The organism is Streptomyces sp. NPDC051976 (genome assembly GCF_040680795.1).
GTDB lineage: Bacteria > Actinomycetota > Actinomycetes > Streptomycetales > Streptomycetaceae > Actinacidiphila.
The window spans coordinates 1-57,671 of sequence record NZ_JBFAXL010000006.1; the positions used below are offsets into that span (position 1 = coordinate 1).

The window sequence follows — 57,671 nt, forward strand, 5'->3', positions numbered from 1 at the left end:
CGCGCCGTCATCGACAAGGCGCTGGAGTGCAAGCGGACCGGGCGCGAAGCCACCATCGTGTTCAACTACAGCGGCCACGGCCTGCTGGATGGTACTCGGGGCGGGTCAGTGCTGCAGGGTGAGGAGGCCCGGCCGCCAGGGCAGTTGGTCGTAGGGGCCGCCCGCGCTGGGCGACTTGCCCTGGTAGAGGAACTGCAGGTTGCAGGGGTCGATGGTCATGGTCTGGTCGGGGTTGCTGCGGACCAGGTCACCGTGGCTGATGTCGTTGGTCCAGGTGGCACCACTGTTGGCCTTGCCCGCGAAGGGGTTGCTCTCGCTGCCGGCCTGCGGGGTCCACCTACCGCTCAGGCTGGAGGCCGTGAACGAGCGGAAATAGCGGCCGTTCGCACCCATGGCCTCAACGATCATGAGGTACTGGTTCTGGCCCTGAACCTTGTAGACCTGCACGGCCTCGAACAGGTTGGCCTGCGAGTCGCTCATGACCGTCGTGTACGACGAGCCGAAGCTGCCGGGGAAGTTCCCGATCGGCATGCTCGCCCGATAGATGCTGCCGTTGTCACCGGCGAAGAACAGGTACATGTTCTGGCCGTCGCCGATCAGGGTCTGGTTGGGATTGATAGCGCTAACAGTTGGTGGTGACGACAGGGACACGAAAGCCGTCGTCGGGCAGGCGTCGGAGCCCAGTTGGCCACCCGAGCCAGGCACGGTGATGGCGAAAGCACACGGCCGAAACCCCCGCGGCGAGGGTGGGCAACGCCATCGGGATCACGGAAGTCGCAGCAGCGGACGACAGTGACTGCCTGTCAGATGGGCGCGAACCGCTACGGGGTGGGTGATCTGCGCAAAGGGCTGAGGCCGGTACCCGCGACTCCGTCGGAGAGGCGGCCTTCCCGCAATCGGCGCCCGATCCGGCAATCGGGCGACCACGGCGGGTCATTGACAACAAGGTAAGCAGACGAATCCGATGCGCGTCAACGACGCCCGCGTGGTCAGCCGCCGGGGCTCGCGTGCGGTGACTCACGCCGGAGCACCGTCGTCGAGACCGCCGCGCACGCGGCACGGATGCGCTGCGTGGAAGCGTCGGCGCTCTCGTAGGATGGGTTTCCGCTGGGACGGCGGACTCCACGCTCATGTGCTTCCCCACGCCCATGCCCCGATCCCTGACAAGCCGCCGCGAGGGCTCGTGGCGCACCTGCCACGGTGGCGCCGCACGCGAACGGCGTCCCTTCCGGCCGGAAGCCGCCTGACCGGTGAGGAGCGAGACGGTGGACACGAAGCAGCAGCCCGGAGCGGACGTGGTCGCCGCGGCCCGGGACGGCGATCCGCGTGCGGTGGAGACGCTCGTGGCCGGTTACCTGCCACTCGTGTACAGCATCGTCGGTCGGGCGCTCAACGGCCATGCGGACGTGGACGACGTGGTCCAGGAGACGATGCTGAAGATCGTCGGCGGTGTCGGCCAGGTGCGGGAGACCGCTCAGTTCAGGTCCTGGGCGGTGGCAGTCGCCATGAACCAGATACGGGAGCACCGGCGTTCGCGGACGGCGCGTTCCTGGGCGGACCCGCTGGTGGAGGGTTTCGACGCCGTCGACTCCGGGGCCGACTTCGTGGATCTCACGATCCTGCGGCTGAGCCTGTCCGGGCAGCGCCGCGAGGTTGTCGAGGCGACCCGCTGGCTGGACCGGGAGGACAGCGCGTTGCTGTCACTGTGGTGGCTGGAGACCGCCGGGCGGCTCACTCGCGCGGAGATCGCCGCCACGCTGCAGCTCTCCGGTCACCATGTCGCCGTCCGCGTCGATCGGCTCAAGGCGCGGCTGAACACCGGCCGCATGATCGTACGCGCGCTTGACGCGCGGCCCGTCTGCCCGGATCTCCGCCTGCTCACCACGTCGTGGGACGGGGGTCCCAGCGGCCTGTGGCGCAAGCGGCTCGGCCGCCACGTACGGGATTGCCAGGTGTGCTCCGCGCGGCAGAAAGGGCTGGTTCCGCTCGAGGGTCTGCTGGCGCCCCTCGCTCTCGTGCCACTGCCCGCCGCGCTGCTCGCTCTGCGGGGCTGGGCCGCCAAGCTCGGGACGGCGGCACAGACGGCGTCACCCGTCACCCCTGTCGTGACCGGCTCCAGCGGCACGGCGGCGTCCGCACCGGCGCTGTCCGGCGCGGCCACCGCCGGAGGAGCGACAGCCGGCAAGGCGGTGGCCCTGGTCTGCGCGGGCATCCTGGCCGTCGGCGGCGGTGCGGCGCTGACGCTCGTCGCGCCCTGGCACCACGGTTCGCCAGCCCCTCTCCGTGCGTCATCGGCGCCTCCTGCGGGTGTGCCGCCGACCGTGCCCTCGACCGTGTCCGCCGCACCGACAGCGACGCCGCGTCCGCGCGCCTCGCGTCTCCCACTGCCGCTCTCGGGCGTGTACGGCAGCGTCGTGGACAGCCCCGACGCCGCTCCGCCCGCCGGCCTGCGTCCCCGGGCACTCCCCCGACGCCCCGAGGGCACGCTTTCCCTGACCAGTGCCTTCCAGAAGCGCTCCGGGGCGGGCTACCAGATCGTGCACCGAGGCGACGCGGTCACCATCCGCGGCCGGGGGTACTTCGCCGTGCACTGGCAAGTGATGTTCGCCCAGCGCTCCGGCATGCTCACCATGCCTTCCTGGACCGGCCTGCGCGGAAGGCTCTTCCACGTCGCCTCCGGCGGAGGACACCGGATGGACGACCCGGACCCGGGCACCACCGGCACATGGATGGGCAACGCCACGGACGGGCGGATCGTCCTGCCCCCGGGCGCCCAGCAGATGTGGCAGCAGGAGTTCTACTACCTCGACGGCAGTGTCACCGTGCACCTCAACGAGACGGCGGCGGACTACAACCTGGACGTCTGGCCGTCCTCCTGGACCGCCGTCACAGCCGACGTCACCACCGCGCCCTCCCCCGGTTCGCCGGGCACGCAGCGCTTCGGGCTGGTCCGCGACAACGGCCTCGACACCGCTCCGGTCCCGCAGTACCTCACTCGCGGCGCACCCGCCGATCCGCTGTCCGTACCGCAGCGCTCAGAACTCCGCTGAGAACGCGGCCGGATTTCTGTGATTCCCCGGGCGGCCGACGCATCTCCACTGACGTCAGGACCGTATCCACGAGGAGTCAGTGAGTGAGCCACAACGACATCCGGCCCGCGATGAACCGGCGCACGGCGCTGAAGGCGGCCGCAGCCGCAGGAGTGACCGGGAGCGTCGGCCTCTGGGGGCTGCGCAGTGCCCTTCCCGCTTCCGCGTCTCCCGCGTTCGCGCATCCGGGAATGCTGCACACCCGGGCCGACCTGGACCGGATGGCCGCCAAGGTGGCCGCGGGCACCGGCCGTTGGGCCGCGGGCTACGCCAAGCTGGCCGCCAACCGCCACGCGCAGAGCACCTGGAAGGCCAACCCGCAGGCGGTCGTGTACCGCGGCGCGGGGTCGGAGAACTACCCCACCCAGTACCACGACATCCACGCCGCCTACCAGAACGCCCTGCGCTGGAGGATCACCGGCGAGACCGCCCACGCCGACGCGGCCCGCGACATCCTCAACGCCTGGTCGGCGAAGCTCACGAAGCTCGACGGCAGTGCCGACAGGTTCATCCTGGCCGGCATCCACGGCTACCAGTTCGCCAACGCGGCCGAACTGATGCGTGACTACCCCGGCTTCGACCTCGCCCGCTTCCAGCGGATGATGCTCCACGTCTTCTACCCGGTCAACGACTCGTTCCTGACGGACCACAACGGCGCGTACATCACCAATTACTGGGCCAGTTGGGACCTGCTCAGCGTGGCCTCCGTCCTGGCCATCGGCATCCTCTGCGACGACCGGGCCAAGGTCGACCAGGCTGTCACCTACTTCAGGAACGGGGCGGGCAACGGCTCCGTCCGGCACGCCATTCCGGTCATCCATCCCGGCGGACTCGGACAGGTCACCGAGGTGGGCCGCGACCAGGGCCACGCGCTGCTGAGCATCGGCCTGATGGCCACGATCTGCGAGATGGCCTGGAACCAGGGTGTCGACCTGTACGGCTACGACGACAACCGCTTCCTCAAGGGAGCGGAGTACGCGGCCAAATGGAACCTCGGGCAGAACGTGCCGTACACGCCCTACACCTGGCACAAGGGTGCGCCCTCCGTCTGGTCCGGGACGGACACCTTCACCGCGGCGTCCCCGGACAGCCGGGGCCAGATTCGCCCGATCTGGGAAGGCATCTACCACCACTACGTCAACCGGCGGGGCCTGACCGCGCCGTATGTGACCGCCATGGCCTCCAGGGTCCGTCCCGAGGGCGGCGGAGGCGACTACGGCCCCAACAGCGGCGGTTTCGACCACCTCGGGTTCGGCACCCTCGTCTTCACCAGGGAGCGGGCCGGCGGGCCCGCGGCCGCTCACCCCACTGCGGCGGCGAGCCCTTCGGACGTCCCGACCGCGCACAGGACCGGGACCACGGCAGGCGGTGCGGCGCCCCAGGGCGGCGGACGAGGGCTCGCGGCGACCGGAGCGGGGGGCCTGAGTGCCATCGCGGGCACCGGTGTCCTCGCGACCGCGGTCGGCTTCCTCGCCCTGCGCCGCCGGCGGCACCAAGCCTCCCGGTGAGACAGGCGGATGCCTCGCCGCCCCGCAAGGGCGGCGAGGCATGCCGATGTTCGGAGAGTGCCTGGTCAGCCGATGCCTTGCAGACGCCAGATCTGGTTCTTCTTGGTGCTGAGGGTGCCGGCCGGGTCGCAGGTCCACTGGTGGATCAAGGCGTGCGGTGCGGTGGAGACGCCGGTGACGTCGACGCACTTGCCGCTGTGGACGGCGACGAGCTGGTAGTCCTGGCTGTTGCCGAGAGCGGTGACCGGGTTGAGGGTGAACTGCTGGTTGGCGGCACCGTTGCAGGTGTACTGGATGACGGCGGCGCCGTCGACGGTGGAGGCGCCGGAGACGTCCAGGCACTTACCGCTGAGTTCGTTGACGACGGTGTACGCGTGGGCCCGGCCGGCGACCGGTTTGAGGTCGAGCATCTGCTGGTAGCCGCCCTCACAGGAGTACTGCTGGTACTGGGTGCCGTTGGCGGTGCTGAGGTTGGTGTCGTCCAGGCACTGGCCGCTGTTCTCGCTGACCGCGACGGTGGAGACCGTCGTGGTGGACGGCGGGAACAGGGTGACGGTGTAGCCGTCCTTGGCGTTGGTGTAGGGGACGGTCAGCGAGGCGGCGTTGGCGCTGACCGTCAGCGTGGTGTCGGAGATGGTGGTGGGTCCGGTGACGGCGGCGCCGTTGTTGTAGGGGATGCGCTGGACGACGGCGCGGACCTTGCCGTTCTCCACGACAGAAGTGGTGTTCAGGCCGGTGAGGTGGACGGTGACGTTGCCGGTGTTGCCGTTGCTGCCGATGAGGATCTTGGCGTTCCTGGCGGCGTTGTCCTTGGTGGACAGGCCGTCGTTGTTGCTGCCGGGGATGTAGTTGACGATGTTCCCGGTCTGCGAGCCGTAGTAGCGGTACATGAACCACTCGCCGAGCGGCAGGTACTGGCTGCCCGATTTGGTGAGCAGATTGGCCTCGTCGTCGTGCAGGTTGGTGCCCGATGCCCAGTTGCCGCGCAAGCCGTCGGCACCGGTGCGCTCCAGGCGGCCGATGAACCAGGCGCCGCCGCCCGGATTCTGCTGGGAGAGCGCGCCGTACTCGTTGATCTGGTAGGGCCGGGTGTTGGCCAGACCGGCGGCGGCGAGGGTGGAGTTGGCGCTCGCGACCCCGGTGACCGGGTCGGCGGGTTCGTCGTGCCAGCTGTAGATGTCGGGAGCGACGTTGTTGGCCTTGACGTAGTTCAGGTAGGTCGTCCACCAGCCGTTCGAGGAGAGGGGCTGGCCGGCAATGCTGGGACCGACGATCAACTGGCCGGGGAACGCCGCCCGGACGCGCGCGGAGAACCGCGACCACATCTGCAGATACTGGCTCTGGGACCGCCCCCAGAAGCCGCTGCCGTCGGGCTCGTTCCACAGATCCCATTCGACGGTCATGTTGTTGGCCTTGACGTCGCCGATGAGCTGGGTGACGAAGTTGTCGAACTGGGTCCAGTCGGCGTTGTCGCCGGGCCAGCCCTGACTGGTGGTGCCGTCGGCGCCCCACAGGTCGTGCGGCAGCAGGACGAAGGTGCCGCCGAGGGCCGCGGTGCGCTTGTACTGAGCCAAAGTGGCGTTCCACCGGGTCCGGTAGTCCGCGAGGCTCGTGGCGTAGCCACCGCTGTTGAGCTGCGCGCCGCCGGCACGCATGAAGTGCCACTTGATGTCCGTGAAGAAGTGGTCCTGCGGCAGCGAGCCGTCCGGTGTCATCCCGTAGATCATGCCCGAGGCGTGGTAGGTGGGGGCGCCTCCGGCGGTTGCGAAGTCCACCGTGACACTGGTGTCAGCGGCGTGCGCCGCGGTACCGGGCAGGGTGATGGTGCCGATCGAGGCACAGAGCACGGCGAGCGCCGTGGCTGTGCGGCGGCTGCGGCGTACTGCCGAGCCTGGTCTGCCGGTGCGCCCGGCCGGTGGGAGATTGCGCATCGAGGGCCTCCAAGGTTGGCGTACGGGCGCGATCGCCCAACGTGTCTCCCGGCCCCTGTTCTTGGGCACGCGGCGGCCTCTGCGGGCGCGGGACCAGGCGGGGGCGGCCGGGTGGAGAGGAGCAGGAGCCAGATAGTCGAATCGGTTCGACACAAGGAAGCTAGGAGGAAGCCCAGGCGGGTGTCAATGCTTCGCGCAGATCCATGCCCCCCGCAATTGTTAGCGCTAATATTCTGTCACCCGTCTGCCCCACCACGGGCAACACCGGCGTGCCTGTGCCCGGGCTCCGCGGAGCCCGGGCGGCACTGCCGGCGAATCAGCCCCAGCCGAGGCTGTAGCTGTTGCTGACGAAGTTCATCCCGCCGGAGGAGGAGGTGATCTCGTAACCGAACTGGACGCTGCCCAGGTTGACGTTGCCGAACCAGCCCTCGCTGTACTCCATCCACTTCAGCACGGCCAGGATGTCGACCGCGCCGGCGCTGGTGTTGCCGTTGCGGACCAGGGAGAAGACGGCGTTCGAGCCGTTGCTGCCCTTGTACGCGCTCCAGGTGTGTCCGCCGACCGAGACCGTGCCCTGGTAGCTGCCCAGCGGACCGACAGGGCCCGTCTTGTTCATCCAGAGCATGATCTCGTTGTGGTACCCGCTGTCCCAGATGTCGTACGCCGTCTCGTAGGCGCCGCCGCCAGGTACCGAGACGTTGAAGGAACTACTCACCCAGGACAGGGAGTTGACGGGAGTGCCGACCGTGCGGGCGACGTGCGGGTAGGACTTGATCCCACCGGTGTCGGGGTGGTTCGCCCAGACGCCCCAGTTGCCGTACGAGTTGGCCCAGATGGTCTGGGGGCCCGCGCCGCCGCCCCAGACGTCGTTGTTGAGTTCGTAGCCGCCGTTCGACCAGGTGCCGAACGCGTCGGTCGACGACCAGGTGGCGGCCTGCGCGGGCGCCACGGACATCACGAAGGCGACCGCGCCGGCCAGCAGCGGCGCCGGCCAGAGCTTCTTCAGTACTCGTGCCATGAGGGTTCTCCTCGCGTGGGGGGTTCTGTGGGAGCCTGGACCGTGGGGGTCCAGGGCTCCACGACCGCCACGGTAGGGGCGCCCGTCGCTCGGCAAGGTGGGTCGCGTTCACCCTCAACTGGTCCATTCTCACCTCGCCCGGTACGGCCTCGGATGCGCACGCCCCTCTCCCGCCGACGCCCTGACAACCCAATACATCCCATGTCAAGCCACACCAGCGTGACAACTCAGCCAGGATTACCGCAGGATTTCAGGAATCCTCGACCGCAACCCTAGACACAGGCCCCACGAGTGTTCCTTAATTCATCCAATGTCTTCGGCTGCAGCGGGCATGCACCGCACGTCTCCGGACACGGCCCGGGCCACCGGCCGAACCGCGCTGCCCCGAGCCCGAGGTGACCGGCCCAGGGCGCTCTTCTGCCGACCAACAGGAGGAACCACGTTGCCCGAATCCATCTCCCGCAGGTCGATCCTCGTCGGCATCGCGGCCACGACGGCGGCCGCCGCGGTGGGTTCCGTCGCTGTGGCGACGACCGCTCACGCCGCCACGACGCCCGCCCCTCTGCCGCTGCCGCTGCCGCCCCTGCGGATCCCGAAGACGGACATGGGCGTGGAACAGCAGCCTGACAACAAGGTCCAGTGGCTGCAGGACGCCAAGCTGGGCATGTTCATCCACTGGGGCGTCTACGCCGGCCCCGCCCAGGGCGAGTGGTACATGCACAGCGCCGCCGTCACGCCGAGCGACTACCGGAAGTACGTCACCGACGCCACCGGTCAGCAGTTCACCGCGGACGCCTACAACCCGGCGGCCTGGGCGCAGTTGGCGAAGGACTTCGGGGCGAAGTACACGACACTGACCACCCGTCACCACGACGGGTTCGCCCTGTGGCCGCTGAACCACCCCAACGCCTGGAGCTCCGGCCAGGCGCCGCTGAGCCGTGACTTCGTCAAGGACTACGTCGCCGCCGTGCGGGCGGCCGGGCTCAAGGTGGGCCTGTACTACTCGCCGATCGACTGGCGCTACCCCGGCTACTACGACGTGTACGGCACCAACTGCGCCCCCAACCCGTGGAACTACACGACCGATCCGGCCCACAAGGAGAACGCGCGGATCATGAAGACCGAGGTGTACGAGTCCGTCAAGGAGCTCGTCACCCAGTACGGCGTGATCGACGACCTGTGGTGGGACGGCGGCTGGGTCGCGGAGCAGGGCACCGACGCCGACGGCGCGTTCTTCTGGGAACCGGGCCAGTTCCGCGACCCCGCCAACCAGTGGCCGGTGGACGCCGCGTACGGCGAGACGGACGCCAGTGGCAAGCCGCTGGGACTGATGGGCATGGTCCGCAAGCACCAGCCCGACATCGTCGCCACCTCACGATCCGGCTGGAAGGGCGACTACGACAGCGACGAAGGCCCCTCGGTCCCGAGCGGGGCGATCCGCACCGGCAGGCTCGTCGAGAAGGTGTTCAGTGTCATCGGCACGTGGGGTTACTCCAACACCGCTGTCATGAGCTACGGCACGGCCATGAACATCCTGGTCAACTGCTGGGTGCGGAACATGACCGTGATGGTCAACGTCGGCCCGGACCGGCACGGCACCGTCTCCGACGCCCAGGCCGGCCTGCTCCGGCAGATCGGCGGCTTCATGACCGCCTGCGGCCAGTCCGTCTACGGCACCCGCGGCGGCCCGTGGAACCCGGTCGACGGCCAGTACGGGTACACGTACAAGGACAGCACCTTCTACGCCCACCTGCTGCCCGGCTACAGCGGCACCTCCTTCACCACCGAGCCGGTCGGCGACGCTCAGGTCACCCGCGTGTTCGACGTACGTTCAGGAAAGAACCTGCCGTACACCCTCGGCAGTGACGGCCGGGTCACCGTCACCGGCATCGACCGCACCACCCACCCCCAGGACAGCGTCGTCGGTGTCACGCTCGACCGGTCAGTACAGCCCGCTGACATCGCCGCGGGCAGGACGGCCACCGCCGACAGCGAGGAGACGTCCAAGGGCAACACCGCCGCGAAGGGCGTGGACGGGTCCACCGCCACCCGCTGGTGCGCGAACGACGGCAACACGGGCCACTGGCTCAAGGTCGACCTCGGCTCGACCCGCTCCCTGACCGGCACCCGCATCGCGTGGGAGCTGGACGCCGCCAACTACCGTTACAGGATCGAGGGTTCCACCGACGACACCACCTGGACCACGCTCGCCGACAGCACCGCCACGACCAGCACCAGCCAGGTGCAGGTGGCCGCGTTCCGGGCCCAGGCAAGGTACGTGCGCGTCACCGTCACCGGACTGCCTTCCGGAGTCTGGGCATCCATCCGCGGCCTGGAGGTCTACGACCGGCCCTTCGGCGCGGACGCGGGAAGCTACAAGCTGATCAACCGCAACAGCGGCAAGGCACTGGACGTCAGCGACTCCTCGGGCGCCGATGGCGCCGGCGTCATCCAGTGGCCGTGGAACGGCGGCACCAACCAGCAGTGGAAGCTGCTGCCCAACAGCGACGGCTCCTACCGGCTGGCCAACGGCCACAGCGGCAAGGTCCTGGAGAGCCCCGGGAGTTCCGCCCAGGGCGCCGCCCTGGACCAGTGGGGCGACAACGGCGGCGACAACCAGTGGTGGAAGCTCGTCCCGTCCAGTGCGAGCGGCTACTACCGGCTCGTCAACGTCCGCAACGGATGGTGCGCCGACGTCAGGGACGCCTCCTCCGCCGACGGCGCCGCCGTCATCCAGTGGCCCACCACCAGCGGCCCCAACCAGGACTGGCAACTCATCGCCCTGTGAACCGCCGCCCGGGGGCCACTCCCGGGCACCAGGCTCCGACTCCCGGCCCCATGAGAACGGATGTACATGCACACGACGAGGACGGCCGCCCGGCAGCAACGGCGCAGGCGCAGGATCGTTCGCCGATGGCTGCCGCTGGCGCTGGCCGTGACAGCCTGTGGCGCGTACCTGCTCGTCCCCGACCGGGACGCGGGCGCCGGGCACGTCACGGTCACCTCCGCCACCGACGGCCGAGCGACCGTCCTCGTCACCAAGACTCCTCCGGCTTCGTCGACGTCCCCGGCCGCGACACGGACGCCGCCCCCGGAGGGCCCTTCGTCCCCGTCAGCGGGGACGGCCACCGCATCACCCCGGCCGTCCGCCACGGGCGACCCCGGGGCACGGTCCGCCCGGGCGCCCCTGGCGGGGCGGATTCGGCCGCACGTCACCTACCCGGGGGTCGCCACCGCCTACGACGCCCGTGACGGCGACGGCGCATGCCTGTTCGGTCCGAGCCCCGACCTCATGATCGCGGCGATGAACACCACCGACTACGAGTCCTCCAAGGCGTGCGGTGCCTATGTGCTCGTCCACGCCGCCAACGGCGCATCCGTCACGGTCCGCATCACCAATGAGTGCCCGCGGCCCTGCGCACCGGGGCAACTCGACCTGAGCGGGCCCGCGTTCGCCAAGCTCGCCGACCCTTCGCTCGGCCGGATCCCGATCACGTGGCAGCTGCTGAGCCCGGCTGCCACCGGCACCGTGTCGATCCGGTACAAGACCGGATCCACCCGGTGGTGGTGCGGCATTCAGGTGCTCGGCCACCGGAACCCGGTGGCGCGGCTGGAGGTTCGCACCTCCGGCGGCTGGCGGACTCTGCCCCGTACCGCCTACAACTACTTCCTCTCCGCCGACGGCGCCGGATGCGGGGGCGCGATCAGGATGACCGACATCTACGGAGAGCGGTTGTCGGTCAGCGGGATCACGCTACGGCCGAACGTCGCGCAGCCGACCCGGGTGCAGTTCGCCGAGCACTGACTCAGAGCGGGAACCGGCCGGTTGCTCCCGCAGCGCCGCCGCGGCGGCCCGCTCGGCCACGACGCGCAGGGGCAGTCCCAGCCGGGCGGCGGCCGCGGCGACGTCGTCGTGTTCGGGCTTGGCCCGGTGGGGCCCGAACTTGACACGCACCGCGACACCGTCGACGTCCACGGTCCCGGTACGCCTCGGCAGGACGGTGCGGACGGCGTCATGGCGGCGTACCCCCAGCGACCCGGTCTCGGCGCACAGCAGGTCCAGGAGCTCTTCCGCCCGGCCGGGGGGTGTCAGGCAGTGCAGGACGTGTGCCGGGCGGCCCTTCTTCATCACCGCGGGGGTCACCCAGGCGTCCAGGGCGCCGATGTCCAGGGCGCGTTGCACCACGTGCGCGAGTGTCTCGCCTGTGACGTCGTCGAGGTTGGTCTCCAGGACGGTCACGGCTTCCCCTCCCCCGCGAGCAGGGACGGCCAGGGTCACGCCGCAGACGTTGGGCCGGTCGGTGAGGGTACGGGTGCCGGCGCCGTATCCGGTGCGTCCCAGCGTCACCGTGGGCAGCGGCTGGTAGCGGGCACCCGCGGCGGTCAGCAGCGCCGCCGCGGTGGGGGTGACCGTCTCGCCCGGCACGTCGGTGCCGGTAACGGCCGCGCCTTGGAGGAGTGCCGCAGTGGCCGGGGCGGGGACGGGGATGATGCCGTGTGCGGAACGGGTGTGGCCGGTACCCAGCGGCAGGGGGCCGCACACGACCTCGGTGACACCGAGCAGGTGCAACGCGGCCGCCACACCGACGAGGTCGACGATCGTGTCATGACCGCCGAGTTCGTGCAGGTGCACCTCGCGCGGGTCGACGCCGTGCAGCTTTCCCTCGACGGTGGAGATGGCGGTGAGTGCGGCGACCGCGAGAGCGGCGACGGGCTCGGGGCGGGCCCGGCCGGCCATCTCCAGCAGTTCGGCCGCCGCCCTTTCGGTGGCCGTGTCGCCGACCTCGACGTACAGCCGCGTCGCGGCCAGCCCATGGGTGGTGACCTGGTGTGCCGACAGCTCCCAGCCGGTCAGACCGGTGGACCGGATCGCGTCCCTGATCCCGTCGAGAGGCGCGCCGGCGTCGATGAGCGCGGCCAGCAGCATGTCGCCGGCGAGGCCGGTGAACGGGTTGATCCAGCAGATCATGAGCGGTTTCCTCCGCAGGCCCTGGCGATGCGGTGGGCGGCCATGGCGGCACCGAAACCGGAGTCGATGTTGACCACGGTGATGCCGGCGGCGCAGGAGGCGTGCATGGCCAGCAGGGCGGTGACCCCTTCGAGTGACGCGCCGTATCCGGTGGAGGTGGGCACGGCCACCACCGGGCAGGCGACCAGCCCGCCGACGACGCTGGCCAGGGCTCCTTCCATTCCCGCCACCACGATCACGGCGTCCTGTTCCCGCAGAAGGTCCCTGACCGCCAGGATCCGGTCCAGACCGGCGACGCCGACGTCGTGCACGGCGGTGGTGGCCAGCCCGACGCCGGTGGCGACCGCGCACGCCTCGGCCGCCACCGGCCGGTCGGAGGTCCCGGCGGCCACGACGGCGACGCCGAAGCTCGCCTGCGCGGCCGGGCGCCACGTCAGCAGCCGTGCCTCGCTGTCGTAGTGGCCACCGGGCACGTCACGGACGACCGCCTCGGCGAGGCCGGGATCCACGCGGGTGACCAGCACCGGCCCGGTGTTGTGGACCAGGAGCTGCTCGGCGATGGCGGTGATCTGCTCGCGGGTCTTGCCCGGGGCGTAGACCACTTCCGGTACGCCCTGCCGGGCCTCGCGGGCGATGTCGAGCCGCGCGAAACCGAGATCGAGTATGGCTGGGCTGTCCATCGGGAGCCTCTCTCCTGGTCAGGTGGCGGACCGCACGTACGGGATGGTCTGGGGTCCTTCGGGCAGGACGCACAGCCGGGCGTGCGGGCCGGCCGCGGCGAGGGCCCGGGCGACGGTGGAGGAGATGTCGGCGGTCTGTTCCAGATGGGCGGCGGCGAGTTCCTCGTCGCTGAGGTGGGAGGTGTGCATCACCACCCGGCATCCGCTCTGGATGCGGGCCTGGATCTGGACCTGCCACTGGTCGGGTACGGTCTCGGCCGCGGACCTGGCCGCTATGGCGCTGAGCAGGTGCTCCGGCGACGCCGCCGAGGACAGGACCTGCCGGTAGGAGCCGTGGTCGGGAAAGCCGTCGCGGCATTCGGCGGCGCACACGATCGTCCCGCCCGGCCGTGTCACCTGGTAGGCGGCGGACATGCCCTTCACGGACTGGTAGAGGTTCTGGTCCAGCGGGAAGCCGGAGTTCGTCGTGACGACCACGTCGAACGGCGCCGGTACCGGGCGCATGGCCAGCCGCCGGGCCGTCGCGGTGGCGGCCGCGTGCATGGGCAGCAGGTCTCCGCCGAAGGCGGCGACGATGTCCTTGTCCCGGTTGAGGACCACGTCGAGGGCGAAGGTCACTCCGGTCGCCTCCGCGATGGCGCGTACGTCGTCGTGGACCGGATTGCCCCGCGTGATGCCCCAGGTGGCCTGCGGACTGCCGATCCGGGCGGCGTCGTGCAGGACCAGTACGGTCTCCACCGCCGCCAGACCGGGAGCCACGAGCTTGGGGCCGCCGGAGAACCCCGCGAAGAAGTGCGGTTCGACGAACCCGGTGGTGATCCGCACATCCGCCTGCGCCCATTCCTGGTTCAGCCACACGGGCACCTTGTCGCCGAAGGTGCCCATCCAGGTCAGCTGCTGCCGGTCCCGCGCGTCGTGGTTGACCACACGGACGTGATCCACGATCTCGTCGCCGAGCATCTGCCGCAGTTCGCTCTCGCTGTTGCCACGGTGGGTGCCGGTGGCGACCAGGACGACGATGTCCTCCAGGCGTACGATCCCGTCGAGTTCGGCCAGAACGGCGGGGATCATGAGGCGCCTGGGCTGCGGGCGGGTGCCGTCGCACACGGAGATCGCCACGGTCTGCCCGGGGCGCACTCTGTCGCGCAGCGGCGGCCCGGCCACCGGCGAGCGCAGCGCGGCGGCCAGGACGGCGCCCTGGTCGGGTGCGGCCTGGTGCCGTACCGGTTCGACGACTGTCGTCACCGCCGGGTCGACGTCGATGTCCAGGCCGGCGTCACCGTAGGAGAGGCGCACTTTCACGGTCGTCGTCCTTCCAGTTGGTACGCGCGGGTGGCCGACCCGCCGAAGACGGCGTCCCGCTCGGCGCCGGACAGGCCCGCGGTCAACTCCCTGGCGGCGGTCCACACCCGGTCGTACGAGTCGGCCAGCAGGCACACCGGCCAGTCGGAGCCGAACATCACCCGCGACGCACCGAAGGCGTCGAGCACGACCTCCGCGTAGGGGCGCAGGCCGTCGACCGTCCAGGTCTGCGGATCGGCCTCGGTGACCAGCCCGGAGAGCTTGCAGAACACGTTGGGCTCAGCGGCGAGTTCGCCGAGCAGTGACGCCCACGCCAGCAGTGATCCGGACGCGATCGGCGGTTTGCCGGCGTGGTCGAGGACGAAGGTCAACTCGGGTACGGCCCGTACCGCCGCGATGGCCGCGGGCAGTTGGCGCGGGCGTACCAACAGGTCGTAGGTGAGGTGCTGGGAGGCGACGGTCCGCAGGCCGGCGATCACGTCCGTCCTGGTCAACCAGCCCGGGTCCGGCTCGCTCTGGACGAGGTGGCGGATCCCGGCCAGCAGATGTCCTCCACGGCCTTCGCGCAACCGCTGCAGGTCCTCGGCGAGACGCGGGGACGTCAGATCGGCCCAGCCCACGACCGCGGCGAGGAGGTCGCACGTGTCGCCCAGCGCCAGGAACTCCTCTGTCTCGGCGATGTCGGCCAGGACCTGCACCAGGACCGTCCGGCCGATCCCCGTGCCGGCCACCGCGCCGGCCAGGTCGGACACGGTGAAGTCCCGCCGGATCGGGGCCGTTTCCGGTCCCGCCAGCCAGGACTGCTCACGCCGGGACAGATCCCAGAGGTGGTGGTGTGCGTCGATCGCGGTCAGTGACATCGATGGGACCACTCCTCCTTGCCGGGGCGGCAACAGCGTAACAGGCCATCCCATGTCTCGACAGCGATGGCGACCTCACTGCGGATCGACTTCCCTGCAGCACGGGACCAACTGCGGTATCTAGCTGGGAATACGCGATGCATCCCGGCGCACCCTCTAGACACCCCTCATCCACCGCCGTATAAATCCATCCCATGTCCAGGTGTGGTGTTCCCGGCGTGGGCCTGCCACCGGTATCTGTGAGGAGCTCCTGATGAGCGAAGGACGCGCACGCCTGTGCGGTCGGCAGGCCCGAAGGGGCCTTTGCGCATGACCGAGCTGATCACCGCCGTGGAGACGGTCGACGTGCGTTTCCCCACCTCCGCCGACCTCGACGGCTCGGACGCGATGAATCCCGAGCCCGACTACTCGGGCGCCTACGTGACGATCCGCACCAACCGGGGGGCGGCGGGACACGGGCTGGCCTTCACCGTGGGGCGCGGAAACGACGTCCAGGTCGCCGCGGTGCACGCGTTGGCCGAACTGGTGGTCGGACAGCCGGTCGAGGAGATCCTGAGCGACCTCGGCGGCTTCTCCCGTCGACTGACCGGCGACAGCCAACTGCGCTGGCTCGGACCGGAGAAGGGCGTCATCCACATGGCCGCCGCCGCGATCGTCAACGCCATGTGGGACCTGTACGGCCGCAGGGAAGGCAAGCCCGTCTGGCGGCTGCTGTCGGAGATGACCCCGGAACAGCTCGTGGACCTGGTGGACTTCCGGTACCTGGAGGACGCCCTCACCCGGCAGGAGGCCCTGGACATCCTGCGCCGCTCCGAACCGGGGCGTGCGGAGCGCACCTCGCGGCTGCTGAGGGAGGGGTTTCCCGCCTACACCACCACCCCGGGCTGGCTGGGCTACTCCGACGAGAAGCTCGTGAGGCTGTCGAGGCAGGCCGTGGCCGACGGCTTCCCGCAGATCAAGCTCAAGGTCGGCGCCAGCATCGAGGACGACGTGCGCCGGATGCGCCTCGCGCGCGAGGCGGTCGGTCCCGACATCCGCATCGCCGTCGACGCCAACCAGGCGTGGGGTGTGCCTCAGGCGATCGCCTGGATGAAGCGGCTCGCGTCGTACGACCCGTACTGGATCGAGGAACCCACCTCGCCCGACGACATCCTCGGACACGCCTTGATCCGGGAGATGGTGGCACCGATCAAGGTGGCCACCGGCGAGCACACCCACAACCAGGTGATGTTCAAGCAGCTCCTGCAAGCCGGCTCGCTGGACATCCTCCAGATGGACGCCAGCCGCACCGCGGGGGTCACGGAGAACGTCGCGATCCTGCTGCTGGCCGCCAAGTTCGGCATACCGGTGTGCCCGCACGCCGGCGGACTCGGACTGTGCGAGATGGTCCAGCATCTGGCGATGTTCGACTACGTGGCGGTCGCCGGCACCCATGAGGACCGCGTCATCGAGTACGTCGACCACCTGCACGAGCATTTCACCGACCCGGTACGCCTCCGGGGAGGTCGCTATCTGGCACCGACGGCCGCGGGCCTGAGCGCCGAGCTCCGCCCGGAGTCCCTCGCCGCCCACACCTTCCCCACCGGCGCGGTATGGGACCGAAAGGTGCCGGCATGAGCGCGGGAGAACTGGAGGGCATGCGCGCCGTCGTCACCGGCGGCGCCTCCGGGATAGGTCTGGCCACCGCCTCCCTCCTGGCCTCCCGCGGCGCCGTGGTCGCCTGCCTCGACCTGGCCGCCGACACCGTGCCCAGTCCGTTGATCGGGGTGAGAGCCGACGTCGCCGAGACCGGGGTGGAGGCCGCGGTACGACAGGCCGCGGCGCGACTGGGCGGCATCGACGTCCTGGTGAACAACGCCGGCATCGGCGCGCAGGGCGGCATCGAGGACAACGACGACGACGAATGGCGCCGGGTCTTCGAGATCAACGTCTTCGGGATCGTGCGGGTGACGCGTGCCGCCCTTCCCTTCCTGCGCCTGTCCGGCAGCGCCTCCGTGGTGAACACCTGCTCCATCGCCGCGACCGCGGGTCTGCCCCAACGGGTGCTGTACTCCGCCACCAAGGGAGCGGTGCTGGCGCTGACCAGGGCCGCGGCGGCCGACCTGGTCGCGGAGGGAATCCGGGTCAACTGCGTCAACCCCGGCACCGTCGACACCCCGTGGATCGGCCGTCTCCTCGAACGGACCGCCGATCCCGAGGCGGAACGCGCCGCGCTGTCCGCCCGGCAGCCCACCGGCCGTCTCGTCCGTCCGGACGAGGTCGCCGCCGCCATCGCCTACCTGGCCGGTCCGCTCTCCGGCTCGACCACCGGAACCGCGCTCGAAGTCGACGGCGGCATGAGCGGGCTGCGCCTGCGTCCCCGCGCCTGACTCCCGTCCCACCCACCGCAACGCCCCCTGAAGGAGAAGAGCAATGAAGCTCGGACTCACCAGAGGCGCGGCCCTCGCCGCATCGCTGGCCGCCCTCGCCCTCCCCTCGCTGAGCGCCTGCCACAGCGGCTCGGCCTCCGCCTCCGGGGGATCCGGGGCGGTCGGCGTCGACTACCCCCGATCCGACACCGACTTCTGGAACTCGTACATCAAGTACACGCCGCAGTACGCCAAGCAGCTGGGGCTGGCGCTGAAGACGACCAACTCCCAGAACGACGTGGCAAAACTGACGTCCGACGTGCAGACGTTCATCAGTCAGGGCGTCAAGGGGGTGGCGATGGCCCCGCAGGACACCGCCGCCATCGCCCCGACACTCCAGCAGCTGGCCAACAAGAAGATCCCCGTGGTCACCGTCGACACACGCCCCGACACCGGCGACGTGTTCATGGTGGTCCGCGCCGACAACCGGGCGTACGGCGAGAAGGCCTGCCAGTTCCTCGGCGCCAAGCTCGGCGGCAAGGGCGAGGCGGTCATGCTGGAGGGCGACCTGGCCTCCATCAACGGCCGTGACCGTACCGAGGCGTTCAACTCCTGCATGAAGCAGAGCTTCCCCGGCATCAAGGTCTACGGGGAGGCCACCAACTGGGACGGGGCGACTGCGGCGCAGAAGCTCCAGACGGACCTGACGGCCCACCCGGGCATCAAGGGCGTCTACATGGAGTCCAGCTTCGCGCTGTCCGGCACGCTGCAGGTCCTCAAGCAGAAGGGGCTGCTGACCGCGCCGAACGATCCCCGGCATGTCTTCGTCGTCTCCAACGACGGCATCCCCGAAGAGCTCAAGGACATCGCCGCGGGCAAGATCGACGCCACCGTGTCCCAGCCGGCCGACCAGTACGCGAAGTACGCCCTCTACTACCTCAAGGCCGCCCTCGACGGGAAGACGTTCCAGCCCGGCCCCACCGACCACGACAGCGAGATCATCCAGGTCCGGCCCGGTGTCATGGAAGACCAGCTCTCGGCACCGCTCGTCACCGCCGACGGTGCGGCCTTCGGCCCGGTGACCAGCGTCAAGAGCACCGACGCCGCCCTGTGGGGAAACCACCTCACCTGACCGGGAAGGCAGCAGCAGTCATGGGTACGGCTCCGCCCGTCGCCGAGGCGTCGGGCATCGTCAAGCGATTCGATTCCACCGTGGCGCTCCACCACGCCGGGATCACCGTCCACCAGGGACAGACCCACGCGCTCGTCGGCCGCAACGGCGCCGGCAAGTCCACGCTGGTGTCCATCCTGACCGGTCTGCAGGCACCCGACGAGGGGACCGTCGCGTTCTCCGGCGTGCCCGCCCCGCGGCTGTCCCACCGCGACGCGTGGCGGCAGCGGGTGGCGTGCGTCTACCAGAAGTCGACCATCATCCCGGAACTCACCGTCGCGGAGAACCTGTTCCTGCACCGCCTCGACCGCACGTCCCTGGGACTCGTCAGATGGGGCGGCGTCCGGCGCAAGGCGCGTGAACTGCTGGAGAAGTGGTCGGTGGACGTCGACGTCCGCCGCCCGGCAGGTGAACTGAACGTCGAGCAGCGGCAGTTCCTGGAGATCGCCCGCGCACTGTCCTTCGGCGCGCGGTTCATCATCCTCGACGAGCCCACGGCGCAACTGGACGCCGCCGCCATCAACCGGCTGTTCACCCGCATCCGCGACCTCCAGCAGCAGGACGTGACCTTTCTGTTCATCAGTCACCACCTGCAAGAGGTCTACGACATCTGCGACACGGTGACGGTGTTCCGCGACGCACGCCACATCGTCACCGCGCCGGTGAACGAGCTGCCGCGCGCGGAGCTGGTGGCCGCCATGACCGGCGAGGCGGCCGCCGCCGGCCGTGCCGCCGTCCGCCCGGCTCCCCCCGGCGAGGCGCCCGATGTGCTGACCGTCAGCGGCCTGGGTCTGAACGGGTACTACCAGGACGTCACCTTCCGGATCAGGGCGGGCGAGATCGTCGGCCTCGCCGGGGCCGCCAGCAGCGGCCGCACCGAGGTGGCCGAGACCGCGGCGGGACTGCACCACGCCGACAGCGGCACGGTGGAGATCGCGGGCACCCGGCCGCGCCCGGGCAGCGTCCCGGCCGCCCTGGCGGCAGGCGTCGGATTCGTGCCGCAGGACCGCCACTACCAGGGGTACGTCGGCCAGATGTCCATCGCCGACAACAGCACCCTCACCATTCCGCGGCGGATCGGCACCCGTGGGTTCATCCGCACACGACGCAAGAACGACATCGCCAGATCCATGATCGACAACCTGGCCATCAAGACCCCGGGCCCCGAGCTGCCCGTCGCCGGTCTGTCGGGCGGCAACCAGCAGAAGGTCGTCATGGCCCGTGCCCTGGCCGGCAATCCCGAACTCCTGGTCCTCATCACGCCGACGGCCGGTGTCGACGTGCGGTCCAAGGAGTTCCTCCTGGGCAAGGCGGAGGAGACCTCCGCCACCGGCACCGCCGTCCTGCTGGCCTCCGACGAGCTCGACGACCTGCGCATCTGCGACCGCGTCCTGGTGATGGTCCAGGGCCGCGTCGTCGCCGAAATGCCCCGCGGATGGAACGACCACGAACTCGTGGCCGCCATGGAAGGAGTCGACCTCAATGCCTGAGACCGTGGCCATGGGAGAGGCGACCGATCCCACGCAGACCGCCGTGCCGGCGGTCGTGGCCGAGCGGCGCATCGCGTTCGCCCGTCTGCGCGATCTCGCCCTGATACCCGCGATCGTCGTGATCGCCGTCGTCGGGCAGATGGTCAACTCCGTCTTCCTGCAGACGGACAACCTCATCAACGTCCTCCAGACGATGTCGGAGATCGCCGTCCTGGTGCTGGCCGAGACCATGGTCCTCATCGTCAAGAAGATGGACCTGTCGCTGGAGTCGACGATGGGTCTCGCGCCGGGAGTGGCGGCGTGGCTGACCGTTCCCACCGGCACCGGCCACGGTCTGGGCCTGGTTCCGGGCGCATGGGCCGTGCCCCTCGCCCTCGCCGTCGGGCTGGCCGTCGGTGCCTTCAACGCCCTGTTCATCATCCGCTTCGGCCTCAACGGCTTCATCGTCACCCTCGGCATGCTGATCGTGCTGCGCGGCATCCTCACCGGCATCTCCGGCGGCCAGACCTTCTTCCAGCTGCCCGGCTCGATGCTCTACCTCGGCACCACCGAGTGGCTCGGGCTGCCCGCGTCGGTGTGGGTGTGCCTGATCCTCTTCGCCGTCGGCATCGTGGTCCTGGGCTTCACCAGCTTCGGCCGCTCCCTGTACGCCATCGGCGGGAACATCGACGCCGCGAGGGCCGCCGGAATCCGCACCGACCGGGTTCTGTGGATCGTGATGATCACCGCGGGCGGGCTGGCGGCGCTCAGCGGGGTGATGCTCTCCGGACGCCTGGCGTCGGTCGCCTCCGCCCAGGGCAACGGCTACATCTTCACCGTGTTCGCCGCCGCCGTCATCGGCGGCATCAGTCTCAACGGTGGCAAGGGCAGCGTGTTCGGGGCCTTCACCGGCATCCTGCTGCTCTACCTGATCCAGAACGTCCTCACCCTCGGCGGCGTACCCGCACAGTGGATCGGCGCCCTCAACGGCGGCATCATCCTGATCGCCCTCGCCCTGTCCCGCCTCACGGGAGGCAAGGCCCAGGAATAGCTCCGCCCTCTCGTAGGTCCCCCCACCCCTTCCATGGGAGAGCAGTCCAATGACGATCAGCAGGCGTGTCTTCCTGGCTTCGGCCACCGGTGTCGCGGCCGCGGCCACGGTGAATCTGGCGTTCGGGGCCGCGGCCGCCTCCGCGGCCCCCACCTCGTACACCCCGACGTGGGCCTCGGTGGACCAGCACCCGCCGGCCCCGGAGTGGTTCCAGGACGCGAAGTTCGGCATCTACTTCCACTGGGGCGTCTTCAGCGTTCCGGCGTACGACAGCGAGTGGTACCCGCGGAACATGTACATCGCCGGCAGCAACGCGAACAAGCACCACGTCGCGACCTACGGCGATCCCTCGGCATGGCCGTACAACAACTTCATCGACGGCGCCCGCGACAAGGCGGGCAACTTCGTGCAGTTCGCGCCGAAGCTGGTGTCCCAGGGCGGCAGCTTCGACCCCGACGCGTGGGCGCAGCTCTTCGTGGACGCGGGCGCGAAGTTCGCCGGTCCGGTGGCCGAGCACCACGACGGCTTCTCGATGTGGAACAGCTCCGTGAACGAGTGGAACTCCGCGCAGCGCGGCCCCCGCCTGAACCTCCTGCAGCTCTTCCGGGACGCCATCCGGGGCAAGAACCTCAAGCTGCTGGTGGCCATGCACCACGCGTACAACTACAACGGCTACTACGACCATGTGCCCGCGCAACCGACCGCCAGCCTGAAGAAGCTCTTCGGCCAGCTCGACACGGCCGCGGAGAACCAACTCTGGTACGACAAGCTCAAGGAGGTCGTGGACCTGGCCCAACCCGACATCCTGTGGGAGGACTTCGACCTGACCAAGGTCGACGAGACCCAGCGGCTGAACTTCCTGTCGTACTACTACAACCAGGCCGTCGGCTGGGGCAAGGAGGTCGTGGCCACGTACAAGGACGGCTACGACAACAAGGGCGAGGTCTTCGACTACGAGCGCGGCGGTCCGGCCGACATCACCACCCCGTACTGGCTGACCGACGACAGCATCAGCAGTTCGAGTTGGTGCTACACCCAGGGCATCGGCTACTACTCCACCACGCAGATGGTGCACGCGCTGATCGACCGGATCAGCAAGAACGGCAACATGCTGCTGAACATCGCTCCGATGGCCGACGGCACGATCCCGCAGGGCCAGCGCGATGTGCTGCTGGGAATCGGCGACCACCTCAAGCGCTTCGGGCAGTCCCTCTACGCCACCCGCGCCTGGAGCGTCTACGGCGAGGGCCCGACCAAGATGGGCGGCGGCTCGTTCACCACACCCGTCGCGGGTACGAACAAGGACTTCCGCTTCACCCGCGACAAGGCGGGCACCGTGCTGTACGCGACCGTTCTGGGCTGGCCCGGCAGCAGCACCACCCTCACCACTCTGGCGGGCGGGCGCATCGACCTCGGTTCGCTGACCTCGCTGCAACTGCTCGGCTCGAGCGCGGGCACCTACATCGATCTGCCCACCCCCACCCAGACCAGTGACGGGCTGCACGTGGCACTGCCGTCCTCCAGCGCGCCCTTCAGCGCACTGGCCTACGTACTGAAGTTCACCTTCTCCGGCCAGATCCCCCCGCTCGGCCCCGGCGGCAGCGGAGTCATCACCGCGTACAGCGACGTCTCCTACGCCGGCACCGCGGCCGGCTTGGTGCTGGGCGGCTACACCGCCGCCCAGTTGCAGTCCCTGGGTCTCGCGGCTCGTACGATCTCCTCGCTGCGGATACCCGCCGGCTACCAGGTGGTCGGCTACTCCGGCGACAACTTCTCCGGGACGGCCTGGACCTTCAGCGCGGACAACGCCGATCTGCGCACCACCGGCAACAACGACGCCATCACCTCACTGAAGGTGATCTTCAACCCGTCCACGTACTTCCGGGTCACCAACGTGACCGACGGCCTCGCCCTGGACAGCGGCGGCGGCGTCGCCAGCGGCAGCAACCTCAAGCAGTGGACCTGGAACGGGAGCACCAACCTGCAGTGGCAGGCGGTCGACCTCGGCAACGGCTACTACCGACTGGTCAACCGCACCAACGGCATGGTCGCCGACGGCTGGGGCTCCACCTCCAACGGAGCACCCGCCCAGCAGGCCCCGTGGAACGGCGGCAACAACCAGCAGTGGCAGATCACCGACCGCGGCAACGGCCAGTACTCCCTCGCCAACCGCACCACCGGACTGGTCCTGGACGGCGGCGGCCAGGTCGCCTCCGGCTCGGTCACCAAGCAGTGGACGTGGGACGGCAGCACCAATCTCCAGTGGACCTTCAGCGCGCAGTAGTAGACGCCGAGGGGGGCCGCGCCGCTGTGCGACGCGGCCCCTCGCGCTGTTCTCGGTTTCGGAGCGCCAGCCATGTGAACGTTGAGAGTTGTTCGGTCTCGATGGATTTCGTTGAGCAGTAGCTCGCGGAGTCTTGACAACCTCGCGTGGACACGCGGTACAACTACGGCACTGGGCGCGGGTGGAGAACAGGGAAGCGCGAGACCGGAGTCGCGTGAACCCTCGCAGTGGCACATTGCCGTTCGCCCGGCCCGGGGCGTACCCCCACATCACGCAACTCCCTTTGCACACACGGTGGTTCGCTGCGCCGTCACGGCACCCACCTGCTGACCGTATCCGGCCGTGCCCTCGGCGACCCCGGATTCTCCGTCCAACCTCCGCTCGACACCTGGAAGAGGGTTCCCATGCGAATGTCCCGACGTCTCGCGGCGCCGGTCGGCCTGGGCCTCGCGGCCTGCGCCCTGACCGGAAGCACCGCTACCGCCCACGCGGCTTCGGCGACCCCCGCCTCCGGCGGCGTCTACACCCTGACGAACGCCGCGAGCAGCATGCTGATGGACGTCAAGTACGGCTCGACCACCCCCGGCGCACCCGTCATCCAGTGGAAGCCGACCGGCGGGGCCAACCAGGAATGGTCCCTGACCCAGACCAGCTCCGGCGCCTACACCGTCAGGAGCGCCAACAGCGGCTTGTGCCTGGACATCCCGGCGCCGAACGCCACACCGCCCCAGCTCGTGACGAACACCTGCAACGGCTCCGGCGGCCAACAATGGAGGATCCAGCCCGTCGGCGAAGGCACCTACGCCCTTGCCAACGTCGCCAACGGCCTGCTCGCCGACGACTCCGGTGCCTCCATGGCCGAAGGCACCGAGATCATCCAGTGGCCTTCCAACAACGGCGCCAACCAGCACTGGAGGCTCACCCAGCTCACACGGGTCGGCGCCTACACCGCCGGCCTGATGAACAACGGGCCCTCCTTCACCAACCAGAGCATCCGCATGGCCGCCCACACCACGGTGGCGGGGTCCATGGTCCGCGTGCGGCTCAGCAACCTCTACGGCACCCAGCCGCTGACCGTCGACGCCGTCGACCTCGCCCAGCAGAGCAGCACCCCCGGCACCGCCGTGGCAGGCACCCATCGCACCGTCACCTTCAACGGCAGCTCCTCCGTCACCATCCCCGCCGGGCAGGACGTCGCCAGCGACCCGGTCCCGATGGCCGTGGCCGCGAACACCACCCAGCTCGTGAGCATCCACGTGCCTGGCACGCCCGGCGGAACCACGTGGCACGCCGAGGCACAGCAGGTCGCGTGGATCTCCGCGGCCGGCAATCACGTCACCGACGACGGTACCGGCAACTACCCGGACACCAGCAGGGCATCCTGGTTCTTCCTCGACGGCCTGGACGTCGTCTCCCCGACCGCCACCGGAACCCTCGTCTGCGTCGGCGACTCCATCACCGACGGTGTGGGTTCCACGTGGGGCGCCAACCGCCGCTGGCCGGACGACCTGGCTCAGCGCATGAACTCCGCCGCCGGCGGCCCCGGCCTCGGTGTCGTGGACGCCGGCATCGGCTCCAACCGCGTGCTGACCGCAGCCAACGGCAACAACCCCAGCCTTCTGACCCGATTCGCCCACGACGTGCTCGGCCAGCCGGGCGTCAAGGACGTGATCATGCTGGAGGGCACCAACGACATCGGCAACAACGTCGGCCCGAACGGCTCCAGCCCCGTGACCGCCGCGGACCTGGAGAACGGCATACAGACGGTGATCAACCAAGCCCACGCCGCAGGCGTGAAGATCTTCGGCGGCACGATCCTGCCCTACCAGGGGGCCAGTTACTACACCGACAACGGCGAGAAGGTCCGCGAAGCCGTCAACGCGTGGATCCGCGCCGGTGGTGCCTTCGACGGCGTCGTCGACTTCGACCAGGCAATGCGGGACCCCGGCAACGCCAAGGCCGTCAACCCCGCCTACGTCAACGGCGACCACCTGCACCCCAACGACGCCGGCTACCAGGTGATGGCCAACGCCGTGAACCTCGCCCTGCTCACGCCGTAACGCCGCTGTGGGCGGGAAGGGGCCGATCCGGGAATCGCCCGGGTGTGGGCCGGAGTCGACGGTCCGCAGCCGTGTCGGTCACTTGAGGGTGAAGCGCTGGTCGGCGGAGCCGGTGTAGGCGCCGTAGACGATGAATGTGGTCGGCGGGCGCCGACTGAAAGTCTTGCCGATCGACAGCGCTCCGTGCGTCGTGTCGTTGACGAGACGCGTCACCTGGTCGGAGAACCCCGGGACCGACCAGGTGTCGGCCGTGGTGCACGAGGAGAGCCGCACCGACCAGATCCCGCCGCCGTTGAACGACGTGCGGTCGTAGTGGTCGGCAGTGGTCAGGCACTGTCCGCTCACCTTGCCGGCGAGCCGGAAATGGTCGCCGCCGATCCGTCGCCAGGCCGTCCTGGGGTCGTCGCACGACAGCGCGACCACCTGGTCGCCGTCGGCTCCGACGCAGGTTCCCCAGGCCGCGCTTCTGATCCGGGTGCCCGTGACCAGCCGCGGCGCCGGGCTCTTCGGCGGTGGTGGTGCGGCCGCCGACGACGGCGGGATCGTGGCGGCAGGCGGGGCCGCGGCGGACGTGGACGCGGCCTTCGATCCGGGTCCGGACGGCGCTGTCGGCCCGGACCACAGAGTGAGTCCCACGACCACCGCGCCCGCGACGGCGACGGCGCCCGCGGCGACGCCGCCCATGCCCTTGGCTCCCAGCCCCTTGGCCGCGACACCCGCGCTCTTCCCGCTCACGGCGTTGACCGTGGCGCCGGACACGGACGTCACACCGAGGGTCACGCTGTGCGCGACGGCGGGAAAGACGAGGGCGAAGGGGGCCAGGGTCTGGAGGCGGGTGTTGAGGTGCTCGAGATCCGCGAAGGCTGTCGAGCACCGGTCGCACCGGTCCAGGTGGCGGGCCAGAGCAGGGCTGCGTTTGCTCTCGCTGCGCACCGCCGAGCCCAACTGACCCGCGTAGTACTGGCATTCGGCATCACCGCCGTGCTGGACATGTGCCTGGAGATAGGCGCCGCGCAGCCCCTCCTGGGCGCGGGCGAGCAGGGAGGTCACACCGTTGGGCGTCAGACCGAGCGAGCGGGCCACCTCCGTGGTGGGGCGATCGTTGAGCAGACGCTGCCAGAGAACGTCCTGCCACCGGTCCGGGAGCGAACGGAAGCTGCGCACGAGCAGGCGCGTCTGTTCGCTGTGCAGGACAGCCCCCTCCGGGTCCGCGGCCTCGGGCAGGGACTCGCACCAGGCCTGGAAATCGGCCAGCGGAACCTGCGCGCGCTCGACTCTCGCGTATTCGGCGGCGGCGTGACGCACGACGGCATACAGGTACGGACGCCAGGACGCGGTCGGGCCGGCACCTTGGCGTACCGCGCGCACCGTGCGCAGGAACGCCTCCGACGCGAGGTCTTCGGCGCTGTGAAATCCCGTGAAGCTTCTGGCCGTTGCCAGAACAGCGGCCCCGTGACGCCGGTAGAGCTCAGCCAGCGCCCGTGCGCCCTCCTCCGCCATGCCCGGATGCGCTGCCCGCTCGTCCTGGGTCGTCGGGTCCTGAGCGGAGCGCCGGAGCGCGGCCGTCAGCTCCTCGTCGGACATGCTGGTGAGTTCGTCGTGGCGTGCGGACACAACAGACTCCCTTGTCCGTACGGAGGTCGGGGCAGGCGGCAAGTACCGCTGGGGGACGGGAAATCGCTCAAGCGCGCGATCCGCGTAACGAAGTTATCACGGAGCGAGGGAGTGGGCCGATGCCGGGCTCTTGAAGGGCGACCGGCCGTTCCGGAACCACGGCCGCTCGCTTCCCCCCGCACGCACGCACAGATTCGGAGCACCACGTGTCGAAGGTCAGGACCGTCCAGCGAAGTGCCATCGCCGCATTGGCGGCAGGGTTGTTGACGGTGATACCCCAGTCGGCGTCCGCGTCGGTCGGGGGCGGGAACGTCAGCGTCAGCTGGTCGATTCCCGGCACCCCGTCGGCGGGGCTCACCAACGTCACCTTCCCCGTCACCGTGAACAAGGCCACCGCTCACCAGAGCGGTCTGTACTTCGCCCAGCAGTACAGCTTCACGCACGACGCCATGGGCTACACCGGCCTGCAGCCGCGAGAGGACAGCAAGGGCCGCGAGCGGCTGTCGGCACGCTTCTCGACCTTCACCGGCGGCTCGACCACCACCGACCCGAACTGCCACCAGGGAGCCGACGGCGGCGCCGGTGTCACCTGCGCCGTCGACTTCGACGCCGTGTACGGCCACCGTTACGACATCACCGTCGCCCTGACCGGTACCGACACCTGGACCGGAACGGCACGGGACACGGTCACGGGGGCATCGACCCACCTCGGGACCTGGACGCTGCCGAGCGGCAGCGGGAAGCTCAAGGGATCCCAGGTCGGATTCGTCGAGTACTACGCCGGTGTCCCCAGTTGCGCGACCATGCCCAGGACCGATGTGGTCTTCGGCGGACCCACCAGCACCGACGCGGGCGGCCTGACCGGCGCCACCCGGGCCGGCTACGAGTACAGCGACTGCGTCGGCAAGGCCGACTACCACGCCGAGAACACCGGGACGGGGACACACGTCACCCGCGGGGCGGTCGCCGCGGACAAGGCTGCGCCGACGCCGGCCGTCACCGCGACCACCGCACCGGCCGGACAGGCCCCGCAGACCACCACGTCCCCGAGCCACACCTCGCGGACCACCCCCACCCCGACACCGACACCCGGGCAGGCACTGGCCCGCACCGGAAGCCGGCCCGTCCTCCCGCTCGCAGGGACAGGAGTCGGCGTACTCGCCATCGGCGCGTGGGTGCTGTGGGCGACCCGCAGGCGCAGGCACCCAGGGGCCCGCGCATAACCCGACCGTCGCCGACCCTGGTCAGGGCCCATCACCCTCCCGGGGTGGGGACGGCGAGACGGTCGGCGGAGTTCGCGCCAGGGAGAGCGCTCAGCCACCGACCAGTGCATGGACGGAGGCCCGTACCCGAGCGTCGACCGCGTCCGGGGCATCGGCGGGGAGCTTGCCGTCCAGGTGCAGGAAAGCCAGCCCGTGCACGAGGCCCCAGGCGGCGGTGGCGAGGACCTCCGGATCCATGCCAGGACAGGAGCGCTCCGCCGCGGCGCGCACGAAACCGTTCAGTTCGGCGGCGGCTGCGGCGCGTTCGGAGGAGGTCCGGTCGCAGACCGTCGTGAACATCACCCGGAACAGCGCCGGGCGCGTCAGCGCAAAACGGACGTAGGCGACGGCCACTTCGGCGAAGTCCGCGGGTACGGCGGGCGCCGGACTGGCGGCCGCCAGGCGTTCACCCAGGTCGCGGTAGCCCTGCGCGGCGATCGCTGACAGCAGTTCGTCCTTGTCCGCGAAGTGCCGGTAGGGCGCTCCCGTGGATACCCCGGCGCGGCGGGCGACCGCGCGCAGAGACAGTTCGGCGTCCTCCTCCAGCAGTTCGAGCGCGGCTGCGATGCAGGCGCTGCGCAGATCGCCGTGGTGATAGTGGTCGCGGGCCGGTGCCGCCCCCGTGGTCGTCATGAGTGCTCCTCTCGCCCTCCATCATCGCAGTCGCCACCAGGAATGTTGACACTGCTTACTCTGCCCTCTAATGTGAGCACTGCATACATCGATGGTGGGGTCTCCCACCCGCCTCTCCCGAAAGTCTTCGCATGACCGACCTCTTCGAGCCACTGCACCTCGCTAGCGGCTCCGTCCTCCCCAACCGGCTGGCCAAGGCCGCCATGAACGAGAACCTGTCCGGGCCCGGACAGGTCCCCTCCGACGAGATGACCGCTCTCTACCGGCGCTGGGCCCAGGGCGGCAGCGGCCTGCTCATCACCGGCAACGTCATGGTCGACGCCCGCGCGCTCACCGGCCCAGGCGGCGTCGTACTCGACGAAGCCAGTCATCTGGAGCCGTTCCGCCGCTGGGCCGAGGCCGCCAAGAGCGCCGGCGGGCAGGTCTGGATGCAGATCAACCACCCCGGCCGTCAAGTCGAGTCCGACATGCCCGGCGTCGCGTGGTCGCCGTCCGGCATCGGCGTCGACGTGGGCAAGCACACCAAACGGTTCGCCCGGCCGGTGGCCATGTCCGAGGCGCAGATCCGGGCCACGATCGCACGGTTCGCCACCACCGCCGCGCTCGCCGAGAAGACCGGATTCGACGGAGTCGAGATCCACGCCGCCCACGGCTACCTGCTCTCCCAGTTCCTTTCCCCGCTGGCCAACGTCCGCGACGACGTCTGGGGCGGGCCGCTGGAGAACCGCGCCCGGTTGCTGCTGGAGGTCGTCCGGGCGATCCGCGCCGCCGTCTCTCCCGGCTTCGCGGTCGCGGTCAAGCTCAACTCCGCCGACTTCCAGCGCGGCGGGTTCGATGAGAACGACGCGCAGGCGGTGGTCCGGATGCTCGGCGGGCTCGCCGTGGACCTGGTCGAGCTGTCCGGTGGGTCCATCGAGAAGCCGGCCATGACCGGCTCCGAGGTCGCCTCGTCCACACGCGCCCGCGAGGCGTACTTCCTGGAACTCTCGCGCGAGTTGATCCGCACCGCGCCCATGCCGGTGATGCTGACCGGCGGCGTCACCCACCTGCGGATCGCGCGAGCCGCGCTCGACGCGGGCGTGGCCGTCGTCGGCCTGGGCACCGCCCTGGCTTTCGACCCGGACCTGCCCGGCCGCTGGAAGCAAGGCGAGCAGGCCGAGGTCGCGCTCGCCCCGGTGGCCTGGAAGGACCGGACGATGGCCGCGGCGGCGGGCATGGCCCGGGTCACGCGCCAGTTCCCCCGCTTGGCGGCGGGCCGCGGCGCCCGGCCCGGCACCCCACCGCTGCTCGCGCTGGTCGCGCAGAACCGGGCCCGGGGCCGTGCCCTGCGCCGCTACCGCGCTTGGCTGCCGACCCGCGACCTCGCCGTCTGAGCGATGCGCCCGCCCTCACCAACGAGGAGGAGGTCCAGGGCGGACTGGAGAACAGGGCGGAGTCGCCGCTGCAGGACGTCTGACCGAGGCAGGCGTGCAGGTCCAGGTGGGCGACCCCTGGCTCCCGAACATCGTCACCGACCGTAACCTGGTGATGGGTCGGAACCCGTCCTCCTCCGCCCCTCGGCGGCGGAGCTGTCGAGCAAGCCGGCCTGGCCCGCGCATCGCCGATCGGCGCCGGAAGAGACCCGACGCCGCCGTCCGCGGCCGGGCCGGGTACATCGGAAGGACACACACATGAGCAGGATCCTCGCCGTTGTCACCAACCAGGCGACCTACGGGCCGGACCCCCACCCGACCGGACTGTGGCTCGCGGAACTCGTCCACTTCTACGCCAGGGTCCGCCGGGCCGGCTTCGAGGTCGACATCGTCAGTCCGGCGGGCGGACAGGTGCCGCTGGATCCACGCAGCACCAGATTCGCCGACAAGGAGGTGCGTCAGTACATGAACGACCGCGCCTTCATGTCGAGCCTGAACAGCACGAGCAGCGCGGCCGACATCGACCCGGCCCAGTATGCCGCGATCTTCTACACCGGCGGGCACGGCGTCCTGTGGGACTTCCCCGACAACCCCGCGCTCCAGCAGGCCGCACGGCAGATCTACGAGAACGGCGGCGTGGTCTCGTCGGTCTGCCACGGGGCCGGCGGACTGCTGAACATCACGCTCTCCGACGGCTCCCTGCTCGTGGACGGCCGCACGGTCACCGGGTTCTCCACCGCGGAGGAGCGCGTCGCCATGGTGAAGAAGCGGGTGCCGTTCCTGCTGGAGGACGAGCTCCGCGGCCGGGGTGCGCACTACGTCAGGAACACCATCCCCATGACCCCCTTCGCCACTGCTGACGGCAGGCTCGTCACCGGGCAGAACCCCTACTCCACCAAGGTCGTCACCGCGAAGATCATCGAGACGCTGCGCAACCAGTGACCAGCGCTGCTCCCCGTCGCATCCGCGACGAGCCGTAGCCCGACGCTCCAGGATCTCGCCCACACGAACGGCTCGCCCGCTCGCCGCGCCCGCAGGAACGGCCCGGCCTCGGACCACCGTCGCGACCGTCGTGCGTGAGCGCTACTGCGTCGCGGTCGCCGCTGAACTCCTCGCGGACAGGGCCCGGCCGATTTTCTGCTGGTCGCAGGTGGTGACGACGACGCGATGTCGCCGTAGGCCGACGCGGGTTCAAGTATATGAAGCTGAACGGGCGGAATCGGGCAATAGGAGGCGCGCTTCAGGCCGGGCCGTCGCCGCGCACGCGCTGTAGAACTTTCCGTATGAGCCCTGCCGGGCGTGGCCGAGTGATGCGCTTCGGGTGCCGCGGGGGTGAGCGGGCGGCGCGGTGCGTTCCCCCTCCGGTTGGCCGCCGGTGGGGTATCCCACAAACGGGCCACTCGCTTGGCGCGCGGGCGGCAGGGAGCTATCGTGGAGAGGTAGAACGACCGGTCTTCCTACCTATCGAGCCGCCGCACTCCCCGGAGCGGTGTGCCGACCGGGCAGGCAACTGCCCGGGGGCTCCGGTGCACGTCGCAGAGAGATCAGAAGGTTCCATGAGAGCAACCCGCGCCCCGGCCTGGCCGGGGCCCCCTGCAGGGCCGGCGCCTTCCGCTGCTCCGACGGGGTCAGCCGTCCGATCGGATCAGCCGGACCGCGTTCAGCAGGGTCCGGTGGGCGGCTGTCGAATCGTCCAGGTAGCCGGCCGCCATCGCGCCGTCGTACAGCATCAGCAGCGCGCCGGCGGCCGACTCCGGGTCGGCGTGGCCGAGCCGGGTGAGCAGGTCCTGGAAGAGACCGCGGATCCAGTCCCGGTGGGTCGCCACCAGGGCGCGAACAGGGTGGTCGGCGTCGGGGTACTCGGCGGCCGCGTTCAGGAACGGCGACCCGCGGAAGCCGCGCTCACGGGCGTGCTCGGCGATCGCCTCGAAGATCCGGTCGATCGCCTCGCCGGGCGGGTACCCGGCGGCCAGCGGTTCCGCCACCGACTTGTAGTAGGTGTCCTTGGTCAGCAGATAGGCCACGACCAAGTCGTCCTTGGAGGCGAAGTGCCGGTAGAAGGTCGCCTTGGTCACTCCGGCTTCGGCGATCAGCCGCTCCACACCGATGGCGCGTACACCCTCGTAGTAGAACAGCCGCGACGCGGCCCGGACCAGGCGTTCGCGAGGCGGCAGGTCCGCCACAACGGCGGTCTGCGGATGGTTGGCATGGATCGGCTTCTGCCCAGCGGTGCTCACTTCCCCATTCTGCCCCTCACCCGGCACTGAGCGCCCTCACCCCCTCGTACCGCCCTCACCAGCATGACCTCTCCCCCTGTCCCGCACGGCCACAGCAGGTGACCGTGCCGCGCATCGAAAGGCTTTGACATCATGACTCGTCGACTCGAAGGAACCGTCGCCCTGGTCACCGGCGCCTCCAGCGGTATCGGCCACGCCACCGCGCTGGAGCTCGCCCGCGAGGGCGCCTCCGTGGCCCTGGTCGGCCGGCGGGAGGACCGGCTCACCGGCCTTGCCGCGGAGATCTCCGACGCCGGTGGCAGGGCCCTGGTCGTGCCCGCCGACATCACCACCGCCCAGGCTGCCGCGGAAGCCGTCGAACGGACCGTCGAGGGCCTGGGCCGCCTGGACACACTGGTCAACAACGCCGGCCTCATGCTGCTCGGACCTACCCCCGGCGCGGACCTGGACGAATGGCGACGCATGATCGACATCAACCTCATGGGCCTGGTGTACAGCACCCACGCGGCCATTCCTCACCTGGTGAAGGCTGCCGCCGAGGGACCGCGTCAGGTCGCCGACATCGTCAACATCAGCTCCCTGAACGGCCGCACCGCCTTCGCCATGTCCGCCGTGTACAGCGCCACCAAGTTCGGCGTCGGGGGGTTCAGCGAGGCGGTACGCCAGGAACTGGCACGCCAGCATGTCCGCGTGTCCGTCGTCGAGCCGGGCAGCGTCGAAACCGAGCTGCGCACCCACAACTCGGAGGTCGTCCAGCAGCTGATCGTCGCCGGCCTGGGCGACATCGAGCGGCTCCAGAGCGAAGACGTCGCCGACGCGATCGGCTACATCGTCACCCGTCCCCGGCACGTGGCCGTCGGCGAACTCCTCGTACGCCCCACAGAACAGGCCTGACAGGGACGACACGCTGCTGGGTCGGCTCGGCGCCGACAAGTACCTGCTGGTCACCAGGAGACCAGCGCCCGCTACCGCTCACTCAAGACGGCCGCGGGCAGCCGTTCGAAGACCGTGCCCCGTCCGCCCGCCCCGGTTCAGCGGTAGCCTGCCGCGATGATGTCGGCCTGGACCGCGTTGTCGGTCGCGTCGGACGGGTAGCCGGAGACGATGGCTCCCTCGTAGAAGGTTCCCGCGCTCAGGTTGGCACCGCCGCCCGGCTTGCAGCAGTCGCCGCCGCTGCCCAGGACGATGGCTCCCTGCTTCTTCATGGGGCTGTATCCGTTGGGGAGGCCGCCGTCCCACAGGGTGGTCAGCGCGCCGGACTGCGCGTCGGCGCCCTTGAGCGCGAATCTCGAGGTCCCGTTGTTCTTGAGCATGGCGGTGACGAACTTGCCGCTGAACGCACGCTGGTTGGTGTTCCATGACTGGCTTCCGCCGGAGTACAGACCCCATTCGAGGTCGGCCTGGACCCACGGTCCGCTGCCGGAACAGCCGCCGAACCAGCACTGGGTGCCGAAGTTGATCGCGTCCATCGCGCCCGCGGCGTCCGCCTTCCGGTCCGTCTCGCTGTTGCCGTAGTCGAAGCAGCAGCCGCCGTTGACGTGCGTGCCGCTGGTCACCATGTACGCGCCTTCAGGCGCCGTGCCGGTGGGCACGCCCGACAGGTGGCCGTCGCGCCAGTAGCTGTTCCCGGGGGTGAGGTAGAGCGAGTACGCCTTGCTGCCCCCGGCGGTCAGCGATTCGGACGTCGCCTTGGCCGGGCTGCTCTGGCTCGATCCCGGGACCTGGGCCGATCCCTGGTACCACAGGTCGTTTCCCCTGCCGGACTGGTCGTAGACGACGGTGATCACGCAGGAGGTGCCCGCGCAGAACGCGTCCTGGGCGCCGGCGTCGGCGGTTCCTCCCCGCGCCAGCAGGCCGATGTCCCTGGTGGTGTTGTCGGACGAGCGCCTGACTTGGTACAGCTTGCCCTCGTACATGCTGGAGAGCGCACGGACGGTGCTGTGCGCGGCCACGCACGGCGTACCGCCCGCGGCGTAGATGTCGCAGGGGGCCGAGCCACCGGACGGCGGCGTCGCGCCGCTCCACCGCTGGTTGCTCTGGCCGTTGCAGGTCCACAGGATGACAGCGGTGCCGTTGGCCGTGCCGCTCCCGCTCGCGTCGAGGCACAGCCCGGACTGCGTGCCGGTGATGGACCCGTCGGCGTTCTGCCGCCACTTCTGGTTCGCCTGGCCGTTGCACGACCAGATGATCACCGGGGTCCCCGGAGAGGTCTGGTTGCCGGAGGCGTCCACGCACCGGGTGCCGTTCAGCGTCCGCAGCTCGCCGGCCGAGGTGAACGCGAACGCCTGGTTCGCCTGGCTGTTGCAGTCCCAGATCTCCACGGCCGTTCCCGGAGTGTCGACGTTGCCCTTGACGTCCAGGCAACGCCCCGACGCCGAGTTCACCAGCGGGGCCGTCGCCGCCGACGCGGGCGCGGACAGCGTCAGGGCGGTCGCGAGCATCGCGGCCAGCAGTGCCATCGCGCACATCACGGCCGCCATCGGCGAGTGGTGTCCGCGCTGGGCGGGGTAGCGGAACATGACCGGAGAAGGCCGCATGTTGGGGTTCCTTGGGGTGGGGGGTTGACGCCCCCGGCTCCGCGCCGGTGCGGGGCCGGAGGCTCGTGCCGTGCCGTGCCTGGATCTGCTCGCCCGGATCAGCTCACCGGAAGCTCCAGTGCTGGTTGCTTCCGCCCGCGGCATCCCATATCTGGACGGCGGTGCCGTTGGCGGTCTGCCCGCCGGGGATCTCCAGCACCCGGCCGGAGGCGACGTTGGTCAAGGTGTAGGAGCCGTCGCTGTTCTGGGCGGCGCGCCAGTGCTGGTTGGCGCCGCCGTTGGCGTCCCAGATCTCCATCCGGGTGCCGTTCGCCGTCTGGCTGCCCGGTTCGTCCAGGACCCGGTTGGTCGCGACATTGGTCAAGGTGTACGAGCCGTCGCTGTTCTGGGCGGCGCGCCACTGCTGGTTCGTACCGCCGTTGGCGTCCCACACCTCCAGTGGCGTCCCGTTGCCCGTCTGACCACCGGGCACGTCGAGGACCCGGCCGCCCGCAGCGTTGCCCAGTGTGTAGACCGTGCCGGAGACGATGCCGCCACCGCCGCCGCCGCTGCCACCGAGGGCGGAGAGCACCGCGCTGTAGGCGGCCTTCTTGTTCCCGTTGCCGTCGAAGAGCAGCGGGGTGTCGCCGCTGCGCCAGGAGTCGCTGTCGCGGATGCCCCAGACCGTCATGCCGGTGCACCGGGAGACGCTCATGCAGGCGTTGACGGTGTTGGCGTAGGCGGTGGACGGCGCCTGGGCGATGTCCAGTTCGGTGATCTGCACGTCCACGCCGAGCGCGGCGAAGTTGGACAGGGTGGTCTGGAAGCTGGAGGGCGGGCCGCCGTTGCCGAAGTGGCTCTGGAAGCCGACACAGTCGATGGGCACACCGCGGGACTTGAAGTCCTTGACCATGTTGTAGACGCCCTGGGTCTTGGCGTCCGTCCAGTTCTCGATGTTGTAGTCGTTGTAGCAGAGCTTCGCCGAGGGGTCGACGGACCGCGCGGTGCGGAACGCCTCCTCGATGAAGCCGTTGCCCAGCACGTTGTGGAACACCGAACTGCGCTGCTGGCCGCTGCCGCCGTCGGCGAACGCCTCGTTCACCACGTCCCAGGCGTAGATCTTGCCCTTGAAGTGCGCCATCTCCTGGGTGATGTGATTGTCCATCACACTGCGCAGGGTGTTGGCGTCGGTGATCGAGCTGACCCACCCGGGGAGCTGGGAGTGCCACACCAGGGTGTGGCCGCGCATCCGCTGCCCGTGGCCGGTGGCGTGGCTGACGATCTGGTCCGCGGGCCCGAAGTTGAAGTTGCCGCGGGAGGGTTCGGTGGTGTCCCACTTCATCTCGTTCTCCGGGGTGATCATGTTGAAATCCCGGTCGAGAATCGTGGAGTACGTCGCGTCACCGAGCTTGCCCGCGGCCACAGCCGTACCGAAATAGCGGCCGCTGCCGGACGCCGCCGAGCCGAGCGTGCTTCCGGCGGCGTGCGCCCCGGAGCTCCCGGTCAGGGCCAGGACCGTGCTGGCGGTCAAGGCGGTGGCGGCCGTCACGGCCGTGCGCAGTGGGGGCCCTTCTTTGAGCCAGGACATGAGAGATGTTCCTCCTTGTGGGGGGTGCGCGGAGCCCGTGGCAGGGCCCCGCGATCATGCGTACGGACTGCGGGAGCGACAGGGCCCTAGGTGACCGGGAGGGCGGTCCACTTCTGGTTGGCGCCGCCGTTGCAGTCCCACAGGATCAGCTGCGTGCCGTCTGCGGTCGACGCGTTGGGGTCGTCGAGGCAGCGGCCGGAGAGCGGATTGCGGTAGCCGCCGTTGTACGCCTGCCACTGCTGGTTGGCTCCGCCGTTGCAGTCCCAGATCTCGATCTTGGTGCCGTTGGCCGTGCCGCGCCCGGTGGCGTCCAGGCACTTTCCGACAGCTCGCAGGGTGCCGTCGGAGCGAGCGGACCAGGTCTGCGCGGCGGTGCCGTCGCAGGACCATATCTCCGCGGGCGTCCCGCTGACGTCGCTCCCGGAGCTGACGGCGAGGCACTTGCCCGCGATCCCGGAGCGCACCTGGCCGCCGTTCGCCGAGTCCGGGGGGTTGATCCAGCCCGCCGCGTCGGCCGCCTGGACACCGGCGTGGAACGCGGCCGCCATCTTGCTGTACCCGGTGTCGTTGGGGTGCAGGGAGTCGGACAGGTCCGCGGCGCTGAGGGCGCTCATGTCCACCAGCCGGACGTGTTCGCCCGCGGCCTGCTTGGCCTGGACGATGCCTGGCAGCTTGGCGTTGAAGGCAGGCCGGTTCGCCTCCTCCGTACCGCTGGTGGAGACGATCACCGTACCGACGAGCACGGTCGCGTCGGGCAGGTCGCCGGTGATCTGGTCGATGAGCGCGCTGAGCCGGTCGGGAGCGGTCGCGACCTGGTAGTTGCCGTTGAGGTCGTTGGTGCCGATCTCCAGGGTGATCACATCGGGCCGGTAGCCCGCGAGGACGGAGTTCGCGATGCCGGCGATCTGGTCGATCCGCCAGCCGGAGTGGCCTTCGTTGTCCGGGTCGGGCATGGTGCCGTTCCGGAGCGAACCGACGAAGTCCAGGGGGTGACCCTCGGCGGTGAGTTGGTTTCCGAGGAAGCCCCGGTAGCCGTTCCCCGACGAGCTTCCGATCCCCCAGGTGATCGAGTCACCCAGCGGCATCAGCCGCAACGCGGTCGGAGCCGTGGTGGCGCGCGAGGTGGGGGGCGTCGCGGCCGCCGCGGTGGGCAGCAGCACGGCGCTCGTCCCGAGCGCGGCTGCCACGACCGTGACCACGGGTGCCGTGTACTTCTTCATGGCGTTCCTCACTGGTGGGGACAGTGGGTGTGGGGCGAACCGGAGCGCCGGACCGCGCCGGGAGGAGGGCGGAGGGCGTGACCGCTGCCGTCCGGCGGGCGCGGCGCAGGCCGGGCGCGGTCCGGTTCAGCTCAGTTGAGCGACCACTGCTGGTTGCTCTGGCCGTTGCAGGTCCACAGTTCGGCGAGCGCGCCGTTGGCGGTCGATGCCCCGGTGACGTCCAGGCACAGGCCCGACTGGACGCCGGTGACCGTGCCGTTCGCGTTGACCTGCCACTGCTGGTTGGCGCCTCCGTTGCACGGCCAGGTCTCGACCTTCGTTCCCGGGCTGGTCTGCTTGTTGTACGCGTCCAGACAGAGCTGCGCACCACCCGAGTAGACGGTCAGCTCGTTCGCGGACGTGCGTGTCCAGGTCTGGTTGGCGCCCCCGCTGCAGTCCCAGATCTGCAGTTGCGTACCGGCCGTGGTCGACGCGTTCGGCACGTCCAGGCACTTGCCCGCGCCCACCGCGTGCAGCGCGCCCGTCGTGCCACCACCGCCGGAGGAGTTGCTGTAGCCGGCCGCGGTGATGTTGTCCTGGACGGCGTTCTCGGTCGCGTCCGACGGGTAGCCGGAGGTCATGACGCCTTCGTAGAAGGTGCCTTGGGCGCCCTTGCTGTTGTCGCCGCCGGTGCCGAGGATGATGGCCCCTTGCTTGCGCATGGGGTTGTAGCCGGAGACGTTGGGCCGCGCTCCGTCGTAGAAGGTGGACAGGCTGCCGGACTGGGCGTTGCCGCCGCGGATGGCCCAGTGGTTGGGGCCGCCCTTGATGATGGCGGTGGTGTAGCGGTAGTTGATGGTCGGGTCGTTGGCGTTGTAGTGCTGGTTGACGCCGGAGAACAGGCCGTTCTCCAGATCCGCCATGATCCACGGGCCGTTGCCGGCGCCGTAGCCCCAGACCTTGATGTTGCCGAAGTAGATGGCCTCCATCGTGCCGTTGCCGTCGTCGTTGCTGTCGGTCTCGGCGTTGCCGTAGTCGAAGCAGCAGCCGCCGTTGTAGTGCGAGCCGTCGAAGATGGCGTACATGCCCTCGGGGTTGTCACCTGTGGCGATGCCATTGGTGTGGTTGTTGCGGTAGCCGGTGCCCGGGGGGATGTAGACGCCGTATGCCTTGTGGCCGCCGACGGTGGTGGGGGCGGCCGTGGCGTTGGCGAGGTTGTCGGGGCCGCCGGCCGCGCCGCCGCCGGGTGCCTGGGTGAGGTTGTTGTTTCGGCCGGACTGGTCGTAGATGATCGTGATGACGCAGCTCGTGCCCGCGCAGAAGCTGTCCTGGGCGGCGGCGTCGGCGTATCCGCCGGCGCTGAGCAGGCCGATGTCCCGGGTGGTGTTGTCCGAGCCGCGCCTGACCTGGTAGAGCGGGCCGTTGTACGTGGCGTACAGCGCGCGCGTGGTGCTGTGCGCCGCCACACAGGGCGTACCACCCGACGCGTAGATGTCACACGGCTCCGACGTGGCGGCCCCGGCGGTGCCCGCTGTGGCCGTGACGCCGATCAGGGCGCCCGCGACGAGGGTCGCGGCCGCCGTCGCACGGGCAAACAGCTTGAGCCGTTCGCGCGGCGAACCTGGGTTCTTCATGCGGTCTCCCTCTGAGGCGATTGTGTTAGCGCTAACAATTCCTGGACTCCCGACGGACTCTCCGGAGAGGGGATTGGTTGAGGGGCTTGTCGAGAGGAGACGGTGCTCCCCCGCCTGAGGACCTGTCAAGACCGGCGCAAGGGGCGAGATTCCCGGCCGATCGCGGCCCATGCTCCTGAGACCACGTCTGAGCAGGGACGCAGTCGTCGGCCCTGTGAGCCACAGGAAACCGGCCGACGTACCGCCGTCACAGCCGCTCCACCCCACACATTGACCTCACCGCCCGTCAGCCGTAGCGTCGTGGGTCGAACCGATTGCCGGGAATCGATTCGACCGCATGCACGGCTTTCCTCGGGTCGTCGAGAGCCTGACGGCGCCGGCGGCCTACGGTCATACCGCGCGGATCAGGGCACTGGGCATCCACCGATCCCGACCGCTCCTGCCGTGACCCCCATCGGGGCCGCACCTCACCTCGCGCGGAACAGTTCCGTCGGTCCGTTCACCAGCCCTCAGGCGACGCCGTGCGGAGATTTCTGCCCGTGGCAGCCGCCCGTTGGAGCCGGACGTTCACGCTCGCCACCGCCTTGCCTCCACCCCACACCGCAAGGAGATCTCGTGCACAAGGATGCGTCACGCCCTGCCGGCCGTCGGAACCGCGCGGCCGCCCGCCGCCCTCCGGTGTCCGGCTCACGACATCAGGGCGCCCTGGACAACTCCGGCCGTGAAGTGTGGAAACGCCTGATCGCCGGTGTCGCAGCCACCGCGCTGATGCTCCTGGGCGTGCTGACCGGCGGCACCGCGCACGCGGACGTGCCGTCGGCGCAGACCACCACCAGCCGGTTCCACGGAGTGAACTGGGCGGACCCCGACGACAACTTCATCACCGGCCCGAACGTCCCCGTGGGCTTGTCGACGTCCGACGACTACGCGACCACCTACACGAAGTCGACCGCCATCCTCAAAGGCTTCCAGAACCTGGGAGCCAACACCGTTCGCATGGGATTCAACGCGGCGACCACGTCCGGAGCCTGGTGGTACAGCTACACCGCCGCCCTCGACGCCGCCACCGCACTGGGCCTGAACGTCATCGTCGCCCCCTGGCTGCAGGGCGGGAAGGTCAGTGACACCGCGTCCTTCTACCGGATGTGGGACACGATGATCAGCAAGTACGGCGGTCGCGGCAACTTCTCCTTCGACATCATGAACGAGCCATACGCGTACAGCGCCACCGACCTCACCGACTTCGAGGCCGCCTGGCTGGCACGTTATCCCAGCCTCCCCCGCGGCCAGGTGATCGTGCCCGGCCTGTGGTCGGACGGAAACCTGTGCGCCGTCGGCTCGGACTCCCGGCTGGCCGGAACCCTGCTGTCGATCCACATCTACGGCATGTTCGGCGACTCCCACACCACCGAGACCGCCTGGGTCAACGACTTCACCGGCAACCTGTGCGGCCACGCCGACCGCGCCGTCCTCACCGAGTTCGGCGTCCCCATGAACACCGGCGTCAACTACAACGGCCCCAAGGACGGCACCAACGACCTGTCCTACCTCTACGCCATCACCGACACCGTACGAAGCCTCGGCATGGGTTCCGTGCTGTGGACCGGCGTCAAGCAGGCCACCCAGACCCAGGGGCCCGGCCCCTGCGAGAACGCCTCCTGCGCCATCACCACCCTCGGCGGCACCGGCACGAACCTGTCCCTGACCGTCACCAACCAATCCGGTCTCGACCGCCTCCAGTGGGGCTGGGGAACCGGTACCAACCCCGGAGGCGGCGGGTCAGGCGACGGCACGGTACTGCGCGGCGCCGGCTCCAACCGTTGCCTCGATGTGCCGGGCGCGGCCACCGCCAACGGCACCCAGACCGAGATCTGGGACTGCAACAGCGGCTCCAACCAGTCCTGGACCCTCAACTCCGCCAAGGAACTGGTCGTGTACGGCGGCAAGTGCCTCGACGCGTCCGGCGCGGGCACCACGGCGGGCACCCGGGTGATCATCTACGACTGCCACGGCGGGACCAACCAGCAGTGGAACCTCAACAGCGACGGCTCCGTCACCAACGTGAACTCCGGCCTGTGCCTTGACGTCACCGGAGCTGCCACCACGGCCGGGACGCCGGTCGAGCTGTGGAACTGCACGGGCGGCAGCAACCAGCAGTGGTCCCGCCGCTGAGGTGAGCGTCGTGTCCCCGGGTGGGCCACTCGCGCCTCGCCGGAGCGCCGCCTCGGTCGCGTCACTCGCGGCCGGGGCGGCGCCGCACGGTCCCCGGTGCGGTGTCAGCCGAACACGCGGCGCTGGATCTCCCGGCGGTAGTCCTCAAGCGTCTTGTCCAGGTGGGTGGTGGCCGCGACCGCCGCGGCTTCCGGGTCGCCCTCCCTGATCGCCCGGAGGATCGCCGCGTGCTCGGCCACGGCCTCCTCGGCGTGTCCGCCCACCGTGCCGTGCAACCCGATGGTGCTGGACTGCCGCTGCAGGCGGCGCGCCTCACGCACCGCGTCGACGAGGAACGGGTTCTGCGAGGCGGTGGCGACGCTGACATGGAAGTCGTCGTCGCCGCGGTCGAACAGTTCCAGGCGACCCGTCACATGACCTTCCCGGCACATCTCGGCCGCGGCCTCGATCGCCCGCAGATCCGCCGGCGTGGCCCGGGTAGCCGCCAGCTGACTGGCCGCGACCTCCTGCACCCTGCGGAACTCGAACAGTCGGTAGACGTGGTCCAGGTCGGTGGGGAGGAAGAAGCTGCCCCAGCGGGAAGACCCCATCATGCCCGCGTCGTTGGCGACGAACAGCCCTCGACCCTTCTGGGCCCGGATCCGGCCGATGGCCGAAAGGATCTTGACGGCTTCGCGAACCACGGTGCGGCTGGTGCCCAGACGCGAGGCCAACTGGTTCTCGGTCGGCATCCGGTCTCCGGGCTGCAACTTCAGCTCCGCGATGAGACGGAGGATCTCCTCGGCGACCAGCTCGTAGCCGGGCCGGTACACCTCGGCCTCCTGGCCTTCGGCCTGCGTCGATGGGGCTGCACCCGTCGCGGCCGGTACGGGATCGCCGTCCACTCGGCCCGCCCTCCTTCATCTCCGTGTGATGCCGGGAGGCACGCGACACGGCCCCCGCGACATCTCGCGCAGCATACACCCGCCTCGGGGCGACCATATATGTACGACTCATTTTTGACTCACACCCGGTACATACCCTTGTAAATGCGGTGATAAATGCCTCATGAGCAGGGAGGTAGAGGAGAAATCCCCGAAATAAACACGCTCATCATGTTGACGCCGACCGACCAGAGCCCTTCTTATGTGTGACCAAAGCGCAGACCTTCCGGCCCACGTCCCGGTGACGGACGGGCGGGGTGCCACGACGTAGTGGAGTTGCTCATGACAGCGAAGGGCAGTGCCGTCGCCGCGGCCGGCGCGCACACACCGCACAGGACCCGCAGACGCACCGGCCCGCTGGCCGCGGTCGGCGCCCTCGTACTGGCCACTCTCGCCGCATGCGGCGGCGGCACCTCCGGCACCACCAAGGAAGGGTTCCACCCGGTGAAGCAGACCGCCGGCGCCCTCACCGTGTGGGTGGACTCCTCACGCCTGGCGGCCGCGAAGCTGTACCAGCAGCGCCACCCCGAGGTGAAGATGGACATCGTCACCTACGACGGCGACGCCAACGGCTCCAACTACCTGCGCACCAAGGTGAGTCTGTTCAACCGCACCCGCAAGGGCTGGCCGGACGTGGTCTTCAGCAGCCAGAACAACGAGACCACCTGGGCCGTGGACGACGGTTTCGCCGCCCCGCTGGACAAGGGCCTGGTCCCCGCCTCGACCCTGGCGGGATGGGCAAAGGGCGCCAACGACCCCTGCACCGTCAACGGCACCCTGTACTGTCTGCGCAACGACCTGGCCCAGACGGTGCTCTGGTACGACGCGCCCTTGATGAAGCAGTGGGGCTACTCGGTCCCGCGGACCTGGGAGGAGTACCAGGCCCTCGGGCAGAAGGTGGCCGCCGAGCACCCTGGCTACCTGGTGGGCTCGGCAGGCGACTCCTTCGCACCCGAGATCTACATGTGGGCGAGCAAGTGCGGGGCCAACGGGACCACGGGCCCCAAGGCCGTGACGGTCAACACCACCGGGCCCGGCTGCACCCGCATGGCCGCGCTGCTCGACACTCTGATCCAGAACAAGACCATGTCGCTGAGCAGCGTGTTCAGCTCCGAGTTCGACAAGAACCAGGCCGGCAGGATCCTGATGATGCCGGGCCCTTCGTGGTACGGAGGAGCCCTGTTCCAGGGCTCGTTCAAGACGCCGGCGCACCGGATAGCCATCGCGCCGATGCCCAGGTGGTCGAACGAGTCCGCCACCACGGCGGGCAACGTGGGCGGGGGGACCTGGTTGCTCTCGGCCCACAGTGCCCACCTCAAGGCCGCGACCGCCTTCATGACATGGGTGACGACCTCGGGTGACTACCAGGGGGCAATCGCTCCCGGGTACCCGGCGTACGCACCGGTGGCGAAGGCATGGCTGGCCAAGCAGGCGTCGTCGGGATACTTCGCCGACGACATCACCGCACCACTGCAGGCCGCGGCCGACCAGGTCTGGACCGGCTGGGGATACGGCCAGTTCAGCCAGGAGGCCGTCTGGGCGGCCACGGTGACCCCCAAACTGACCGCGGGGAAGACCATCTCCTCACTCCTGCCGGACTGGAAGAGCGCGATCGCCAACTACGCCCGCGCCGACGGGTACAAGGTGACGCAGTGACCGCGCCCCCGGCCGGAGCAGTCCGGGGCGCGGCGCCGGACATCCGCAGAACGCGATGGCCGGGCCGGGCCGGTCACGGCTTCGTCGCCGCCTATGTCGTCCTGCTGGTCGCCTTCGGTGTCGTACCGACCGGATACGCCATCTACTTCGCCTTCACGAACGGCGGGGGCTCCCTCAACGGCCTGGCCAACTTCCGCGGCGCCGCCGACGACTTCCGGTTCCTGCCCGCGATCGAACACGTGGCCCTGTACCTGGCGTGGTGGCTGGTGTCGCTGGTCATGTTCGTCGTGGGGCTCGCTCTTCTGCTGCACCGCATGGCGCTGAAGGGTGTGAGCAGGGCCCTGCGGTTCCTGTACTACGTACCCGGCGCCCTGGCCGGTGCGGCCAGTGTGCTGGTGTGGCTGTTCGTGCTGGACCCCGCGGTCAGTCCGATCGGATTCCTCCTGCGTGCCCTCGGCTACCACTCCTTCGGGGAGGTCATCGCCCCCGGGCACCTGCCGATCCTCTTCACCCTCATCGCCTTCTGGACCGGCGCGGGCGGCTGGATCGTGGTGATGTACGGGGCACTGAATAACATCTCGCCCGACATCCTGGAGGCCGCGCGGATCGACGGCGCGGGGGCCTGGCAGACGGCTCGCCGGATCCAGATCCCGCTGCTGCGCAAGTGGATCGTCTACATGGTCATCCTCGCCTTCGCGGGCGGCACCCAGCTCTTCGTCGAACCGCAGCTCCTGTCCCAGGCGAGCGTCGGCGTCGCCGGACGGGACTACTCGCTCAACCAGCTCGCCTACGACTTCGCGTTCCAGAACAACGACGTCAACACCGCGGCCGCCGTCTCGGTGGAACTGCTGGTCGTCGGGCTGGTGGTGGCAGGAGTCTTCGTGGCCAGATCGGGGTTCTTCGATGCGGACTGACGCGCGGCCGGGCGCCGCCGCCACGACCCGCGGCGCGCCCGGCGCCCCGCCGGCACCGGACCGCCCAGGACGAGGACGGTCCGGCCGCTCCGGGCGAAGGACCCCCAACCCCCTGCCGGTCCTGGTGCTCGCCCTGTTCGTCGTCTTCTTCGTCCTGCCGGTGCTGTGGCTGCTGCTGGCGGCCACCAAGACCGACGACCAGCTCGTGCACGGCAATCCCCTGTCGTTCGGGTCCCTCCACGCCCTGCGCGCCAACTGGAACGCACTGACCGCCTACCAGGGCGACGCGATGTTCCTGTGGCTGCGCAACTCAGCGGTGTACGCGTTCCTCGCGCTGGTGATCACCTTGTGCGTGGCCGTGCCGGCCGGCTACGCGCTGGCCATGACGGAGTTCCGTGGCCGGCGCACGCTGCTGGTGGCCACCCTCGTCGTGATGCTGATGCCGAACGCCACCCTGGTCGTGCCGCTGTTCCTGGAGGTCAACGCGGTCCACCTGATCGGCTCCATGTGGTCGATCGTTCTCCCCTACGCGTTCTACCCGTTCGGGGTGTACCTGACGTACATCTACTTCAGCACCGCGCTCCCCCGCGAACTGCTGGACGCCGCCCGGCTCGACGGCTGCTCGGAGTTCGGCGTGTTCCGGCGCGTGGCGCTCCCCCTGGCCGCCCCCGTGGTGGCGCTGGTCGGATTCTTCAGCTTCGTCGCCAACTGGACCAACTACTACCTGCCGTACGTGATGCTGCCGCAGAGCGACCAGTTCCCCGTCCAGGTGGGCCTGGGAACGCTGCTGGACTCCGTGCCGCAGTTCAACCCGACAGCCGGCGCCCTCGACGTCCAGCGCCCCGAACTCGCCCTGGCCACACTCCTGGCGATCACCCCCGTTCTGGTCGTCTTCCTGTTCTCCCAGCGCTTCCTCGTCGCCGGCATGCTCGCCGGCGCGAGCAAGAACTGAACTCCGGCACCCGATTGGAGCTCTCCCTCCGATGCATCCCGTCATCACCGCCTCGGTGCCGCTGCTCGAACCGCCAGGCTGGGCGACCGCGCAACGCGCCCTGTTCGACCTGCTCGACCACGCCTGGCGCAGGTTCGCCCGCGACTTCACCGGCCCCGACGGACGGCTGCGCTACACCGGTGCGCTCACTTCCCGCGACGGCGTCGACGACTTCTACGAGGTGTTCTTCAACTGGCCCCAGCTCTACCTGCTCGGCGGTGCCGACGACCTGCTCCCCCAGGCCGAGCTCCACTGGGAGGGAGTCACCCGCCAGCTCACCGAACTGGGCATGCTCACAGACGAGTACGAGCGCGGGTACGACTGGTTCCACCAGGGCGAGAGCCTGCTGCTCCTGTACTTCCTGTGCATGGCCGCTCCCGAGCGGTGGGCCGCGAGGGCACTGCGCTTCGCCGACCTGTACGTGGACCCGAAGCACGGGAACTACGACCCGGCGCACCGCGTCATCCGTCGCTCGCACAACGGCAGCGACCCGCGGCGGGAGGGCCTGTTCGACGGTGCCGCCTATCCGTGGCTGCCGAAGGAAGCGCGGTCGTACGGCTTCCCGCTGGACTGGATCCTCCCCGCGGGCGCGGAGCAGCCTCCCCTCGACGACGACCCGCGTCTCGGCGAGGAGATGCGCCGCAGGCTCGGCGCCGGTGACACCGCGGTCAATCTCGCCGCCGCCGGACTCGTCCTCAACGCCTGGCTGCTCTCCGGCGAGCGGCGCTACCGGGACTGGATCGCCGAGTACGTCGGCGCCTGGCGGGAGCGCGCGGCCGCCAACGGCGGCGTCCTGCCCGACAACGTCGCCCCGGACGGTACGGTGGGCGGCCTCCTGGAGGGCCGCTGGTACGGCGGACACTACGGGTGGTCCTGGCCACACGGCTGGTACAGCGTGGGGCACGCCGCGATCGTCGCCGCTCTGGCGGCGGCCGCCGCGACCGACGACGACGGGTACCTGGACCTGGTACGCCCGGCGCTGGACGAGATCATCTCCCGCGGCAAGGTGATGCCCTTCACCGAGTCGGACTCCAGCATCCCGTCCAAGTGGACCGCCCAACTGGCCGAGGAGGTGCACACCCCCACCTTCCACGTGCCCTACCGGTACAAGGACGGAGGCTGGTTCGACCACAACCCCCTGCTGATGGCGGTCCCCACCGCCTTGTGGCACCACACGGCCTCCGACGCCGACCGGCAGCGGATCGAGCGGCTGCGCGCCGCCGGCGGCCACGACTGGCGGACGGTCCGGTCCTTCCGCAGCAAGGAGGAAGCGGGCCACGAGGAGCCCTGGCTCGCGTTCCTCGCGGGTGACGACCCGGACTATCCGGAGAAGATCCTGGCCGCCGCCCAGGCTCAGGTGCGCCACCGCCTGACCCGCATGGAGCGGTACCGCGACAGGGACGTACCCGAGGAGGACATCCACCTGTGGCAGCAGTCCAACCCCGTGGTCACCGAGGCTCTCGTCCAGCTCACCTGGGGAGGGCCGCAGGTCGTCTACAACGGCGGCCTGCAGCAGGCCCGGCTGCGCTACTACGACGCCGCCGCGCGCAGACCGGGACTGCCGCCCCAGGTCGCGGCCCTGGTCTCCGCCATCGATCCCGACGCCACCGTCGTCGACCTCGTCAACCTCGACCCCGAGAGCGCCCGTTCCGTGATCGTCCAGGCGGGCGCGTTCGCCGAGCACACCATCCGCTCGGTGGACCACACCGTCTGCGACGACCCCTCCTGGATCGGCGACCTGTACGACTACGGCCACAAGGCGCCGAAGGTGACCACCGTCTCGGCCACGGTCGACAGCCCCTGGCTTCAGGTGGAACTCCCCCCGTCCACGACCGTCCGCCTCACGCTCCGGCTCGGCCTGCGCACCCAACCGCCCTCCTACCGGACGCCGTTCGACGAGTGACGCGCGCAGGGACCTGACGACACGGGAATGCCCCGGACCCGGGCCGGCTCCGCTGCCACCATGCGGGCCGGCCCGGGCACCTCACGGGCGTTCCGTCACCGTCAAGGAATCACCCCAGGCTCCACTGCTGGTTGCTCTGGCCGTTGCAGCTCCACAGCTCGACCAGGGCGCCGTCACTCGTGGACGCCCCGGTCACGTCCAGGCACAGACCCGACTGGACTCCGGTGACCGTGCCGTTGGCATTGAGTGTCCACTGCTGGTTGCTCTGGCCGTTGCAGGTCCACAGGACCGCCTTCGTACCGGAGCTGGTGCCCTGGCCGCTGGCGTCGAGACACAGCTGGCTGCCGCCGCTGTAGACGGTCAGTTGACCGCTGGACGTCCGGGTGAAGGTCTGGTTCGCCCCACCTGAGCAACTCCAGATGTCGGCCTGGATTCCGGGCATGGTGGACGCGTTGGGGACGTCCAGGCACTTGCCCGCACCCACCGCGTGCAGTTCCCCCGAAGTTCCGCCGCCGCTCGTCACACCCGCCTGGGAGATGACCTGCTGGGCGCCCGACGGCCAGTTGGTTCCGCTGACCTGGACGTTCCCCGTCAGAACGTTGTTGTGCGGGGAACCGGTCGCCACCTGGGTCGCCCCGGAGTTGTACCAGTTGTTCGCGAAGGTGCTGTCGTTGGTGTTGTTGGTGCCGCTTGCGTTGGTGAAGGCCCACACACCGGAATCCTGGACGACGTTGCTGCCGAGGGTCACGTAGCGGGAACCCTCGTCGAGGTAGAGGCCGACGGTGTGCTGGTTGTCGTAGATGTAGTTGTGGTCGATGCTGGCACCGGGGTTGGCGGACAGGTTGTAGATGCTGCCGCCGTCGTGGAAGACCTTCTTGGTCCCGTGGACGGCGTTGTAGCTGACGACGGTGTTCTTCAGTGTCGTCGGTGTGGTGTAGACGGGCTGGTAGTTGTACAGGCCGCGGTTGCGGTAGTCCTGGCTGCCGCCGGGGTCGTTGGCTCCCCAGCCCCAACCGACGTCGATGCCGTCGTAGGCGAGGTCGGAGACCTCGTTGTGGGTGATGACGGCGTGGGTGACGTAGGTCGACAGGATCCCGGCCATGTCCTTGTAGTCCTTGGCGACACCGCTGATCCTGTTGCCCTGGATGGTGATGTTCTGGTCGGTCATCGCCGGATCGGACGGGTGGTGGGCGTCCGGCTGGACCCCGCCGACGACGATGCCGGCGCCGGAGTCGTCAGTGAACGTACTCCCCGAGACCGCGATGTTCGAGGCACCCAGGCCGACGCCGGAGGCGTGTGCGTCGCCGTCGTTGCCGATGCCGAGTCCGACCTGGCCGAGGTGCGCGAAGGTGTCCCCGGAGAAGGTGATGCCGTTGGCCGCGGAGACCTGCACCGCCGCGGGGACCTGCTCCCAGCCGTTGCGCGCCGCCTCGAAGAGCTGGCAGCCCGACTGGCAGGACGTCAGGAAGTCCGAGGGCTGGGTGAACGGCCTCCCGAGAAAGGCGCCGCTTTGCTGGTCGGCGTATCCGACGGAGGTACTGGGCCGCAGCCACGTGCTGTGCTCGAAGGCGATGCCCTGGAAGGAGATGTCGTGGGCGGGACTGGCATAACTGCCGCCGACCTGCAGCAAGGAGGTGAGCTGGGGCAGTTCGATGTCATGGGCGGTGGAGGACCAACCGGCCGGCGCCTTGTAGTAGAGCTGGCCCGCCGCCGGGTCGAGATACCACTGCCCGGGGGTCTTCAGGAACGAGTAGGAGTTCTCCAGCAGCAGGGTTCCGCCGGCGAAGGGGCTGGCGAGCGTGTCGTAGCCCCAGTTGTTGTTGTTCCAGGCCGGCTGCTGCATGGTGACGGCGGTGCCGTTGATGGACTGCACGGGTGCATAGCGGTCGGTGAAGGAGTTCTGGCTCTCGACCTCGATCCGGTTCTGCTGCGGCAGCGTGGCCAGGTAGTTCAGCGCCGGGTTGGCGATCGTCATCCCGCCTGCGGTGACCTTCACGTCGCTGCGGGAGATCGTGATGGCCGCGCGCGGCGCCAGGGCGCCGTCGACGTACAACTGGCGCGAGTCGGCACCGGTGGGTACCGGCGCGGCGTAGATGTTGTTCGCGGCGTCCTTCAGCGTCCACCCCGTCACCTGGCGCCCGCCTGACAGCACGGGGCTCTGGCCCGCCTGAGCCTGCCACACCACCTGGTGACCGTTGCTGCCCGAGTCCGCGCCGCCGAGAGACAAGGGCGACGACATCCGGTAGGTGCCGCCGGCCAGTTGCACGGCGATGTCCCCGCTCATGTTCGCGTCAATGGCCTCGACGGCGGACTTCACCTGGGTCAGGGAGCAGGGCGCCGAGGCGGAGCAGGCGGTGCCGCTCCCGCTGGGCGAGGCGTAGAGGGTGGTCATGGTCGCCGCATGGGAGGTGACGGCCGGTGCCGCGACGACCGCGGCGGCGGCCAGGGCCGCGACGAGAGCCGCGGCCCGTGGTCGTCCCGTGCTCGAGCGGGCGCGTACGAGGAAGGTCATTTTCGCTCTTTCCGAGGGGAGATGAGTGCTGATCGAGGGCGTTCCCGGGCGGGCGCCCCCGGCCGCTGCCGGGCGGTCGGGAGCGCCCTGAGAGGGCGGCGAGCCGGTCAGCCGCTCAACCGCGGTTCCACTTCTGGTTGCTGGCTCCGGTGCACTGCCACAGCTGCACGAGGGTGCCGTTGGTGGTTCCGTACGCGCTGGCGTCCAGGCAGAGGCCGGACTGGGCGCTGGTGATGCTTCCGTCGGAGTTGACGTTCCACTGCTGGTTGGTTCCGCCGTTGCAGTCCCAGATGATCGCCCGGGTGCCGTTGGCCGTGCCCTTCGCCTCGTCGTCCAGGCACTTGCCGCCGAAGACCCTCAGTTCCTTGGCGGAGGTCAGGGTCCACTGCTGGTTCGCACCGCCGTTGCAGTCCCAGAGCTCCGCCTGTGTGCCGTTGGTCTGCGAGGAGTTGGGGACATCGAGGCAGCGACCGCCGTTGGCGCTGGAGACTGCCTGGGGCGTGCCGCCTCCGCCGCCGGTGGAGCCGCCGTAGCCGGCAGCGGTGATGCCGGCCTGCACGGCGTTCTCGGTGGCGTCCGACGGGAAGCCGGCCGTCAGCGCGCCCTCGAAGAACTCGCCCTGGCCGGTCGGGCTGTTGTCGCCGCCCGTGCCGAGGAGGATGGAGCTGTCGGTCTTCATCGGTGAGTAGCCGCCTGGAAGTCCGCCCGAGTATGTGGTGGTCAGTCCTCCACCACCTGCGCTTCCGTATTTCAACGTGAAGTTGCTGGTGCCGTTGTTCTTCTCCCAGGCACTGACGAAGGGGTAGTGGACGCCCTGGTTGTTCGGGTCCTTGTTCGATCCCGAACCGGTGTGGAACATCCCGTTCTCCAGGTCGGCCTCGACCCACGGGCCGCCGCCGACGCAGCCGCCGAACCAGCAGGCGTTGCCCCAGTAGATGGCGTTCATCGTGGCGTTGCCGGTGTCGGTGTGCGAGTTCTCGCCGCTGCCGTAGTCGAAGCAGCACCACTGGTCGGTGTAGTTGGACGACGTCACCATGTAGATGCCCTCGGGCTGCGCTCCCGTGGGTGCTCCGTTCGCGTGGTCGACGCGGTAGCCCACACCCGGCGTGACCTTGACGCCGTAGACCTGGTGCCCAGCCGCTGTCACGGGCAGGGCCATGGCGTCCGCGCCGACATCCGCCCCGTTGGCCCCCGGGCCCTTCCAGTAGCCGCCCCAGGAGATCGGCATGTCGTTGTGCTTGGACGTCTGGTCGTAGATCTTGGTGATGGTGCACGAGGTGCCCGCGCAGAACGAGACCTGCGAGGCTCCGTCGGCGTATCCGCCGGTGGAGAGCAGGCCGATGTCCCGGTAGCTTTGATCGGACGCGCGCTGGATCTGGTACAACGGGCCGCTGTACGAGGCGAGCAGAGCCCGGGTGGTGCTGTGCGCGGCGACGCACGGGGTGCCCCCGGCGGCGTAGAGGTCGCACGGGAGCGACGAGGCGGCCGCTGCCGCCGGAACCGCCGCCTGGACCGCGCCGCGGACCGCGGCGTGATCCTCGGGACCGGTGGCCGCCGCCCGGCCGCCGAACATGGCCGCGGCCATGGCGAGCGCCGCCAGGAACACGGCGATCGGTCTGGCACGGCGCCGACCGGTGAGCGGGAAGGACATCAGGACAGACATCAATGACTCCTTCGGGGTGAGCGTGCCGCTGGGCAGGCTTGGGGCGCCAAGACCGCCCCATGGATCAGTCTTATCTGCCACCGCCAGAGCGACGGGCCGTCAGAAGGCCGTCCACCTGTTCCTTGTTCCACGGGACACTCCTGGGGAAGGAATGTACGCGTCCACGCGAGTTGTGAGCGCTCACACTTCCTGTGGGGGGACTGTTGCGCCATGAACTGACTCTCGGACTGCAGTCATCGATCCGAAATGAGACTGACACATATTGGGGCTGGGCCTCAAGAGGTATGGCACACAAGGATGAACGGGGCGGTGCCGGGCGGTGGCCTACCCCAGCGTCCACTGCTGGTTGGGCTGGCCGTTGCACATCCAGAGCTCGGCCAGGGCGCCATTGGCCGTCGAGGCGCCGGTGACGTCGAGGCAGAGCCCCGACTGGACTCCGGTGACCGTGCCGTTGGAGTTCAGCGTCCACTGCTGGTTGGGCTGGCCGTTGCACGTCCAGACCTCGACCTTCGTTCCTGGCGACGTCTGGTTGTCGTAGGCGTCCAGGCACATCTGGCTGCTCCCCCCGTAGACGGTGAGCTGGTTGGCAGACGTGTGGGTTGTCCATGTCTGGTTGGGCCCGGCCGCGCAGGTCCAGATGTCGACCTGGGTGCCCGGGGTCGTGGCGGAGTCGGGTAGGTCGAGGCACTTGCCGGCGCCCACCGCGTGCAGCTCACCGGTGGTGCTTCCGCCGCCCCCACCGCTCGTTCCGCCCGCTACCCGGTACATCACGGTGCCGTGAGCGGGCACGGACGCGCTGATCGTGCCCGACGTCGAGGAGGTGGCCCCCGACCACAGGTCGGTCAGGGCGTAGCCGGCCGCGCCGGTCTTGCCGATCGCCGACGCGCTGGTGGTGATGGTGGCCGTCGACCCGGTCTCGTTGAACAGGGCGACCGACACGTCGCCGTTCGCCAGCGGCTTGGCCATGACATCGAGGCCGCCCGAGGACGACACGAGCGTGCCCTGCCTGCCCAGCGCGTCCTGGTCGACCGCGATCACCCGGGAGTTCGTCAGCGTGGACAGGGTCGTGGAGCCGGCCGAGGCGATGTTGGTGCCGGCGATCAGGGGCGCCGCCATCTCCGCCCACAGACTGAACTCGCTACGGCTCTCCGTCACGGACAGCGAGCCGTTGCCGACCTCCAGCATGTCCGGGTCGTTCCAGTGACCAGGGCCCGCGGAGGAGGCCAGCCCCACGTTGCTGTGGAAGATGGACAGCATGCTGGAGTAGCTCGCGTTGATGTCGCCCGTGGTCCGCCAGCTGTTGCCGACGCCCGCTCCCCATGTCCACACGCTGTCCTCGCCCCAGCTGCACAGGCTGAACAGGATCGGTCGGCCCGTCGCGGACAGCGCGTCCCGCATGACCTGGTAGCGGGTCTCGGCCGGCTGCTTGCTTCCGTTGGGGCAGCTGTTGAGCGCGCAGCCGGGGCCGGCGTAGCAGTTGTCGTACTTCAGGTAGTCGACACCCCAGGACGCGAACGACTGCGCGTCGGCGCTCTCGTGGCCCAGACTGCCGGGGAAGCCGCCACAGGTCTGCAGGCCCGCGTCCTCGTAGATGCCCAGCTTCAGGCCCAGGGAGTGGACATAATCGGCGGTGCCCTTGATCCCGTCGGGGAACTTCGACGGATCGGGGACGAGCCGGCCGCCGCCGTCCCGCGCATGCGTCATCCAGCAGTCGTCGATGTTGACATACGTGTAGCCGGCCGCCTGCATGCCGTTGTCGTGCATCGCCAGCGCGGTGGACTTGATCAGCGATTCGGAGACGTTGCAGCCATAGGCGTTCCAGTCGTTGAAGCCCATCTGCGGGGTGAGGGCCAGGCCGTTGCCGAGGGCGGCGGCGGGCGGGGCGGCGGCGAGAGTGAGCAGCGGTGCCGCCGCCGAGAGGAGCACCGCGGCGAACAGCAGCGCCAGGATTCTCCGAAGGGTGGATCGCGAGGAAGAGGGGGAACGCGTGGTGCTCACGGTCGTGACGGGCATGGTTCGGCGACCTCCTTGCCGACTCGGATTCGGGACTGGGCCGACGGCTGCGCCGCCGCCGGGATCAGCCGGACGTGCAGGGCGTGCCGTTGAGGGCGAAGGCGGCCGGGGCGGAGGTGTTGCCGGTGTGGTCGGCCTGGAGGCCGAAGCTGGTGGAGGCGCCGGGTGCGAGCGAGGCGTTGTAGCTGAGGTTGGTGGCTGTCACCGCTCCGCTGGACGGGCTGACCGCCGCGTTCCAGGCGGAGACGACCGTCTGACCGCCTGGCAGCGTGAAGCCGAGCTTCCAGCCGTTGATCGTGCTGCTACCGGTGTTGGTGAGCGTGACCTGCTCGGTCAGGCCGGTGTTCCACGCGTCCACGGTGGTGGACACCTTGCACGGCGCCGAACCGGTCGGCGGCGGTGAGGAGGGCGGCGTGCTCGACGGCGGGGTGCTGCTCGGCGGCGGGGTCGCACCGCTTCCGAGTGCCGTGGCGGTGGCGGCGTAGGCGGGCTTGGGCTGGAAGGTGCTGTCGTACATGGTGGCGGCGCCCCAGCCGGGGAAGGTGCCGGGAATCCACGAGTTGCCGTCGTCGACGCCCCATTGCGAGATGCCGACGCAGCGCGAGACCGCCAGGCAGTCCTTGACGACGTTGCCGTAGTCGGTGGCCTGTTGCTGCAGGGCGGCGTTCGACGCGGGCAGCTGGATGCGGTCGTCCAGCTCGGTGACGGCCACATCCAGGCCGAGGGCGGCGAAGCGCTGCATGTTGGCCTGGAAGTCGGAGGGGACCTGGCCGACGATGAAGTGACTTTCGAAACCGATGCCGCCCAGGGGCACACCCTGGGCAAGGAGGGTCTTGGCAAGGTTGTACAACGCGTTGCTCTTGGCGTTCTGCCCCTCGATGTTGTAGTCGTTGATGTAGAGCTTGGCGTTCGGGTCGGCCGCGTGAGCGGTACGGAGAGCCTCGGCGAAGTAGGTGGACCCCATCGCCCTGGAGAACACGTCGTTGACGAACGAACCGTCGCCGTTGAACGGCTCGTTGACCACGTCCCAGGCGTAGATCTGCCCCTTGTAGTGGTTCACCTCGGTCGTGATGTGGGCGTCCATCGCGCCCTGCACCTGACTGAGCGGCAGGTTGTTCACCCAGGAGGGCAGTTGGTTCTGCCAGACGAGGTTGTGGCCGCGCAAGCGCATGCCGTGTGACCTGGCGTAGGAGGCGATCTGATCGCCGGGGCCGAAGTTGTACTGCCCGTTGCCGGGTTCGACGGCGTCCCACTTCATCTCGTTGCCCGGTGTGACGGCGTCGAACTGGGCGTTGGAGATGCTGATCTCGTTGCTGTTGCTGAGGTCGGAGTCCGTCAGGGCGGTGCCGAAGTACCGCCCCTGCGCCTCCGCGAGCGTGCGCAGCGAGGTGGCCGCGGCGGCCGGTCCTGCCGCGCTCATGGCGAGAAAGGGCACGCCGGCCACGGCGACCGCCAGCCCGGCACCGACAGCGCGGAGCCTTGGCTTTCCTGAAAAGGGCAGCCGGAATTTCGGGGTCATGTGACCTCCAGAGATGACGAGGCACCAAGTGCCCGAGGTGGGGGGACGAGCTGTGGGGCGGAGCGATCCGATGCGCGCGAACAGCGGAGCGTGCCAGCGGTGCCCGTCCGGGAGCTTTCGCCCCCGCGCATCACCCGATCCGGCAATCGGGGAGGCCGACATGGGCCGCGGTGGGTCAGGTAAGCAGACACAGCGGGCAGCGTCAACAACACATGCAACAGCCGCAGGCCAGACGCCCCACGACGGGTAGCAGCCGCCGCGCTCCGCACGGACCGAGTGGCTTCGAAACTTTCGACATCGCTGTCCTCACACGCCTTTCACGGTGCGTCAGGCGCAGCCGATCCATGAGTTCACGGATTGGCACCGCCTCCCGACCAGCCCGGACATGGGCCATGGAACCCTTTCCCGGAAGCGAATTTTTCGAAAGTTGCCACGAAACTATTGACTCCTCTTGGGCTCGAATCAACACTGTCGGCAACAGCGCCGCCCGGACGAGAGACGCATGTTAGCGCTCACATTACTTCCCTCATGTCCCCCCACAGAGGAAGAAGAGCCATGAGAATCAGATCCTTACTCGTTCCCGTTGTGACCGCGGTCGTCCTCATCATGGCCGCAGCTGGCGCGACGATGAGCACCCACTTCGGCGCCACCGCCTGGTCCGCCCCCGCCGGCGCCGCGGCGGGGACCAGTGGCTGCGGCAAGGCGCCCTCGCTGTCGAGCGGTTCGCACACGATCACGAGCAGCGGCCAGAACCGCGGCTACATCCTGCGGGTGCCCGCCAACTACGACGTGAACCACCCCTACCGGTTGGTCTTCGGATTCCACTGGGTGGGCGGCACCGCGAACGACGTCGACTCCGGCGGCACCGACGGATACAACTGGTCCTACTACGGGCTCAGGCGCCTGGCGGACAGCGCGAACAACGGCACCATCTTCGTCGCACCCCAGGGCATCAACAACGGCTGGGGCAACACCAACGGCCAGGACGTCACCTTCGTCGACGACATGACCAGGCAGCTCGAGGCGGCCCTGTGCGTCGACACGACACAGGTGTTCTCCGCCGGTTTCAGCTACGGCGGCGCGATGACCTACGCCCTCGCCTGCGCCCGGCCGACGGTCTTCCGCGCGGTCGCCGTCTACTCCGGCGCGAACCTCAGCGGGTGCAGCGGCGGCACCCAGCCCGTCGCGTACATGGGGCTCCACGGCCTCCGGGACAACGTCCTGCCCATCGCCGGTGGCCGTGCGCTGCGTGACACGTTCGTCAGAAACAACGGCTGCACCCCGCAGAACCCGCCCGAGCCGGCGTACGGCAGCCTGACACACATCATCACCGCCTACTCCGGGTGCAAGCCCGGCTATCCGGTCGTGTGGGCGGCGTTCGACGGCGCGGGGCACGACCCCGGCCCGATCGACGGGTCCACCGGCGACGGCTGGCACACATGGACGTCGGGCGAGGTCTGGAAGTTCTTCACCCAGTTCGACTCCAACCCGCCCACGAGCACGCCGCCGACCACCACCCCGCCCACCAGCCCCCCGCCCGGCAGCCAGGAGATCGTCGGCCGGCAGTCGG

Annotated in this window: 39 protein-coding genes and 1 pseudogene (1 of these 40 running past the window's edge); 21 read left to right on the forward strand and 19 right to left on the reverse strand. The window is 69.6% G+C overall.

The annotated features are described in order from the left end of the window. Positions 1-105: 105 nt before the first annotated feature. Positions 106-609: pseudogene (locus AB0M29_RS08840) on the reverse strand (non-reducing end alpha-L-arabinofuranosidase family hydrolase); the annotation flags it as partial. Between the two features lie 656 nt (positions 610-1,265). Between AB0M29_RS08840 and AB0M29_RS08845 the strand changes: the two are divergent. Next, a complete protein-coding gene (locus AB0M29_RS08845) occupies positions 1,266-3,050 on the forward strand; it encodes a sigma-70 family RNA polymerase sigma factor (protein ID WP_365381050.1) in 1,785 nt (594 codons plus the stop codon). An 83-nt stretch (positions 3,051-3,133) separates the two neighbouring features. After that, the gene (locus AB0M29_RS08850; RefSeq protein WP_365381053.1) at positions 3,134-4,597 is read left to right on the forward strand and encodes an alginate lyase family protein; all 1,464 of its coding nucleotides are present in this window, start codon (positions 3,134-3,136) and stop codon (positions 4,595-4,597) included. A gap of 65 nt (positions 4,598-4,662) precedes the next feature. Here AB0M29_RS08850 and AB0M29_RS08855 read toward each other — a convergent pair whose 3' ends face one another. Together AB0M29_RS08855 and AB0M29_RS08860 are read right to left on the reverse strand one after the other, a co-directional pair. Next, complete coding sequence (locus AB0M29_RS08855) at positions 4,663-6,528, reverse strand: RICIN domain-containing protein (RefSeq protein ID WP_365381055.1); 1,866 nt, start codon at positions 6,526-6,528, stop codon at positions 4,663-4,665. Between the two features lie 316 nt (positions 6,529-6,844). Further along, positions 6,845-7,546 (reverse strand): hypothetical protein, encoded by a 702-nt coding sequence (locus tag AB0M29_RS08860; RefSeq protein WP_365381057.1) that lies wholly within the window; start codon positions 7,544-7,546, stop codon positions 6,845-6,847. A gap of 442 nt (positions 7,547-7,988) precedes the next feature. Here AB0M29_RS08860 and AB0M29_RS08865 point away from each other — a divergent pair, with 442 nt between their 5' ends. Together AB0M29_RS08865 and AB0M29_RS08870 are read left to right on the forward strand one after the other, a co-directional pair. Beyond that, entirely contained in the window at positions 7,989-10,334 is a 2,346-nt protein-coding gene (locus tag AB0M29_RS08865; RefSeq protein ID WP_365381060.1) for an alpha-L-fucosidase, read from the forward strand. A 66-nt stretch (positions 10,335-10,400) separates the two neighbouring features. After that, positions 10,401-11,351 carry an expansin EXLX1 family cellulose-binding protein gene (locus tag AB0M29_RS08870; protein ID WP_365381063.1) on the forward strand — a complete coding sequence of 317 codons (951 nt, stop codon included), beginning with the start codon at positions 10,401-10,403 and terminating at the stop codon, positions 11,349-11,351. Here AB0M29_RS08870 and larC read toward each other — a convergent pair. From larC to AB0M29_RS08890, 4 genes are read right to left on the reverse strand one after another with little or no spacing between them, the layout of a single operon-like run. Then, a complete protein-coding gene (gene larC, locus AB0M29_RS08875) occupies positions 11,301-12,515 on the reverse strand; it encodes a nickel pincer cofactor biosynthesis protein LarC (RefSeq protein ID WP_365381065.1) in 1,215 nt (404 codons plus the stop codon). The genes AB0M29_RS08870 and larC overlap by 51 nt on opposite strands. After that, on the reverse strand, positions 12,512-13,195 hold the full coding sequence (gene larB / locus AB0M29_RS08880) for a nickel pincer cofactor biosynthesis protein LarB (RefSeq protein WP_365381067.1): 684 nt from the start codon (positions 13,193-13,195) through the stop codon (positions 12,512-12,514). Before larB ends, larC begins: the two co-directional genes overlap by 4 nt. Before the next feature lie 18 nt (positions 13,196-13,213). Then, positions 13,214-14,497: a nickel-dependent lactate racemase gene (gene larA / locus AB0M29_RS08885; RefSeq protein WP_365381069.1), complete on the reverse strand. Its 1,284-nt coding sequence runs from the start codon at positions 14,495-14,497 to the stop codon at positions 13,214-13,216. Beyond that, entirely contained in the window at positions 14,494-15,357 is an 864-nt protein-coding gene (locus tag AB0M29_RS08890; RefSeq protein WP_365381072.1) for an amidohydrolase family protein, read from the reverse strand. The genes larA and AB0M29_RS08890 overlap by 4 nt, the downstream gene beginning before the upstream one ends. A 309-nt stretch (positions 15,358-15,666) precedes the next feature. Between AB0M29_RS08890 and AB0M29_RS08895 the strand changes: the two genes are divergently transcribed. The 7 genes from AB0M29_RS08895 (at position 15,667) to AB0M29_RS08925 (ending at position 25,740) form a co-directional block, all read left to right on the forward strand. Further along, positions 15,667-16,974, forward strand: coding sequence for an enolase C-terminal domain-like protein (locus AB0M29_RS08895; protein ID WP_365381074.1), 1,308 nt, complete (start codon positions 15,667-15,669; stop codon positions 16,972-16,974). Continuing rightward, positions 16,971-17,726, forward strand: coding sequence for an SDR family oxidoreductase (locus tag AB0M29_RS08900; protein WP_365381077.1), 756 nt, complete (start codon positions 16,971-16,973; stop codon positions 17,724-17,726). The genes AB0M29_RS08895 and AB0M29_RS08900 overlap by 4 nt, the downstream gene beginning before the upstream one ends. A 43-nt stretch (positions 17,727-17,769) precedes the next feature. Then, complete coding sequence (locus AB0M29_RS08905; RefSeq protein WP_365381080.1) at positions 17,770-18,837, forward strand: sugar ABC transporter substrate-binding protein; 1,068 nt, start codon at positions 17,770-17,772, stop codon at positions 18,835-18,837. Positions 18,838-18,857: 20 nt separating this feature from the next. Then, on the forward strand, positions 18,858-20,366 hold the full coding sequence (locus tag AB0M29_RS08910; protein ID WP_365381083.1) for a sugar ABC transporter ATP-binding protein: 1,509 nt from the start codon (positions 18,858-18,860) through the stop codon (positions 20,364-20,366). Positions 20,367-20,376: 10 nt separating this feature from the next. Further along, positions 20,377-21,396 (forward strand): ABC transporter permease, encoded by a 1,020-nt coding sequence (locus tag AB0M29_RS08915; RefSeq protein WP_365381564.1) that lies wholly within the window; start codon positions 20,377-20,379, stop codon positions 21,394-21,396. Positions 21,397-21,445: 49 nt separating this feature from the next. Further along, positions 21,446-23,680 carry an alpha-L-fucosidase gene (locus AB0M29_RS08920; RefSeq protein ID WP_365381086.1) on the forward strand — a complete coding sequence of 745 codons (2,235 nt, stop codon included), beginning with the start codon at positions 21,446-21,448 and terminating at the stop codon, positions 23,678-23,680. A 410-nt stretch (positions 23,681-24,090) separates the two neighbouring features. After that, positions 24,091-25,740, forward strand: coding sequence for an RICIN domain-containing protein (locus AB0M29_RS08925; protein WP_365381089.1), 1,650 nt, complete (start codon positions 24,091-24,093; stop codon positions 25,738-25,740). A 78-nt stretch (positions 25,741-25,818) separates the two neighbouring features. Here AB0M29_RS08925 and AB0M29_RS08930 read toward each other — a convergent pair whose 3' ends face one another. Beyond that, entirely contained in the window at positions 25,819-27,354 is a 1,536-nt protein-coding gene (locus AB0M29_RS08930; protein WP_365381092.1) for a sigma-70 family RNA polymerase sigma factor, read from the reverse strand. Between the two features lie 206 nt (positions 27,355-27,560). On the opposite strand from AB0M29_RS08930, the gene AB0M29_RS08935 reads away from it, so the two are divergent. Next, on the forward strand, positions 27,561-28,577 hold the full coding sequence (locus tag AB0M29_RS08935; RefSeq protein ID WP_365381095.1) for a hypothetical protein: 1,017 nt from the start codon (positions 27,561-27,563) through the stop codon (positions 28,575-28,577). A 90-nt stretch (positions 28,578-28,667) separates the two neighbouring features. Here AB0M29_RS08935 and AB0M29_RS08940 read toward each other — a convergent pair whose 3' ends face one another. Beyond that, entirely contained in the window at positions 28,668-29,249 is a 582-nt protein-coding gene (locus AB0M29_RS08940) for a TetR/AcrR family transcriptional regulator (RefSeq protein ID WP_365381098.1), read from the reverse strand. A 131-nt stretch (positions 29,250-29,380) separates the two neighbouring features. Between AB0M29_RS08940 and AB0M29_RS08945 the strand changes: the two genes are divergently transcribed. Both AB0M29_RS08945 and AB0M29_RS08950 read left to right on the forward strand, forming a co-directional pair. After that, the gene (locus AB0M29_RS08945; RefSeq protein WP_365381100.1) at positions 29,381-30,622 is read left to right on the forward strand and encodes an NADH:flavin oxidoreductase/NADH oxidase family protein; all 1,242 of its coding nucleotides are present in this window, start codon (positions 29,381-29,383) and stop codon (positions 30,620-30,622) included. A 297-nt stretch (positions 30,623-30,919) separates the two neighbouring features. Further along, positions 30,920-31,603: a type 1 glutamine amidotransferase domain-containing protein gene (locus tag AB0M29_RS08950; protein WP_365381103.1), complete on the forward strand. Its 684-nt coding sequence runs from the start codon at positions 30,920-30,922 to the stop codon at positions 31,601-31,603. A gap of 686 nt (positions 31,604-32,289) precedes the next feature. On the opposite strand, the gene AB0M29_RS08955 is transcribed toward AB0M29_RS08950, so the two are convergent. After that, a complete protein-coding gene (locus tag AB0M29_RS08955; protein ID WP_365381106.1) occupies positions 32,290-32,898 on the reverse strand; it encodes a TetR/AcrR family transcriptional regulator in 609 nt (202 codons plus the stop codon). A gap of 132 nt (positions 32,899-33,030) precedes the next feature. On the opposite strand from AB0M29_RS08955, the gene AB0M29_RS08960 reads away from it, so the two are divergent. Then, positions 33,031-33,792 (forward strand): SDR family NAD(P)-dependent oxidoreductase, encoded by a 762-nt coding sequence (locus tag AB0M29_RS08960; RefSeq protein WP_365381109.1) that lies wholly within the window; start codon positions 33,031-33,033, stop codon positions 33,790-33,792. A gap of 137 nt (positions 33,793-33,929) precedes the next feature. Here AB0M29_RS08960 and AB0M29_RS08965 read toward each other — a convergent pair whose 3' ends face one another. The 4 genes from AB0M29_RS08965 to AB0M29_RS08980 all read right to left on the reverse strand — a co-directional run bounded on the left by AB0M29_RS08965 (position 33,930) and on the right by AB0M29_RS08980 (position 39,835). Next, entirely contained in the window at positions 33,930-35,357 is a 1,428-nt protein-coding gene (locus tag AB0M29_RS08965; RefSeq protein ID WP_365381566.1) for an arabinofuranosidase catalytic domain-containing protein, read from the reverse strand. 181 nt (positions 35,358-35,538) lie between these two features. Next, positions 35,539-37,002 (reverse strand): endo-1,4-beta-xylanase, encoded by a 1,464-nt coding sequence (locus AB0M29_RS08970; RefSeq protein WP_365381112.1) that lies wholly within the window; start codon positions 37,000-37,002, stop codon positions 35,539-35,541. An 86-nt stretch (positions 37,003-37,088) separates the two neighbouring features. Further along, positions 37,089-38,222: a ricin-type beta-trefoil lectin domain protein gene (locus AB0M29_RS08975; protein ID WP_365381115.1), complete on the reverse strand. Its 1,134-nt coding sequence runs from the start codon at positions 38,220-38,222 to the stop codon at positions 37,089-37,091. A gap of 131 nt (positions 38,223-38,353) precedes the next feature. Continuing rightward, positions 38,354-39,835 (reverse strand): arabinofuranosidase catalytic domain-containing protein, encoded by a 1,482-nt coding sequence (locus tag AB0M29_RS08980; protein WP_365381117.1) that lies wholly within the window; start codon positions 39,833-39,835, stop codon positions 38,354-38,356. A gap of 678 nt (positions 39,836-40,513) precedes the next feature. Here AB0M29_RS08980 and AB0M29_RS08985 point away from each other — a divergent pair. Further along, positions 40,514-42,007 (forward strand): RICIN domain-containing protein, encoded by a 1,494-nt coding sequence (locus AB0M29_RS08985; RefSeq protein ID WP_365381120.1) that lies wholly within the window; start codon positions 40,514-40,516, stop codon positions 42,005-42,007. Between the two features lie 104 nt (positions 42,008-42,111). Here the strand turns inward: AB0M29_RS08985 and AB0M29_RS08990 are convergent, their stop codons facing one another. Continuing rightward, positions 42,112-42,819 carry an FCD domain-containing protein gene (locus tag AB0M29_RS08990; RefSeq protein ID WP_365381568.1) on the reverse strand — a complete coding sequence of 236 codons (708 nt, stop codon included), beginning with the start codon at positions 42,817-42,819 and terminating at the stop codon, positions 42,112-42,114. A 393-nt stretch (positions 42,820-43,212) separates the two neighbouring features. Between AB0M29_RS08990 and AB0M29_RS08995 the strand changes: the two genes are divergently transcribed. Genes AB0M29_RS08995 through AB0M29_RS09010 form a run of 4 tightly spaced genes read left to right on the forward strand, consistent with a single transcriptional unit; the run spans position 43,213 to position 48,394 of the window. Next, a complete protein-coding gene (locus tag AB0M29_RS08995; RefSeq protein WP_365381122.1) occupies positions 43,213-44,586 on the forward strand; it encodes an ABC transporter substrate-binding protein in 1,374 nt (457 codons plus the stop codon). 41 nt (positions 44,587-44,627) lie between these two features. Continuing rightward, positions 44,628-45,500 carry a sugar ABC transporter permease gene (locus AB0M29_RS09000; RefSeq protein WP_365381569.1) on the forward strand — a complete coding sequence of 291 codons (873 nt, stop codon included), beginning with the start codon at positions 44,628-44,630 and terminating at the stop codon, positions 45,498-45,500. Then, positions 45,490-46,452, forward strand: a complete 963-nt coding sequence (locus AB0M29_RS09005; RefSeq protein ID WP_365381124.1) for a carbohydrate ABC transporter permease — start codon at positions 45,490-45,492, stop codon at positions 46,450-46,452. The genes AB0M29_RS09000 and AB0M29_RS09005 overlap by 11 nt, the downstream gene beginning before the upstream one ends. 31 nt (positions 46,453-46,483) lie before the next feature. Then, positions 46,484-48,394 (forward strand): hypothetical protein, encoded by a 1,911-nt coding sequence (locus tag AB0M29_RS09010; RefSeq protein WP_365381127.1) that lies wholly within the window; start codon positions 46,484-46,486, stop codon positions 48,392-48,394. 109 nt (positions 48,395-48,503) lie between these two features. Here AB0M29_RS09010 and AB0M29_RS09015 read toward each other — a convergent pair whose 3' ends face one another. From AB0M29_RS09015 to AB0M29_RS09030, 4 genes are all read right to left on the reverse strand, one after another. Then, on the reverse strand, positions 48,504-50,906 hold the full coding sequence (locus AB0M29_RS09015; RefSeq protein ID WP_365381130.1) for a ricin-type beta-trefoil lectin domain protein: 2,403 nt from the start codon (positions 50,904-50,906) through the stop codon (positions 48,504-48,506). A gap of 115 nt (positions 50,907-51,021) precedes the next feature. Next, positions 51,022-52,569, reverse strand: a complete 1,548-nt coding sequence (locus AB0M29_RS09020) for an arabinofuranosidase catalytic domain-containing protein (RefSeq protein WP_365381133.1) — start codon at positions 52,567-52,569, stop codon at positions 51,022-51,024. A gap of 324 nt (positions 52,570-52,893) precedes the next feature. Next, a complete protein-coding gene (locus tag AB0M29_RS09025; RefSeq protein WP_365381136.1) occupies positions 52,894-54,582 on the reverse strand; it encodes a ricin-type beta-trefoil lectin domain protein in 1,689 nt (562 codons plus the stop codon). A 64-nt stretch (positions 54,583-54,646) separates the two neighbouring features. Continuing rightward, positions 54,647-56,101, reverse strand: a complete 1,455-nt coding sequence (locus tag AB0M29_RS09030; protein ID WP_365381139.1) for an endo-1,4-beta-xylanase — start codon at positions 56,099-56,101, stop codon at positions 54,647-54,649. Between the two features lie 555 nt (positions 56,102-56,656). On the opposite strand from AB0M29_RS09030, the gene AB0M29_RS09035 reads away from it, so the two are divergent. After that, positions 56,657-57,671: the 5' portion of a ricin-type beta-trefoil lectin domain protein gene (locus AB0M29_RS09035; RefSeq protein ID WP_365381141.1), read on the forward strand. Its footprint extends 359 nt past the window's final position; the window shows 1,015 of its 1,374 coding nt (coding positions 1-1,015); the start codon lies at positions 56,657-56,659; its stop codon lies off the right edge, out of view.

What these genes read in the sequence shown, in the direction of transcription:
- AB0M29_RS08975 (WP_365381115.1), bottom strand. Translation starts at nt 38,222, where the DNA reads ATGAAGAAGTACACGGCACCCGTGGTCACGGTCGTGGCAGCCGCGCTC.
- AB0M29_RS09015 (WP_365381130.1), bottom strand. Translation starts at nt 50,906, where the DNA reads ATGACCTTCCTCGTACGCGCCCGCTCGAGCACGGGACGACCACGGGCC.
- AB0M29_RS09005 (WP_365381124.1), top strand. Translation starts at nt 45,490, where the DNA reads ATGCGGACTGACGCGCGGCCGGGCGCCGCCGCCACGACCCGCGGCGCG.
- AB0M29_RS09030 (WP_365381139.1), bottom strand. Translation starts at nt 56,101, where the DNA reads ATGACCCCGAAATTCCGGCTGCCCTTTTCAGGAAAGCCAAGGCTCCGC.
- AB0M29_RS08960 (WP_365381109.1), top strand. Translation starts at nt 33,031, where the DNA reads ATGACTCGTCGACTCGAAGGAACCGTCGCCCTGGTCACCGGCGCCTCC.
- AB0M29_RS08895 (WP_365381074.1), top strand. Translation starts at nt 15,667, where the DNA reads ATGACCGAGCTGATCACCGCCGTGGAGACGGTCGACGTGCGTTTCCCC.
- AB0M29_RS08925 (WP_365381089.1), top strand. Translation starts at nt 24,091, where the DNA reads ATGTCCCGACGTCTCGCGGCGCCGGTCGGCCTGGGCCTCGCGGCCTGC.
- AB0M29_RS09020 (WP_365381133.1), bottom strand. Translation starts at nt 52,569, where the DNA reads ATGTCTGTCCTGATGTCCTTCCCGCTCACCGGTCGGCGCCGTGCCAGA.
- larC (WP_365381065.1), bottom strand. Translation starts at nt 12,515, where the DNA reads ATGATCTGCTGGATCAACCCGTTCACCGGCCTCGCCGGCGACATGCTG.
- AB0M29_RS08910 (WP_365381083.1), top strand. Translation starts at nt 18,858, where the DNA reads ATGGGTACGGCTCCGCCCGTCGCCGAGGCGTCGGGCATCGTCAAGCGA.
- AB0M29_RS08915 (WP_365381564.1), top strand. Translation starts at nt 20,377, where the DNA reads ATGGGAGAGGCGACCGATCCCACGCAGACCGCCGTGCCGGCGGTCGTG.
- AB0M29_RS08900 (WP_365381077.1), top strand. Translation starts at nt 16,971, where the DNA reads ATGAGCGCGGGAGAACTGGAGGGCATGCGCGCCGTCGTCACCGGCGGC.
- AB0M29_RS08870 (WP_365381063.1), top strand. Translation starts at nt 10,401, where the DNA reads ATGCACACGACGAGGACGGCCGCCCGGCAGCAACGGCGCAGGCGCAGG.
- AB0M29_RS09025 (WP_365381136.1), bottom strand. Translation starts at nt 54,582, where the DNA reads ATGCCCGTCACGACCGTGAGCACCACGCGTTCCCCCTCTTCCTCGCGA.
- AB0M29_RS08890 (WP_365381072.1), bottom strand. Translation starts at nt 15,357, where the DNA reads ATGTCACTGACCGCGATCGACGCACACCACCACCTCTGGGATCTGTCC.
- AB0M29_RS08980 (WP_365381117.1), bottom strand. Translation starts at nt 39,835, where the DNA reads ATGAAGAACCCAGGTTCGCCGCGCGAACGGCTCAAGCTGTTTGCCCGT.
- AB0M29_RS09010 (WP_365381127.1), top strand. Translation starts at nt 46,484, where the DNA reads ATGCATCCCGTCATCACCGCCTCGGTGCCGCTGCTCGAACCGCCAGGC.
- AB0M29_RS08950 (WP_365381103.1), top strand. Translation starts at nt 30,920, where the DNA reads ATGAGCAGGATCCTCGCCGTTGTCACCAACCAGGCGACCTACGGGCCG.
- AB0M29_RS08920 (WP_365381086.1), top strand. Translation starts at nt 21,446, where the DNA reads ATGACGATCAGCAGGCGTGTCTTCCTGGCTTCGGCCACCGGTGTCGCG.
- AB0M29_RS08970 (WP_365381112.1), bottom strand. Translation starts at nt 37,002, where the DNA reads ATGTCCTGGCTCAAAGAAGGGCCCCCACTGCGCACGGCCGTGACGGCC.
- AB0M29_RS08965 (WP_365381566.1), bottom strand. Translation starts at nt 35,357, where the DNA reads ATGGCACTGCTGGCCGCGATGCTCGCGACCGCCCTGACGCTGTCCGCG.
- larB (WP_365381067.1), bottom strand. Translation starts at nt 13,195, where the DNA reads ATGGACAGCCCAGCCATACTCGATCTCGGTTTCGCGCGGCTCGACATC.
- AB0M29_RS08855 (WP_365381055.1), bottom strand. Translation starts at nt 6,528, where the DNA reads ATGCGCAATCTCCCACCGGCCGGGCGCACCGGCAGACCAGGCTCGGCA.
- AB0M29_RS08905 (WP_365381080.1), top strand. Translation starts at nt 17,770, where the DNA reads ATGAAGCTCGGACTCACCAGAGGCGCGGCCCTCGCCGCATCGCTGGCC.
- AB0M29_RS08995 (WP_365381122.1), top strand. Translation starts at nt 43,213, where the DNA reads ATGACAGCGAAGGGCAGTGCCGTCGCCGCGGCCGGCGCGCACACACCG.
- AB0M29_RS08945 (WP_365381100.1), top strand. Translation starts at nt 29,381, where the DNA reads ATGACCGACCTCTTCGAGCCACTGCACCTCGCTAGCGGCTCCGTCCTC.
- AB0M29_RS08940 (WP_365381098.1), bottom strand. Translation starts at nt 29,249, where the DNA reads ATGACGACCACGGGGGCGGCACCGGCCCGCGACCACTATCACCACGGC.
- AB0M29_RS08860 (WP_365381057.1), bottom strand. Translation starts at nt 7,546, where the DNA reads ATGGCACGAGTACTGAAGAAGCTCTGGCCGGCGCCGCTGCTGGCCGGC.